Raw genomic sequence first — 48,302 nt, 5'->3', positions numbered from 1 at the left:
TGGTTTGTTCTCCCGGCGGTGGGGGGGGGGGGGGGGGTGGGGGGGGGGTGGGGGGCGGGGGGGGCGGGCCGGGGGGCGCGGGGCGGGGCGCACGGCTCCCGGCCCGGACGGCCCGGCCCGCGGTGGGGCTCAGGCCGACGTGATGACGAGCGCGGCGTTGTGGCCGCCGAACCCCAGCGACGTGCTGACGGCGACGTCCACCGGGGTGGTCCGGGGCTCACCGCTGACCACGTCCAACTCGATGGCGGGGTCCGGGTTCTTCAGGTTCGCCGTCGGCGGCACCGTGCCGTGCTGCACGGCCAGCACCGTGTACGCCGCCTCGATGGCCCCCGCGGCCGCCAGCGCGTGGCCGGTGACTCCCTTGGTCGACGTGACCAGGGGTGTGTCGCCCAGGACGCGGCGCAGCATCCGGCCCTCGACCAGGTCGTTCATCGCGGTGGCGGTGCCGTGCGCGTTGACGTGGCGGACGTCCGAGGGGTCCACACCGGCGTCCGCCAGGGCGGCGCGCAGGGCCCGCTCGATGCCCTCCCCGTCGGGGTGCGGGGCGGTGGCGTGGTGGGCGTCGGACGAGGACGCGTACCCACTGACGACGGCGCGGACCGACGCGCCCCGGGCACGGGCGTCAGCCTCCCGCTCCAGGACGAGCACGCCGGCCGCCTCCGCGGCCACGAAACCGTCCCGCTCCGCGTCGAACGGTTTACCGGCGTGCTCGGGCGCGTCCCCCGACTTGGACAGCGCGCCCATCTTGCACAGACCGGCCATCACCGTCGGAGTGAGCGCCGACTCGCTGGCGCCCGCCAGCACGATGTCGCAGGCCCCGGAACGCAGCAGGTCCCGGGCGGTGCCGATGGCGGTCGCGCCGGACGCGCACGCGGTGGCGGTGACCAGACTCGGCCCCCGGGCACCGCAGTCAATCGCCACATAGCCCGCGACCATGTTCGGCATGTACTTCGTCACCAGGAGCGGCGAGACCTTCTCGGCGCCACGAGCGCGCAGCGTGTCGTGCTGCTCGGCGAAGGTGGCGGCGCCGCCGAGCGAGTTGCCGAGCACCACCCCCACCCGGGCACCGTCCCACGACGTGGAGTCCCAGCCCGCGTCGGCGACGGCCATCCGCGAGGCCACGATGGCGAGTTGGACGAAGCGCTCCAGCTGCCAGCCGGCGAAGCCGCCCAGCAGTTCACCGGCGTCGAAACCCGGCACCCGGCAGGAGAAGTCGACCGACAGCGCGTCGAGTGCCGGGTCGCGGGTTGCGCAGGAACGCCCTGACAGCACCCGCTCCCAGTTCTCCGCCACACCGATCCCGGCCGGGGTCACCAGACCCAGACCGGTGACGGCTATGCCGTTCGTACGACCGTCCGCCATCAGACCGCCGCTCCCTTGGCCGACAGGAGCTGGACCAGGTCGTCCAGGGTGTGCTGCTCGGTGAGCTCACCGTCCTCGATCTCCACGCCGAACTCCTTGTCCAGAACGAGGCCGAGCTCGATCAGGACCAGGGAGTCGAAGGACAGTTTGCCGAGGGTCACCTCGGACACGATGATCTCCGGCTTGACCTTGAACTGGTCCGAGAGAAGGACCGAGACCCGCTCCGCGATTGCCTGCATGGTGTTTCTCCTTGTGACGCGATGAGTGATGAAGGTGAACTGATCTGTGCGGTGAGCGATGAGAGGCGAGGGTGGCCCTGCCGAGGTGGCGACCGGCGTCAGACCGCCGTGATGTCGGGCCATACGAGGGCCACCGACCCCCAGGTGAGACCCCCGCCGAACCCGCCGAGCACGACCCGCTGGCCGGGGAGCAGTTCGCCGTCGGCCGACGCGTCCGCCAGGACCAGCGGGATCGAGGCCGCGACGGTGTTGCCGACCCGCTCGATGTTGGCGGGGAACCGGTCGAGCGGTACGTCGAGACGCTCGGCGACCGCCGCCAGGATGCGCGCGTTGGCCTGGTGCAGGACGACCTTGTCGAGGTCCTCGACCGCCCAGCCCGCGGCGCCGGCCGTCGTCGTCACGGAGGCCGCCATGTGGCGCACGGCCTCCGCGAAGACCGGACGGCCCTCCATCGTGAAATACGTGGCCTCCGCGGCGGCCGGCAGACCGGTGGAACGCTGCCGTGAACCGCCGGCCGCCACCTGGATGAGGTCGCTCTGGCCGCCGTCGCTGCCGAGGTGCAGCCCCGTGAGGGCACCCGGCTCCGTCGCCTGCCCGGCCCGCAGGTACACCGCTCCGGCGCCGTCCCCGAAAATGGCCCTGGTCGTACGGTCGGCCGGGTTGAGGATGGTGGAGAACGTGTCCGCCCCGATGACCAGGACGGATTCGGCGAAGCCCGCCTGGATGAAACCGGCCGCCGCGCCCAGCGCGTAGACGAAGCCCGTGCACACGGCGGCGATGTCGAACGCGCCGACACCGTCGAGCCCCAGCCGGTCGGCGACTTCCGGCGCGGTGGCCGGGCAGGGGCGGTCCGGGGTGCTGGTGGCGACCACGACGATGTCGGCCCGCTCCTCGCCCGCGGACTTCAGGGCCCGGCGTCCGGCCTCCACGGCGAGGTCACCGGTCGATCCGCCCGGGTCGACGACGTGCCGCCGGCGGATCCCGGTCCGGCTGCTGATCCACTCGTCCGAGGTGTCCAGTTGCCGGGCGAGGTCGTCGTTGGTGACCACCGTGGACGGGACCCAGCTGCCCAGGCCGGCGACGACCGCCGCGCGGTCCGACCCGGTCATCCGGCGTCTCCGTCACCGTGGGACGTCTTCGAGGTGCGGCTGTCAGCCACAGCCGTTGTCGCTGTCGTAGCCGTCACTGCGTTGTTCCTCCTGGCTGCTGTCGTGGTGCGCCGACCACGCTGTGGCGCTCGTCGGAGTTCTCACTGTGGCAACGCGGGCTCCGCTTTCCCTCACCGACGGCCCACGCAGGGCACATGTGCCGCTCACGTCGGCCGTGAGCGGCACATGAGCAGTGCGTAAGTACGCGCCGCCAGCATGGAATCCGTCCGGAACAGCCCGTGCCGCCGCGCAGGCGCACCCGCACTCCGGACACGCCTTCACCCGACCCGGCCCACGACCGCGCACGAGGAGAACGTCAGTGCAGCAACGCAGGATAGGAACGAACGGTCCGGTGGTCTCCGCCATCGGCCTCGGCTGCATGGGGATGTCGGAGTTCTACGGTCCGACCGACGAGGCCGAGAGCCTGGCCACCCTTCAGGCGGCCCTGGACAGCGGTGTGACGCTGCTCGACACCGCCGACATGTACGGCAAGGGCCACAACGAGCGTCTGGTGGGCCGGGCCATCGCGGACCGCCGCGACCAGGTGGTCCTCGCGACCAAGTTCGGCATCCGGCGCGACGACAGCGACCCGCGGGAGGGCCGGAAGATCGACTCCAGCCCGGAGCACTGCCGGCGGGCCGTCGACGCCTCGCTGCAGCGCCTGGGCGTCGACCACATCGACCTCTACTACCTCCACCGCAAGAGCCCCGACATCCCCGTCGAGGAGACCGTCGGAGCCATGGCGGAGCTGGTGCGGGCCGGCAAGGTCGGCCACCTGGGGCTTTCCGAGGTGACCGCGGACACCCTGCGCAGGGCGCACGCCGTCCACCCCATCGCGGCGCTGCAGACCGAGTACTCGCTGTGGACCCGCGAGGTGGAGGAAGAGGTCCTGCCGGTGGCCCGGGAACTGGGCACCTCGCTCGTGGCGTACTCGCCGATCGGACGGGGTTTCCTGACCGGCGCGATCACCCGGCCCGAGGACCTCGACCCCACCGACTTCCGGCACTCCCACCCCCGCTTCCAGCAGGAGCACCTGGAGCGCAACGTCCGGATGGTCGAGCGGCTCCGTGAACTCGCCGACCTCTACGGCTGCAGCCCCGTACAGCTGGCCCTGGCCTGGCTGCTGGCCCAGGGCGACGACATCGTCCCCATCCCGGGCACCCGCCGGATCGGCTACCTGCGCGAGAACGTCGCCGCCGCCGACCTGCGGCTCACCGACGAGCAACTCGCCGAAGTGTCGGCCGCGGTGCCCAGCGACGTCGTCTCCGGCGACCGCTACGACCCGGCGGGCATGGCGACCGTCGGCGGCTGACGGGCCCCAGGCCCTCGCCCCCCATTTACCCCCGCACGTCCCGGTGCCGTCCCGCGGCCCGGCCCTACCTAACGAGGAATTCCATGGCAGAGAAGCTCAAGCAGCTCAAGCTGGCCGCCGTCAACATCGACGGCGTCCTGCTGAACGACACCTTCAGCCCCGTCATCCACAACTTCATCGTCAGCCGCGGCGGCGAGTACACCCCCGACGTCGAGCGCAGCATCTTCTCCCAGCCGCAGCTGGTGGGCGGCCAGGGCATGGCGAACGCGGCCCGCGTCCCGTGGACCGCCCAGGAGGCGATCGACGTCTACTTCAAGGAGCGCGAGGAGTACACCCGCGAGCACCCGGTCGAGCTGCTCGACGGCGCGATCGACCTGCTGCGCCGGCTGCGCGCGCTCGGCCTGAAGACGGTCAGCTACGGCGGCCTCGACAAGTCGCACTTCGACCACTTCCTGGGCGAGTACGCCGACCTCTTCGACGAGCCCGGCTACGTCTGCACCAACGACTTCCGCCCCGGCCTGCGCGAGATCACCACCGAGGTCTTCGGCCTGAAGTACGACGACGTGCTGTTCATCGACGACGTGGCCCGGGTGGCGGAGGTCGCCAAGGCCCTCGAGATCCCCTTCATCGGCCACCCCAGCTCCTTCGAGCACAGCTTCCAGCCCCAGCTGATGCGTGAGACCGGCGCCCGGCACATCGTCGACTCGCTGCACTCCATCGACGAGGACCTGCTGCGCACCCTCGACGCCGAGGCCGCCGAGCGGTCCGTCTGGCGCGTCTGAACCCACGCGCCGCACCACCCGCCGGACGGGCCGCCACCCGGCCCGTCCGGCACCCGTCGGCGCCCCTGCCTCCCCGCCCCCACGCGGTCTCGCCCCTCCCGGCCGCGTCCCCCTTCCCCACCCAGGAGTTACGCCTTGGACCGCGCCGCTTCCCCGCAGACCGTGCTGCTGGACTTCGACGGAGTGCTGAGCCTGAACGCGTCGAGCCTGCTTCTGCTCGCACTGCACGAGGGCATCAACCGCCACACCGAGTTGCCGATCGAGGCGACGGTCACGCAGTTCAAGGCCATCAGCACCTTTCCCCAGCGGGAGAGCCTGCGCGTGCTGTTCACCGGCCTCGGCATCGAACGGCACCTGAACGCCGAGATCGACGCGCTCAGGTCGCTGACCTCGGTCCGGGGCACGCCGCTGACCCTCGGCGAGGGCGTGGAGGTGTTCTGCGCGCAGCAGCGTGCGCGGGGCACGCGGCTGCGGGTGTTCTCCACCATGGACCGCACCACCGCGCGCCGCTCACTGCTCGACGGACTGTTCGGGCCCGAGGACTACGTGGCGCTCGACCACTCCTCCAAGGCCGACCCGGACACCTACGCGGCCCTGCTCGCGGCCGAGGGCGTGACGGACCCGGCGCAGTGGCTGCTGGTCGACGACTCCCCGCTCGCCCTGCGTGCGGCCAAGATCGCGGGACTGCGTACGGTGCTGATGCGCGGCGCCGTCTTCTCGGACGACGACGTCTCGGCGTTCGGGTCCTTCATCGACGCGCAGGTGACCTCGTTCGCGGAGCTCGGCGACGTCCTCACCGCAGAGGACGCCTCGCCGGCCGCGCCCCCGTCGGCGGACGAGGCCCCACGGCCGGCCTCCCGGCTCTGACCACGCCCCCGACCCGCCAGCCCGTACTTCCCCCCGGTTAGGTTTCGATGTCCCAGTCACCTGCTGATTCCGAACTCGCACCCCCCAGGACCGCCCCCACACAGACCACCTCTCGGGCGGACAGCGCCGCCCGCACCCCGGAAGGCCGGACCACACCCCCGGGCCGCGACGCCGTCGGCCCCACCCGGGTGCTGGTGGCCATCGCCCTGGCAGCCGTGATGCTGCCCATCTCCGTCACCGGGCCGGGCGTCGCCCTCGCCGACATGTCCGGCGCGCTGCACGCCTCCGCCGCCTCCACCCAGTGGGTGCTGAACGCCTACAACGTGGCGTTCACCGCCTTCATGCTCGCCGCCGGTTCCGCGGCCGACCTCTTCGGGCGCCGCCGCCTCTTCCTGAGCGGCACGGCCGTCTTCGCGCTGGCCTCGCTGGTCGCGGGCACCGCTCCCACCATCCTGCTCGTGGACCTGGCGCGTTTCGTTCAGGGCATGGGCGCGGCAGCGGTACTGACCAGCGGTTCCGCGCTGCTCGCCCACACCTTCAGCGGGGCCGCCCGAGCCAGGGCGTTCGGCATCTTCGGTGCCTCGATCGGGTTCGGCCTGGCGATGGGACCGTTCGTGTCCGGCCTGCTGGTGGGCGTGGCGTCCTGGCACGCCGTGTTCCTGGTCAACGTCCTGCTCGGCGCGGTCGTACTGGTCCTGGCCCGACCGCTGCCCGAGTCGAAGAACCCGGACGCGCGACGCGTCGACCTGCCCGGCGTACTGACCTTCACCCTGGCCCTGATGCTGCTCGCCCTCGGCTTCGTCGAGGGACCCTCACAGGGGTGGGGCGGAGCCGTCACGCTCGGCTCCTTCGCGGGCGCGGCGCTGTTCCTCGCCCTGTTCGTCGTGGTGGAACTGCGCGTCGCCGAGCCGATGTTCGACCTGAGCCTGCTGCGGCGCCCCACGTTCGTCGCGATCATCTGGCAGCCGGTGAGCATCGTCTTCGCGTTCGCTGCCCTCCTCGTCTACCTGCCGCCCTACTTCCAGGGCGCGGGCGGCGCGGGATCGACGATGTCCGGCGCGATGCTGCTGCCGCTGACGCTGCCGGTCTTCATCCTGCCGCTGTTCACCCCCACCCTGGTCCGGCTGCTGTCCGTACGGACGCTGCTCGCCGTCGGGCCGGCGGTGCTGGCCGTCGCCCTGCTGCTGATGACGTTCACCGACCCGGTGTCGTCCCGCACCGGGCTGTACGCGGCGCTGCTGCTGGCCGGTATCGGCATCGGTCTCGCCTTCGGCGTCATGGACAACGCGGCGGTCAGCGTCGTACCGGCCGAGCGCAGCGGTATGGCGTCGGGCATGTTCAACACCCTCCGGGTCGCCGGTGAGACGATCGGCGTCGCGTGTGTGGGCGGACTGCTGCTCACCTCGACCCGTCAGCAGTTGTCCGCGGGCGACAGCGGGACGGTCGGCGGAGGCCCGGACAGCGGCACGATGGCCGACGACGTGGTCCAGGGTCGGCTGGGTTCGGTGCGCGCGAGCGGCGGACAGGACCTGGTGGACCGGGCGGTACAGGGTCTCCAGCACGGTTGGAGCGTCGTCTACGTGGTGCTGGCTTGCGTGGCCCTCGCCGGTGCGGTCGCCATCTTCACCATGGTCCGCGACCGTGACCTGGACCAGTCCGCCGCCGGGCAGGACGCGTAGGCCCGCACGCGGAACACCAGACTGTCCGGGCCCCACCCCAGGGGCCCGGACAGTCTTTTCGCGGTTACCGTCCCGCGCCCTCACCCTCCAGCGTGAAGACGGCCCGGGCGACCCCGCGCCCGCCCTGCTCGAACGTCACGGGTACCGAGACGGCCCCGGCAACGCCGGCCGCCTGCTCCGAGCCGTCGGCGACCACCGTGAGGGGCTCGTCGAGTTCCGCGTAAGCCTCGAACGAGGCCTCAAGACCGGAGACCGACCACGACGCCGCAGGGGCTCCGAAGAGTTCCTCGGCGGTCAGCAGGGCGCTCTGCCGTCCCGCCTCCATCAGCACCATGCCGGGCACGTGGTCCTGGGCGTGGTCGAACAGGCTGGGGTGCCCGCCGGCCACCAGCAGCCGTGCCCGAACCTGCCGGCCGTCGGTGACCGGGTCGAGCAGCACCACGTTCTCCTGCCGCTCCCGGCCCACCCGCGCGGGCCTCACCAGGCCCTCCGTGACCGGGCGGCGGTACGACTCGGACGTCGGCGTGACACCGCCGTCCCGTCGACCGCGGAGCATCCCGTACACGCTGTCGGCGACGTACTTCACCCGCATCGTCACCTCACCCACCGGCCGCCCGGACACGGTGATCGCCATGCGGTACCGCAGACCCCGCAGCGACCCCCCGACCCACTGCGCATCGTGCGTCGTGGCCGCGATCGTCACCTCGGCCGGCCCGTGCGCACGCTCCAGCGCGGCCAGGCCCGGCAGCTCCATCGACCACTGCTGGAGCACGAACTTGGTGCCGTCCGGCGCCCCGAAGTGCGCGTGCACCGCGTGCGTCTCGGCCTGGCGGCAGCACTCCAGCAGGAACAGCGGATCGACCGCGGACCAGGTCGTGTGGTCGGTGTAGTAGGCGTGGAACGGCGGCAGCTGCGCTCCGGCCACGAAGTGACCGTCGTCGACCGCCGCGCTGTCGGTCAGGAACACCTCCGACAGCGCCCGTCGGTGTACGAGCCCTTTCGCCACGGTGCGCTCGAAGGTGAGCGCACCCAACGCGGCCCCCACGCTGTCCGTCTCGGCCATCACGGTCACTGGAATCCCCTTCGCCAGACTGTCCTTACGGACGGCCCACACTCCCAGCGACGGCTCACGCGCAACTCACGCGTTCGTCACGCACGCGGGTGACCCTCGCCCCCTTCTCACGCTCCTTGGCGCGCCTTTCGGGCCTGACGGAAGTCGAGGTACGACAGCCCCGTGACCAGCAGTGGAACCATGACGCACAGCAGCACGACGCGGAGCCGTCCCTCGGTCAGGGCGGCGACCAGGAACACCGCGACGGCGCTGCCGACGAAGCCGGAGAACTGGCGGTAGGAACGGAACCCGCCCGCCACCTCGGTGCCAGGCTCGTCCTCCTCGGCGATCGCGGCCCGCATGGGGTGGTCGTCGCCCTCGCGCCGGGCGTGCAGCCAGGCGAAGAACCAGCGGGCGACCACGTAGAGAACGAGGACGCCCATGAGGATCCACCACTCGGCGGGGTCATCGGGTAATGAGCGCGCAAGTGTCATGTGCATCTCGTCGTCCGGACGGGGCCATGGGTACACGCCATGGGTACACGCCCCGCCCGGCGTCCTCGTACAGGTCAGTCGGTGTAGACGTCAGCTCTTGCCGGTCCCGCCGGTGGTCCCGCCGGTCTCGTCGGTCTCCTCGGGGAGCTCGGTCTCGATCCGCTCCTTGCGGACCTCGCCACGGACGGTTTCTTCCTCGGTACGTTCCTCGGTGTCCAGCCGCACGCGTTCGACGGGAACGGTCTCCGTCTCCACGACGGGACGCTCCTCGTGGATGGTCACCTCGTGTTCGGCCTCGGTGATGTCGGTGCCGGACATGGCCGCGTCCCGGTTGGCGTCGGTGATCGGCTCGTGCTCCACGCGGACTTCCTCGTGGCGCACGGGGACCGTCTTCTGGACTTCCTCGGTGACGACGAACTTGCGCAGGCGTGCCCGACCGGTCGCGCGGCGCTCGACACCGACGTGCATCTCCTCCTCGGAGCGCGTCATCGCGTCATCACCGGCGGGTTCTCTCCCGGCGGTGGCCTGGGTCTGCGCGGCGGTGCCAGTGCCTGCCAAGCCGGCCTGGCCGCGCTGGTTGGCCTGCTGCCAGGCGGTGTCCCAGTCGATGCCGTAGTACTCGTACAGGCGGTGCTCTTCCTCTTCGGACAGATGTCCGCCGGCATCCACGTCGACGTTCGGTGCCTCCTTGACGGTGTCCTTGGCGAAGGGCACCTCCAGGTGGTCCTCCACCAGGGTCCCGTCGTGGATCGGCACGAACGACTCGCTGGTGCCGAAGAAACCGGTCTTCACGGTCACCCATTCGGGCTCACCGGTCACATCGTCGAAGAAGACGTGCTTGGCGTCACCGATCTTGTTGCCGGTCCCGTCATAAACGGGATGATCCAGAACAGTAGAGATCTGGTCGCGAGTGATCATTGGTGTTCTCCTTGCTCCTGTCGCTCTCCTACGCGTAACCACCCATTTCAGTGACAAAAGCGGACGAGACAGAAAAAGCGGAAAAATTCCTGGTGACGTGCGGCTGACCCGAACGGCAGGCCGTATCCGACGGGCCGGGGCATGCCGATTCCAGGTCGTTCCAGGTGTCAGTTCACGGTGAAGTAGTAGTCGTAGGGCGCCAGTTGGATGCCGAAGCGGGTCGCCGCGCAGACCGTGAGGTCGTACCGGCCGTCCGAGGCCGGGGCCCAGCCGATGCTCGCGGCGTGCTCGGCGTGCTCGGCGTGCTCGGCGCCCGCGGGGACCGTGACCTCCGGGTGGTGTCGTAGCGGACGCGCCACTGAGCGGCGTCGCTGACCCAGCCGTTCTCGCTGCCCGGCCTGGGTGGCCGCTACTGGCCGCGCACGGGCCCTCATCTTGGTCCAAAATGGTAGAAATATACGACAAAACCGCGGAGGCGTGGCGATGCGCGGCAACGCCGAGAACGACGAGGGCTCCGTCGAGGAGTACGAGGAGTACGACGACGAGCACGCCGACGAACTCGGCGCCGAGGACGGTGACGAGTACGCCGACCCCGAGGCCTACGACGAGGAGGACGCAGCCGGTGCGAGCCCTGACGTCTTCCTCGACGTTCCGATCCTGAAGGTCGACGAGATCGACCTGGACGTCGAGGACCTGCGGGCGCATGTCTCACTGCAGGCCGAGGTGCTGGACCTGCTCAAACTGAATGTCGGCGCCGACGTCACGCTCGGCCGCGTGCACCTGGGCATCTCGGGCGTCGAGGCCCAGGCCCAGCTCAAGGTGCGTCTCCACCACGTCGCAAAGATCATCGACCGCGTACTCACCACGCTGGACCGCAACCCGGAGATCCTGCACGAGCTGGCGCGAGGAGTCGGGTCCGCCGTACAGGACGTCGGCGGCGGAGCCGGTCAGGCCGTGGGGGAGGTGGGCGCGGGCGCCGGAAAGGCCGTCCAGGAGGTCGGCGAGGGTGCGGGGTCCGCGGTGCGGGATGTGGGCGAAGGTGCGGGGTCCGCGGTGCAGGACGTGGGGGAGGGTGCGGGGTCCGCGGTGCAGGACGTGGGGGAGGGCGCGGGGTCCGCGGTGCGGGATGTGGGGGAGGGCGCCGGGGGTGCTGTTCAGGAGGCGGGTCGGGGCGTCGGAGGTGCTGCCCAGGAGGCGGGCCGGGGCGTCGGCTCCGCAGCGCAGGATGTCGGGCAGGGGGCCGGGAAGGCCGCCCAGGACGTGGGCGGTGGCGCGGGGCGCGCGGCGGAGGATGCAGGCCGTGGCGCAGGGCGCGCGGCGGAGGATGCAGGCCCTGGCGTAGGCCGCGCGGCAGAGGATGCAGGCCGTGGCGCAGGCCGTGCGGCGGAGGACGCAGGCCGCCAGACGAGCCGAACCGTCGAAAGCGCCGGCGAAGCGGCGGGCGGCGCCGCCGGACGGGCGGCCGAACAGGCCGGGGGTGAGACGGAGACGGCAACCGACACGGCACGGGACGCCGGCGACACCGTTGCCGGCGCCACTGACGCGGCGAACGCCCCGAAGGAAGCGGCCGAGTCGGCCGAGTCACCCGAGCCGCGCGCCGCACGCAAGGGCGAGGAGGACGAGCAGGGGCGGTCCGACCGGAGCCATGATCGCCCCCGCAAGCGCCGGGTGCGCGGAGAGGACGGGAAACTGCCACGAAGGCCCGGTCGCCGTCACGCCGCCAGGGAGGCCGAGGAGCCGCCCTGAACGCGAGGCGCGCAACCCGGGATCCCGGGGGACACCTTGTTCCGGTCGACGGTCCACGCCGAACGGCTCCGCTTCACCCAGGCACCCCAGACAGCCGTCCACTTCCCCGGCACCGGCACGCGAGAGTCGACGAGCCACAGCCACCGCACCCACCTCCCGGACCCGGTCACCCCCGGCCAGGAATACCAGGACGTCACCGTCGCCTATTACCTGGCCACCCGACTCACCAGGGAGCCGGAGGCCTCCGACCCGGCTCCATGACCTGCGCCGCGACGCCCAGCCCCTGCGGTGTCGGTGCCGTCACCGCGCCCAGGACAGGACCACACCCCTCCCACGCATCGCGCAGCTCGCCGGATTCCTTGGACACGGCGTCAATAGCGCGTACATCCTGGGGACATGCAGCAACTAGAGGCACAGGAAGTTTCCCTGCACAAGGTCTTCAGCAGCGACTACGACTTCCGGATCCCGGACTATCAGCGGCCCTACGCCTGGGACGTCGAGCAGGCCGTTCAGTTGCTCACCGACTTGGAGGAGTCGCTGGACAGGGGAACGGACGAGCCGTACTTCCTCGGCTCCATCGTGCTCGTCAAGGCCAAGGGCGACGCGCCCGCCGAGGTCATCGACGGCCAGCAGCGCCTCACCACCCTCACCATCCTGCTCGCCCTCCTCCGCGACCTGACGGAGGACCCCGACCTGCGCGGCGATCTCGACAAACTGGTCACGGAGCCCGGCAACAAGGTCCGGCGGCTCGCTCCCAAGCCCCGGCTCACCCTGCGCAAGCGCGACGCGAGCTTCTTCCTCCGGTACGTCCAGACCAGGGGAGCCACCGAGGAACTGCGGGCCCTGAAGGAGGAGACGCTGCCGACGGACGCGCAAAAGGCCGTCCTGCGCAACGCGACGGAGCTGAACGCGAAACTCGCCGGCTGGTCGGAGGAGCGACGACTGGACCTCGTGCAGATGCTGGGCGAGCGCACTTTCCTGGTCGTCGTCAGCACCCCCGATCTGGACAGCGCCCACCGCATCTTCAGCGTCATGAACTCCCGGGGCATGGACCTTTCCCCCACCGACATCTTCAAGTCGCACATCATCGGCGCTCTGGACGAGAAGACCTCGGAGGAGTGCGCCCGCAAGTGGGAAGACGCGGAAGAGGCCCTGGGGCGGGACGACTTCGCCGACCTCTTCCTCCACCTGCGCATGGTGTTCGCCATGAAGCGGGCCGAGCGCGAACTGCTCAAGGAATTCCCCGAGCAGGTGCTCAGCCACTACCTGCCCGGCAAGGCCGAGTCGTTCGTCAACGACGTCGTCGTGCCGTACGCGGACGCCTACGTGCAGATCCGCGACGCCAGCTACTCCGCGTCCACCGGAGCGGAACAGGTCAACGCCTGGTTCAAACGCCTCCAGCAGGTCGACAACAACGACTGGCGGCCCGCGGCCCTGTGGGCGCTGCGTAACCACGGTGACGACCCTGCCTGGCTCGACGGCTTCTTCGGCGCACTGGAGCGGCTGACGGCAAGCATGTTCATCCGCCGCGTCTACACCACCCCCCGCGTCACGCGTTACGCGGACCTCCTGCGCGAACTCGACGCGGGCAGGGGCCTGGACGCGACGTCCTTCGCCCTGACGGACGCGGAAAAGGCCGACACACTCGCACGCCTGGACGGCGACATCTACCTCGTCACCAGGACCCGTAAGTACATCCTGCTGCGCCTGGACGAGATGCTGGCCGGAAAGCCCGGAGTCTCGTACGACCACGCCCTGATCACCGTCGAGCACGTGCTGCCCCAGAACCCGAAGCAGGGGTCGCAGTGGCTGCGGAACTTCACCGGCGAGCAGCGCGCCGAGTGGACACACCGACTGGGCAACCTCGTCCTGCTCAACCGGACGAAGAACGCCTACGCCCAGAACTACGACTTCACCGAGAAGAAGGCCAAGTACTTCACCGGCAGGCACGGAGTCTCCACGTTCGCCCTGACCAGCCAGGTGTTGCAACACCAGGAGTGGGCGCCGGCACTGCTGCAGAAGCGGCAGCGACGGCTTCTGGGGCTGCTGGCCGACGAGTGGGATCTGTGAGAGGGCGGTCCATGAGGTGATGTCCGTTTCCCAGTGATGCCTGGGGAAGGGGTGCGGGCTGCGGCGCCGACTCTTGATCGTGGCGACGTCTGTGCCCGCCGGGCTTCCGTACCCTTGCGGCATGCGCATGCGTCCCACCCTGAGCTGGACCCCTGCCGAGGACCTGCCGCCCAGCACCACGGATCTGGCGCCGGTCGTCGATCTTCTGCGCGCGGGCGGTGTGCTGGTGCTCAGCGGGGCCGGCATCTCCACGGAGTCGGGCATCCCCGACTACCGGGGCGAGGGCGGGAGCCTGGGTCGGCACACGCCGATGACCTATCAGGACTTCACCGCCAGTGCCCAGGCCCGTCGTCGATACTGGGCGCGCAGTCACCTCGGCTGGCGCACCTTCGGTCGTGCCCGCCCCAACGCCGGGCACCGGGCCGTGGCGGCGTTCGAGCGACACGGGCTGCTCTCGGGTGTGATCAGCCAGAACGTCGACGGCCTGCACCAGGCCGCGGGCAGCGAGGACGTCGTCGAGCTGCACGGCAGCCTGAGCCGGGTCGTCTGCCTGTCCTGCGGCGCTGTCAGCCCGCGCCGCGCACTCGCCCTGCGTCTCGAAGAGGCCAACACGGGCTTCGCACCGACAGTCGCCGGAATCAACCCCGACGGCGACGCCGACCTCACCGACGCACAGGTCGGCGACTTCCGCGTACTGCCCTGCCTGATCTGCGGCGGAGTCCTCAAGCCGGACGTGGTGTTCTTCGGTGAGACGGTTCCAGCTCCCCGGGTCGAGCAGTGCCGCCGACTGGTCCGGGAGGCGAGATCACTTCTGGTGCTGGGCTCCTCCCTGACCGTGATGTCAGGGCTACGGTTCGTCCGCCAGGCGGCCCAGGCCGCCAAACCCGTCGTCATCGTCAACCGGGACCCCACCCGCGGCGACCAGCACGCCCTCACCCGCGTCGCGCTCCCCCTGGGAGCCTCCTTGACCAGCGTGGCCGACCAGCTGCACCTCCGCATCGACGCGGAGCCGGCCGCGGAAGCCGCCGGAGAGACCTGAACACGACCCACCTGGTACCCCTGTTGCGCGAGTTCCGCGTTCCTCCCGGCGACGCCGACCGCAAAGCCACCCCGGTCCCGTACTCGGCGACATGCAGCCGGATGCCGCGCACCTCCACCCGGCGATGCTCCGCACGCGGTTCAGGGCCAGTTCGGCAGGCGGTCCGCAGGGAGCAGGGGGCGCAGGGCGCCGAGGACGGCGCCGACGCAGATGTCGCGGAGCTCGGTGCGGGAGCAGGTCTGCTCGGTGAGCCAGTCGACGACGAGGATCTGTACGAAGACCAACCAGCTCTTCAGCACGGCCGAGACGGTTCGGCGCGCGCTCTCGTCCGCGAGGGGCAGCACGGCGAGCAGGCGGGCGCGGAGCGCGTCCAGCTCGCCGGTCATGATCGTCTGGATGACCGGGTCGCCCGCGAGCACCCGGTTCGCGGCGAGGACGGCGTGGCGGTTGGCCACGAAGTAGTCGAGGTGGATGTCCATCCCCTGGACGAGTTGCCCGACGAGCGAGTCGGCGGGGTCGAGCTTCGTCTCGGCGAGCAGCCGGTCGGCGGCCTGCTGGTAGACCGCGGCGAAGAGCTCGCGCTTACTCGGGAAGTGACGGTAGAGCAGGGCACGCGAGACGCCGGCCTGCTGGGCGACGTCTTCCATCAGCACGTCCTCGTAGGGGCGGGCTGCGAACATCCGCGCACCGACGGCGAGGAGCTGGGCGCGGCGGTCGGCGGGGCTGAGGCGCCGGCGGGGAGGCACGGGCGAAAGCTTACTTGACACGCGCCTATTTATTCGCTCAGGCTGATGCCGAGCTTAGTAGACACACGTCAACTATGGCGTCGGACCAAGACGTCGGAAACCAAGACGTCAGACCCAGGCGTCGGACCAAGACAGGGTGATGGACCAATGGCCAGGGCTCTGCGCGTACTCGTACAGCTCATGGGGTGGTCGTGTGTGGCGATCGGGCTGTTCCATGTCGCCCTCGGCAACGCGGCCATCCCGGGCGCGGGCTCTGCCGGGGCGACCGTCGACAGCTGGGGGCGGTTCATGGGGGCGAGCTTCGCCGGCTACGGACTGGCCTGGCTCTGGGCCGCCCGGCAGCGGCCGATCCCCGCGACGGCAGTGCGCGCCCTCTCCGCCGCCTTCCTGCTCGGTGGGCTCGGCCGGCTGATCTCCCTGGCGGTCCACGGCCCGCCGCAGTGGTTCCAGATCGCGCTCGCGGTGATCGAGCTCGGTCTTCCGCCCGTCCTGTTCTGGCTCGCCCCGTCCGAGGAGCGCGCGGCGCCGCGGACGGCGGAACGTGGCGCAGGACCGTACCGCTCACCGGCCCGGGACCTGTGACACATCGTGGCCTCCGACGGGATGCCGCCGGGTGGCTCGATGGCGCTGGGAGCCCCACGCCGACAGGAGGGGCGGTGACACCAGTTCCGAGGGCGTCGACGGCCTGCGCACCCGCTGGCCCTGGCCGGCATCTCGACCTTGATACCGGGCAATCGAAGACTGCTCCCGCCCAAGGAGGTCCGATGCCCATGACAGCCCCCATCGCCTACAAGGGGCTCGAGTTGATGCCAACGTGGTTTGTCGTCCTGGGCGCGGTGCTGTCTGCGATCGGGATCGTGCTGGCCTGTCTACGGGGACGTTGAGGGCCAGTCCCGCACAGACGGGCCGCTGTTCACTTGAGATCATGCCTCCGCAGGCCCGACAGCAGTGCTCCCACTGAACGTTGTCAGGAAAGCGCTCCCGCCACGGCCGCCGCCACGAGCAACAAACCGCAGACGGACTGGATCACGAGACCCACGCGGGATCCGAAGGAGGCCAAGTAGTACGCGCTCTCGGCGGACGACGGGTTACGCGCATCGAACACGACGGGAACCTCCTCGCCTTCCCACGGCGGCGGCTTCGGGGCGGTGACGAGTACCCAGACCTCCTCGCCGTCGGCCGTCCGGAAGGAGCAGTTCAGCAGCTCCACAGCCGTACCACCGCGACGTATGCGCTCCTTGCAGACGGCCACGGTGTGCACCCCGTTCTTCCTCAGCCGACGGTTTCGCAGCTGCTGTGGGATGAACAGAAGCGACACGATGCCGAAGGGAACGGCGATGATCAGGAACGGGATGCCGTAATTCGTGGTGCTCGCGAGCGTGCTGTACAAAATGCCTTCTCCCCCTTCGATACGCGCGATTCCGCAGCGTACAAACAGTCACCGCGGCAGCGGTCGGTCCGGCCGTCAGTCACTCAGCACACCCTCCCGCACCCCCCAGGCGCCCGTCGCCACCCTCCCAGCTTCCGGACCGCGGTGAGTGGACCTGCCTGTCGTCCCATCAGTCGTGGCTCAACCGGATCGAGGCCCAGTTCACCACCCTGCGCTACTTCCCCCTCGACGGCACTGACTACGCCGCCAGCCACAAGGCCCAGGCAGCATGATCCGCCGCTACATGATCCGGCGGAACCAGCACGCCGTCGACGAACGCCTACGCGAAGTAGTCACCAGGGCAAACGTTGCCTGATGCGGCACCAGCTCCCAGATCGATCGGTGTACCTGGACAGATGCGAAGGACTGGTACACCCTTCCCTGCTATGACCGCCCCTCATCATGAACCTGCCATGCAATCGCGGCTGCCTGAAGCCATTTGTGTCGTAGCCGAGGAGATAGCCCGGTTACTCCGCTCGTGTACCGATGCCACGGTGCCCATTCCCGGGGCCGAATGGACGGTTGGAGAGTCCGCGGCGCATCTGCTCCTGGCCAACAAGCTGATGGCTGCTGTTGCCGAAGGGCATGAGCTGGTATACGGCGACGGCACACCAGGGGGACTTGCGGCGGCCAACGCCGCCTCGCTGGTTGCCTTCCCCGAACGCGATCCCTCCGTCCTGGCGGGCGGCATCGTCCAGCACGCACGGGCATTCACCGAGGCGGCGGACCTGCGGCCGGCGGACACGCCAACGGTGACACCTCTGGGACCCATGGACTTGGGAACGCTCAGCTCCTACCTGCTGGCCCACATGCTCGGACACGGCTATGACATCGCGGCGGCATTAGACCGACCACACATGATCGACCGTGACAGGGTCGATTTGGCGATGCCATTCCTGACCACCGCGATGCCCCGCGTCGTCGACGCACGAGCGGCTGCCGGTCAAAGTGCCTGCTACGAGCTGAGGTTGCGCGGCCTCTCCAGATTCACGGTGACCTTCACCAACGGCGAGGTGGCCGTGCATGCCGAGCCCCCGCGCCGTCCCGACTGCACGATCATGCTCGACCCGATCACGTTCTTCCTGATCGCCCTGGGCAGACGCAGCGCCACCGGCGCCATCGCCCGCGGCAAGGTCCTCGCCTGGGGACGCAAGCCCTGGCTCGCGCCGGGCTTCCCCGCACTGTTCACCGCACCCTGACGGACGGTGACCGAGCCGAAGCTCAATGTGTTCCCTGGGCTGGGACGGAGGCCGGGACACTTGGCCTTGGTGACAAGATCTGGGTGTGACGACGCTGTTCCTGACGGTTGGCCTGCCCGGAGCCGGAAAGACCACGACCGCACGACAGTTGGCCCAGGACCACAACGCGCTGCGGCTGACGCCGGATGATTGGATGCTCCCCCTGTTCGGCGATCCGCAGCCGGCCGGTAAGCGCGAGGTGCTGGAAGGACGGCTGCTCTGGCTGGCGCTGGAGGCGCTGAAGCTGGGAACGAACGTGGTCCTGGATTTCGGATGCTGGTCTCGTGACGAGAGGTCCGCCATCCGCTGGTTGGTGATGTCCGTGGGTGCGTCCTGTCACCTCGTGTACGTTCCGGTGGACCATGAGACCCAACGCGCTCGGATCGCCCATCGCCAGTCGACCACCCCTGATCAGACCTTCGCGATGAGCGAGACGGACCTCTCGCACTGGAGGACGCTGTTCGAGGAGCCAGACGCCACGGAACTCGACGGACAGGAGGTAGGAGGTCCGCCTCCTGGGTGGTCAGGATGGCTGGAGTGGGCCGCCGAGCGGTGGCCGTCGCTCACCTCACCATCCGGCAAACCTTGGTGCTAGGCAGGTCCGTTGCTCGACCGGACTCCATTGAGGGTCGGCAGCACAGGCCGACCTCTCGCCGCAGGCCGCGGACGTGCGGCGCGGACAGGGGGCCAGCCTTCACGGACCTCCGCGGTGAACTGGACCGCGAGGCACGGCGGCCCGGCATGTGAAGCTGAGCACACAGCGGGAACATCCCGCCCCCCCCCGCAGCCGCCGGGCCTGCCCGATCGACGCCCTGTTCAGGCGACGGCGTAATCGGCGAGGGCCGGTTCCAGCATGTCGAATGCGTCGGCCGCTTCCATGGTGATGGTTTCGGCGATCTCGTCGTTGGAGTGTTCGGCCAGGGTGAGGTCCTGGATGCGCTGGAACAGGATTCGGTGGACGGTGCCGAGCAGTCCGGCGGCCGTCTGGACGGTGATGTCGTTCGGCGGTGCGCCCACGGCTGCGGCGAGAGCGTGGGCCAGGGCACGTTCGCGCTGGTCATGCAGGCCACGAAGGCAGGCCGAGAGGGCGGGACTGTCGGCGATCATGCGGGCGAAGGCAGGACCTGAGAACCCGGAGACCGGATCCATGGCCGCGGCGGCGTCGGCGAAGGCGCGGCGCAGCGCCGCCAGGGCGGACTCGCCGGAGCGTCGAGCGGTCACCGTGTGTGCCAGGGATGCGATGAACGCGTCCTGGTGGTCCAGGGCCAGATCCTCCTTGCGTGGGAAGTAGTTGGTCACCGTCTTCTTGGCGACCCGTGCGGCGGCGGCGATCTCGGCGATGGTGGTCTGCTCGAAGCCCTGGGCGAGGAACAGGCGGGTGGCGTGGTCGGAGATGAGCTGCCGGGTCTCCTGCTTCTTGGTTTCGCGCAGGCCGGCTGGGAGCGCGGGCGATGTGATGTCGGTATCCATGAGGCAACCTTACCCTCGTGGCATTTTTATGTTGACACCCTTGCGGGTCTCGGGCTAACTTTACCTCCGTTGTAAGTTTGCGCCCGATGGATCGAAGAGGAGAGTCCATGCCCGAACCCACCTGCACGTCCCTCGCCCTCACCGCCGGTCTCGGAGAGCTCCTGGCCAGGCGTGCCGGCAGTGGCCCCGCGCCGGTCCCCGCGCAGATTTCCGCGCCGATCCCCGCGCCGCGTCGCCGTGACAGGCAGCAACTCGCCCGGACCGCCCCCGCCGGAGCCCGGCGTACCACCCCGCCCGTCCGCAACCTGCCCCGACGCGGCGGCTACTGAGGGTGCGGGCCCCCCACCGACGATCACGCCCGACCGTCTCGCCCACCAGCGGCGACAGGCTCCGCGAAGAATCCACGAGGAGAACCGTCTTGCAGATCACCGCATCCACCGTCTCGCTCACCGTCGACGACGTCGCCGCGTCCCAGCGGTTCTTCACCAGTCACCTCGGCTACGTCGAGCAGGCCGCCGCCGATGGGTTCGCCTCCCTGACGCGCGACGACGCCGCGGTGGACATCGTCCTGCTCGCACGCGGCAACGAAGTGCTGCCGGCCGACCAGCGCGACCAGCACGCCTCCGGCCTGATCCTCGCCTTCACCAGCACCGGTATCGAGGACGAGGAGAAGCGGCTGCGCACCGAGGGCGTCGAAATCACCATGCCGCTGCGTGAAGAGCCTTGGGGCGAGCGGCTGTTCCAGATCAAGGATCCGAACGGAGTCGTCATCCAGTTCGTCGAGTGGGCCACCCCTTCCGACCCTGCCTGACCGCTCCGCGTCGCGGCAGGCCGGTGGCGATCGCCGCAGGCCGCGACGTCGCGCTGTGGTTCGTCGAGATCGCCGCGCTGCCCGACCGCACCGAATGGGGAGGCAACCGCGGCGGCACGATCACCCGCCCCGTTGATGTCAGAAGCAGATGTAAAAGGCCCCGGACCATGATCGGTCCGGGCCATTCGACTGGCGCCCCGGCAGGATTCGTACCTGCCATACCCGTTTCAGGAGTGGGATCGACTCCTTGCCGGGTGTTACCTGGCGCTCCGCACGGTGCTGTTTCCCCTGGTCAGAACGGCACGGCGAGCCACTTGACCCGGCTCATGCCGCCCTGTGTCGGACCGTCCGCTCACGCATCGCTCACGCGCTGCCGACTGCTGACCAGCGCGTGGGTCAGACCTGGCCGAGGTCGATCTCCACCGGGAAGGGGGCCGCTACCTTGAGGATGCCGGTGAAGACGTCTCCGTCCCGGTAGGTCTTCGTCGCGGGGTCGAGAACGTAGGTGTATACGAGAGGAACACCTGTCGCGGCCTGCTCGATCCGCCAGTAGAAGCCGATGCCTGCCTTGGCGTACTGGTCGACCTTCACGATCCGGTCGGTGGTCTCCGAGCCTGGCGACACCACCTCCGCGACCAGCAGCACGTGCTCAGGGCGGGTGGGGGTGATGTCGATCGTGTCTGCGCGGTACACGACGACGTCCGGGCGGCGATTGGTGAGCGGGACGTTCTGAAGCCGGACGTCGAAGTACGTGTCGGCCTTCCACTCCGGGCCCGCAGCGGCATCCAGGGCGTTCGCCAGAATTCGAGCCAGCCGGTTGTGCCGCTTGGACGCACTCGGACTCACCATGACCATCGCGTCCACGATCTCGATCCCAGCGCACTGCTCCTCGGACCAGGACTCGTACTCCTCTGCCGTGATCTGCTCATGCATCCACGCCGGGGCCACCATCTCGGCCGTCATGAAGCACCTCCCGGACACTGTGCTGAGGGCCCGATCCCGCTGGGTTCAGCGTACTGTCTGCCATCCCTCTGGCAGGCTGATCTCACTCGCGCTCCCTTCCCGTCGGTCGGCATCCGACCAGCAAACACACGACAACTGAGGAACCGGCCCGGTGGACTCGGCACCAAGGGATCGGAACAGTCCAGCGGTACCGCGACACCGGTGAGTGGCCCGCCAGCCATGACCAGGGCCATGCTCGCCGGTCCTGCGGGTCCCCGCGCGACAGGTGCACGTCGAGATGTTCGGCCTGGCCTGAACCGGAAAGGGGTCCGACGTCCAGACCCGCGGCAGGCCGAGCAGTACCCGTCGCTCACGCAAACGGCCCCGGACGAGGAGTCCGAGGCCGATTAGGCACCCTCCCTGGGGGACAAGTACCAGGTCAGAGAGGTAATGCGTTGTGCCCCCGGCAGGATTCGAACCTGCGACACCCGCTTTAGGAGTTTTCCTTGGGCGGGGCTGTGACCTGCGGAAACATCGCCTATGTGGCGCCTGGCCTGGGAAAACACCCCTCTGTAGTTCTCACGTGTTCGCGGGGTTTCCCGGCCTCATGTGTGCTGAATCCGTACCGCAGGCCAGCCCATCTACGTTTACTGCTGTCACCGTCGCCACAGCACTTTGGCTCTGCGCTCACTTCCGTATCCCAGGCCGTGCCGGTAGATCTCAGCCACCCAGTAGCGACCGTCGTTGCCTCGAGCGAAAACCCCAGAGTCCACGAGGAAGTCCGCCTCCTGCACTGAGATTCCGACCTCCTCCAGATCGAAAGGCACCGTCACTGGCTGACGTACCTGCTGTAGTCGGCTCAACAAATTGCCGACTTCCTGGTTCTCTTGCTGAATGGAGTCGATCTTGTTCGTACTGCATGCGAGTAGTGCCTTGCGCATAGCTCCAGGCACCAATACGCGGTCCTCCCACGCCGTCTGAGGAATCGACAACTGCGCCGCCTCGGACAGAAACACGACGACGTCCCTGGCCTGCACCTGGTCATTGAAGTCTCCGAGAGCTGCAGGCACCCAGAGGTGTGAACGTGCTTCCTTGGACTTTTCCGTCCCCATCTTCCAGCCCCAGACTGGAATGAGGGTCTCCACCAGCTCGTCGTAGGACAGTTCGGTGATCTGGGATTCGGCCAAGGGCGTAGGCAGCGCGCCGGCGTGAGCGGTGACCCACAGCGCGAGCCGCAGTGCCTCTTCCTTGTCCCAGCGCAGTGCATAGGGCTCGTACCGGGCCAGCAGCTGCCCGCTGTTTTGGCGCACTGCCCGTGTCACTAGATCCTGACGGACGAAGACCACCAGCCCAAGAGGGCGCCCCCGCAGCGAGCGCAGCCAGGCGAGCACGTCGATCAGCAGCACGCGCAGTGCCGTTCGCTTGGACTCGTTGTCGAGCGACTGCAGCAGGTCCTCGAGCCCGTCGATGACGAACACCGCCCGCGCTCGCTTGCCGAGCTCGGTCAGAGCTGCTTCCGCGCCGCTACTGTCCGGCGGCCGTACACCTGCCGCAATAGCCAGGCACTCAAGCCACAAATGTCGCCATTGGAGTTCGTCCTGCGCATCGAGCGTCGTGAGTCCACTTTTCAGCCGGTCCTTGATTTCCTGAGAGGTGGCAGCCTGGCCCGACTCCCCGCCGTGCCCCGTCACGAACGCGTCCCGCAAGTCCTGAGTCGTGAGGTCGTCATACTCCAGGTTGTCCGACTCGAGCACCGGAACCACGGGCACGCCCAGTTGAACGTCGTTGATGCCGGACTGCTCGGCAAACTTGTCCCAAGACTGGGCTGCACATGCCTTCGCGTACATGAAGGTTTTGCCGGCGCCCTTGGCACCCACCACGAGCGCCTGGGGCGGCTCTGTACGGTGGTCTCCCAGCAGCCTGCGTAGCGGATCGGTCACCAGGAAGCCACTGGCCGACGACATGCCTTCTCGCTCGGCGTAGACGTACCGCTGAGCCGTTTCCGCTAGTCGGCTGCGCAGCGTGGTGAGGTCGACGGCGTCCAACAGCTCCTTTGAACCGGACGCAGTCGGAGAATCCAGAGTGGGCATGATCGGCTCTAGAACTTCGGCAACTTTGCAGCTCTCTAGCACTCGCATCACGGCGTCCCAGGAGGAGGGGAGAGCGAGCAGCTCTTCGCGAAACGGGCTGAGCAGAGGCTGAGAAAGGAGGTCAGTGTCTACTTCGCCGGTGTCGTGAGCATCTGCATCCGGCTCATCGTCGGGCCGCCTGAGTGACGCGAACAGCGCACTGCCCAGTTCACTACGTGCACGTTCCGCCTGGTCCTCGTGTACGTCCTGCCGATACTGAGTGATGATCACAGAGCTCGCCGGGTCGACACCCTGCACCGTCGGCGCCCGGTGTCCCAGCTGCCGCAGCAGTCTTTCGGTTCCAGCGAGTGACTGATGGCTCAAGGTGGTGACGAAAACACGCTGGACACGGGGGTCGAGCAGCACAGGAGCGGACAACTCGGTTGCTCCTGCGCGCAGGTCCACGATGACGGTGTCTGCACCGACGCGGGCGGCGAGTGCCACGAGTGCTTCAGTCAGGAAGTATGGGGAGCGGCCCGGCGTCAGCAGATCTGCTGGGTCGATCCGGGGTGGGCCAAGCAGTGGCCGGCGACTGGCGGGGATCACGGTCACGCGCCCCCCGCTGGTGTACCGTCCGACCTGCTGATTTGGCAGATACGCGGCGGCGATGTCTACGGCCGTCGACCAGCTGCCGTCCTCGCCTCCTTGCAACAGGGCGAGCAGGTCCTCGTAACAGAAGTCGAGTTGCCCCCCTTGGGCTCGGTGCATCCATGTGATTCCGGGAGCCTCAAGATCGGCGTCGATCAGCAGAACGCTGCCGCCGCGCTGGGCCACGGCGTCAGCCATGGCGACCGCGTGAACCGTACGCCCCACTCCGCCCTTGAAAGAATGGAACGCCACCAGTTGTACGTCGTCGGCAAAGGACGCGGTGACGGGCCGTTCCAGTGGGTCCGCCAGCTGCGGAGTGATGTGTTTCTCGCGTAGCAGCGGGACACGGCGCGGCTGGATCACGTTCTCCGGTTCGGGACTGAGGGTGACGGGCAGGCCCGCAAACTCAGTCGACCGCGGATCGTCGAGCCCCAGCACGAGCGTGCCGTCGAGCCACTCGGCCGAACCCGCTCCGAAAGCCGCGTCCAACCATTGCTTCACTTCTTCGGCATCCGTACCGGAGACAACGGTGAACTCGAGGCCGTCCCACCAGCCATCCGCCGCTCGCAGCCAACTGGGCCACCGGCCCGCTGCCGCTAGGAGAGCCAGGTGGTCTTCCACGTCCACCCATGTGAACAGATGCTCGGGGGGAGCCAGCCCCTCCAGATCAGTTAGTTCGGCCACGGCCTTGTACTCCTACCCCTAGTCCTGCTCGCACCAGCTGATCAGAGCGCGAAACGCTTCCTGGGCTTCCTTCTCGTCCGCTGAGTCAAGCTTTGCACCATAGCGCCATGCCTGATGTAGATCGGCCAGAGCGACGGAGCCACGCGTGGGCGGGTGCATTCTGCAACTCTGAAGCCGGTCGAGGCGCGCGCCCATGGCCCGAGGCAAACGCAGCTCCTTGGCGAGTTTGCGAAGGTCGTGGGTGGGCTCCAAGGCCGTAGAGTCGCGGTGCCCGTGCCGCACGAGCAGCCGCTCCTTGAGCCCGCACTCAGCGGCGTAAAACAGGAGGAGACAGACCGTGGCCACGTCTCCGAGCGCGCTGTTCGAGTCAACTGACTCCGCTGAGTCGCGCAGCTGATCTCGTCTCCTCTGGAGCGCTTTGACCCCCACCTGAAGCACCATGGCGCCATCCTTTCACCACAGCGCGTAGGTTCCCCCGGATAGAGGAAAGGCGGCAGCCGAGTGCTCGGTGAACGTGCTGCTGGATGCCCGTGCTTGGATCACGAAGAGTTAGCGGTCTGACCATGGAGTCCGAGTCTCGGGCTGGTGGTCGCGTTACAGTGCGGCGCGGCTCTTCGGTTAGATGCCAGCCCTGCGGGGTGGTGCCAAGGCGTGAGCCCCGTGTCGGTGCTCGTGAGCCTGTTCCGCAGACCGGGTCAGACCCACGAGCTGCGCCCGTGGAAGGGCCGAGTAACGCTTGCGCGCAACTTGGACTAATCGCGCAGTAGGCGCATGCCCAGTACAGAACCGTCCGGATGTATGGAGACGGGACCGTTCCAGCGTGGGGCCCAGGCGTCGCGTGGCCAAGCGGACCGGCGTGCGTATATTTCCCGGCGGTACTGTTCCACCCGTCCTTCCTCAAGGTGGCGGAAGAGATCCTCCGCGACGCCGGAGAATGCCTCGACTCGCTTCCGGTTAAGCCGGAAGACGTGGTCGGTGCCGACGAAGTCGATGCCGAAGAACCGGTGCCGTGCGTCCTGGACGCTGTCCGTGGCCGCGTGCGTAAAGCCTGCGAAGTGTCGTTGCCCTTGTCGTTTCGTCAGGTACGGGATAGTCGCATTTGTGTCTCCGGCGAAGGCGGTAAGGCCGGCTGCAGCTGTGCGGGCAAGCACGTGTTTGAACCACCCGTACAGTTCGGGACTCACGTGATAGCCGGGTTCGGGTTCCGCAGGCTTGTCGCTTTGCCCGGGTGGCTGGATGCCGGGATACACGTTCTCGTCCTCCAACGCGTGATCAAGAACGCGCTCGGGGGCGTCCAGCCAACCTCCTTCTCCGCCGGCCTCCAGGGTGTGGACCGTCAGCGGGCCGTCGAGTGGGAGTTCTGTGCTGAACACCAGACACGGTGTCTCGTCCCAGGCTCCGATGTGCACAGCCTCGGCGTGGGCGGAAGCCGAGGCGAGCTGAGTATGAGAGGCGGAGAGCCCGCTGTGGTTGCCTTTGCACGCGATCGGGAAGACGCGAGAGGGCTCGCCGGGTTTCCATACCTCGGCGAAGAACTGCGGTCGGTATCGGTAGCCCGACTTCGGACCTGTGTCTCTGCTGGTCAGGGCCCACCCTGCGCGCAGAGCTGTGTCAGCTGGCACGATCGAGACGAAGTGGTTCGGGTACCGCCTGCTCAGAAGCCGCGTAGCGAGCGCCAGCGCGAAACCGGTGCCGACTTCTCCCGACTGAAGTGCCTTGTAGTACTCCGCGGTCTCCTTGCCCTCGGTGGAGAGCGCCATGAAGGAGTCTGAGTTCCCGGTGAGAGCCTGGTTGTACTTCAGGCAGCCCCAGTGTTCGGCGAGGCCGCGTCCCGCTCCGCGTCGTGCCAGGGTGATTCCCCGTCCAAAGGAGTGCAGGACACCCCAGGGTGTGAGTTGCGCGAGTCGGCCAAGATCCTTTGCAGGTATGGGCTTCAACCCGGGCTTCCGGCGAAGCCGATCGAGATCCTTCTCCTCTCTCTGCTTGTCGTCGTCCGCCGCCGCGATGCTCACGTCTCCGGCCAGTTCCGTGTTCGAGTGGATCGCGACGTTGGATGGCTCCGCAAGGTCCCTCAACACTTCTGCCGTGAACTTCATTCTGCTCCCCCTCGAGATCCGATGTGCCTGCATTGAGCACTTGTGGCCGGCAGCCACGCCGCAGATTTCCTGCGTGGCGGCCTACGTGTCCGCTCCGAGATGGCTGGCCGCGAGGTCGTTGAGGGTGCCGTTCACGACGTACCAGGACACGGTGAGCGTGTCGCGGTCGGGAGAGTGTGCCTCGCGGAACTCACGCCGCGGGTGGACGAAATTGCGGTACTCGCGAAGTGTCTGGCTGTATCTCTCCATGTCGATGTCGATCCAGCCCGCCTGGTGGCAGATGTCGATGAGGGCCTTTAGGCCGATGAAATTCGGGTCCTTGTTGCTCAGCAGGGAGGCGTCGCGCTCCTCAATCACCGTAAGCAGGACGCCTTCGAGGAGGCTCCCCAGCATGATGATGGCCGCGATGTGAGCGCCATTGGCGAAACAGGTGCGGGCTTCGTCAAGTCGGCGCTGGAGCAGTGCGGCCATCCGTGGTTCACGGATGATCTCTGCCATGGTGGCCTTGAGCTCGACCGGTGCCTGCTGGCCCGGGTGTGCCAGAGCCGGGTCACAGACAACGATCCGGGGTCGGCCGCCCGGATTCTCCAGACGGAAGCCCTCGTGGACGAGGAAGGTGTTGACCGCGTTGACGACCGTCGCGAGGACACCGGGTTCATCGAGGTACTCGCGTGCGTCTGCGAGTCTGACCAGTACTTTCTCCAGCTCGGTCGGGCTGTCACGACGAGCAGTGAGGAGCTGGAGAGTCCACTCGCCCCGGTACTCGCCGTCGTACTCGGGAACATTGAGCCACCCGGCGTTCTCCAGGAACTGGGCGATCTCGAAGCCTCTGCGGTAATAGAGGTGGTCGTCACCGCAGATGACGCGGGCCAGCTCCTTCAAGGTGTTGCCGTCGAGCGGGCCCAGAACGGCTTCTTGCGTCATGCTGCGTCGTCCTCTGCAGTGTCGTCGTCGATTCGGTCGTCGGTCTGTTCATCCCCGGTGTCCTCGTCGTCGGTGAGCCCGTCGTCCGAGGAGAGGTCGAGCGGCTTCCACTCGGCTTGGGAGCCGGCTACCTGGGCAGGTGGAGTGGAGCGCGCATAGCTGGCGGGGCGGATCTCCTGGCGGTCGAGTTCTTCCCACAGGCCGTCGAGCGCCGCTTCGGGATCGAAGCGGAATTCGCTCTCCCGTACCCGCCAGAACTCCCAGCCCACGCGCTTCAGTTCGCGGTCCCGCCGCTGGTCGTTCTCGATCTGTTCTCGCGTCGCGTGGTGGAAGGCGTCGCCATCGCACTCCACGGCGAGGCGGCCGCGTGCCCCCACGACCACCAAGTCAATGCGCTTGCTGCCGGCCGGGAACTGCGGGATCACGTGGTAGCCCCGCTTCTTGATCTCCAGATACACCTGCTGTTCGAAGAGCGAGTCGAAGGGAGCCCTGCGGACGTCCGGCAGCACCGGTCCGATGTCGTCGGCGGCTTCCATCGCGGCGGGCGGGTTCTCCATGTATGTCAGGAGGTTGAGCCGTAGGTCGTGCGGCTTGAGACGGTCCGGCGGGACCGAGTAGAAGAGCCACATCTGATCCTGAGCCCTGCTGGCGGCGACGTTGTATGCCTGCTGCTCGCTCTTGTTCCCGCCCGCTGCGCGCGGCGGGTTCGTCACGACCATGGACAGCAGGATCACGTGACGCTCGTCGCCCTGGAACGAGGCCGCGTTGCCGACGCGAATCTGGTGCTGCTCGCGCACGGTGGCCGGCAGCCGCTGCTCGATGAGGGTCTCCAGGAGCTTGATCTGTCCGAAGCCCTGGAGCACGATCACGCCCATGGTCTTTTCCTGGTAGGCCGGGTCCTCGGCAAGACGGGCCAGACAGTCGACGATCGCCTCGGCCTCCTTGGGGTTGTGGACACGGCTTTCGCGGCCCGCGACCACGGCGCCCTCGACGAAGTGGGTACGCAGCGGGTCCAGCCGTTCGGCTCCGTACTGCCGCAGGGGCAGGAGCTTGTTGTTGTAGAACGTGTTGGAGGACCAGTTGATGATCTCCGGCACACAGCGGAAGTGCTCTTCGAGGCGGATCACCTTTGGGAAGAAGGTGGACAGCAACTGGTACAGGTTTGTGTGCGGCGTGTAGAGCTCGCGCAGCCGGCTGGGCATGTCCGGCAGATGGGCGGCCAGCTTGTCCCGGATAGCTTGGTGACGGCCGTTGCGTGTGAGGGCGGGCGCACACTGTTTGTCGTCACCGACGACGATCACACGGGGAGCCAGCCACAGGAGGAAGAGCGCGTCCATGCCCGCCTGACTGGCCTCGTCCACGATGACGACGTCGAAGGCATCCCGCCTCGCCTGCACCATCTCGGCGACCTGGGGGATGGGCATGACCCACGCGGGCACTGCGTCCTGGGCCACGGACATCGAATCGCGTGCCGCGGCCCTGAAGAAGCCGGTGTTCTTCCCCTTGCCCTTGCCGAGGGACGCCATGTGGGTCCGGTACGCCTGGAGCGCCGAGCGCTGTTCCTGCGTCATCCGCTCCAAGCAGTGCAACCGACCCCAGGCCGCGGCGAGTTCGCCGGTCACCTGCTCCAACCGGTCTTCGTGCTCGCTCAGGTCGCCTTCAAGCTTGCGCTCCAGACCGGGTGTGCGCTGCCTGTCCAGGAACTGTGAAGCCTTCGCCCACGCCCACGCCCGCTCCAGGGAGCCCAGCCGTTCCTCCCAGTCGGGATCGTCGGCGTTGTCGAGGAGGCGGCCCGCGAGCAGGGAGTGGCCGGCGCGCAGGGCGCCCAGCAGTTCGTCGCACCGTCGCGTACGGTGCTCCCGCCGGTGCGCGGACGCCAGTGCCTCCAGGGCCTCGGCATAAGCCTCCACGTTCTGGTTGCGGAGAGCCTGGACCAGGGCCATGGACTCTGTGGCCAGCTGTGTGCCGCTGACGGGGGCACGAAGGAGTTCGTCCCACGCGGCCAATTGCGCAACGGCCTCGTCGGCGGCCCGTCGGCCATGGAGCGCGGCGACACCGGCGTTGAAGTCCTGCCACGCCTGGCAGGAGGCGGTCGTCAGCCGTACCCCGTGACGCACGAGAAGCGCGTCGACGCAGTCCCGGGCCGAGCCGAATGCCTGTATGTGCTCAAGGCGCTCGGCGCGCGAGGTCAGTTCGGCCAGCCGCACCTCCACGTCCCCCGGCGGGACGGCGGCGTTCACCTGCTGCCAGCGCGTGGCCGCGCCGGCGATCGCGGAGTGCGCCCGGAGGTGGGCCAGCACGGCGTCCAAGTCCTCAGTCGTTTGGGGTGTACGGCCGTCGACTGTGCAGCAGTCCAGCAACTCCTGTGCGTTCTTCTGCACTTTGCCCGGGAACCGGGACCGCAGGGTCTTGCCTGTAGCCAGGTGATCCCGGAGAGCGACACCGGCGGTTGTCAGCTGGCCTGCCTTCTGGGCGGTCAGGTCCTCGGGCATGGTCACCAGGCGCAGACCCAGCGCATCCACGTCCCCTGCGACCTCGCGGATGTCGCCGGTGACGGCTGCCACCCGCTGCCACAGTCCGAGGTCGGATCGGCAGAGCCGGTCCGTCAACGCCCTGGTGATCCAGGAACCGGGATCCCAGCGTGTGGCGTCGGCAGGCATTCCGAGGTGATGAAGGGCCGTCTCGCATGCATCGAGCAGCGAAGCCAGCTCGGAGGTCACAGACACGTCGAGATGGGCGAGTACGTTCCGGATCTCGACGGCCTCTGCGGACAGACCTTCATCACTGAGGCGGCTGGCCGCGAATACGTCCGCGGCTTGCCGGGGCGAAGGAAGATCGCCAGGCACGGGAAGCGCGCCGCCGGCCCGCGGTTCACCCGCGCCGTCACGCAGCAGGACGAGCAGTTCGTGGGCCTGCTCGGAGGCCAGCGGCGGGACGTCCTCGGCGGTGTCGGGCAGACGGCCAATCCATCCGAACTCTTCGGTACCGGCTTGGACCCGCTCCACGATCTCGGCGAGCGTTCCTGCGTATCCCGGTGCCACGCTCCGATGCCGGTACTCGGCCTCCCGGAGCGAGATCACCTGCTCCGTGAGCGTCTCGATCCGTCCCCTTGCCTCGTCCCGCTCCCCGGTGAGGCGGCGGATCTCAGCACGTAGTTCGGCGGGGTCACTGGCTGCCACCTGGTCGGTGAGCGCGTTGATGGTGCGCTCCAGTTCGCCCTCGCTTTCGCCGTTGTGGCGAGTGGAGCTGAGGAGCAGAACGCACAAGTCCCTTACGGGTTGCGGAAGCTTGTCCCGCAACACGGTGAGCGGCTGGTCGCGAGCGCTGGTGACGAGTACCCGCTGGCCCTGTGCGAGCAGTGCCGAGACAAGGTTGGCGATGGTGTGGGTCTTGCCCGTCCCCGGCGGCCCCTGGACCACCACACCGGTGTCGTGCTCCAGGCGCCCCAGCACGCTGCGCTGTTGAGCGTTCGTCTTGCCCGGGAACAGGGGATCGTCACCGAAGAGCGGCGCCCTCTGGATCCCGTCCCAGGTGGAACGATCGGCGGTCTCGATGTTCATGGCCATCTGGGCCAGGCCGAGCGGTGCCTGGCCCTCCGAGGCCACCGTCTCGGCGATCTGGTCGTAGAACCGCAGCAGCGAGTTGAGGTTGCGTGGGCGCATGACCAGGGCTGGCGCGTAGGTGAGACGCGCCCCCAGTTCAGGTGCGCGGGGTGGCTCCCACGCTGCGCTGAAGCCCATGGGCCGAGTGGTCGCCCGCTCCTGCCACTGCGCGAGCTGCTCCAGCGCCTCGGGCCCCAGCGGGTCCATCCCGCGAGCCGTGATCTCCTCCGAGAGAGCGGCCCCGCGCTCGCGTACCCAACCATCATCACTGTCCAGGAAATCCTGGTCTTCGAGACGCAGGGCGCTCTCCGGCGACAGTTGCACCGTAAGCCGCGCCGTGCGGCGATCCACCGATGTCTCTACCCGATGGGTGAACAAATGGCGGTGCACTACGTCACCGTCCGGGGTGACCCAGGTCAAAAGCCCTATGCCCAGGACGAGTTCCGTCTGGTCGTCCTCCCGGGCTAGCTTCTGGTGCCACGCATACAACCGGTCGTAGAGCTCGCGGAGCGGTCGTTCCGCGCGCTCCCGCGCCGCCCACCGGCGCCAGCGATCCAGCCATATTCCGTAGGCTCGCAGCACGTCACCGGCCTCTTCCCGGCGGAGGACGCCCTCGTCCGCCGGCTGCTCCCTCTCGTCCGCGACGCGTACAAGCTCGCTGCCCGGCCCCTCTTCCGCAAGAGGCGGATCCCCTGCGTCGGGGTCGAGGCAGCGCGTCGGCTCGATCCAGCCGTCGAGAGAGTCGGGCAGGTCGGGTGGCGCACTCTGCGGCACGTGGTCGAGCGTCAGCAGCACGCCGTCAGGGCGCGGGGCCGGCCTGCGGACGGGATCCGGCAGCCTGGCCAGCCACAGACGTTCACGGCTGCGGTCGTCACGCTGTCGCTGGTGGCTGCTGTGGACCATGTCGCGTAGGAAGTTGACCAGCCCTGCTGTTTGCCCGATGACATCGGGGTCACTCGCCTGGCGTCGCGGATCGTTCACCGTTCTCCTCTCGGCTGCTGACGAACGTTTCAGGATGAGGGTCGGTTGAGAGCACAACAACGGGGCCCGGGCAGGATGACCGGATCCGTTTCACGGATTCGGCAGCGCGCACGTCGCTGAATGGGCTCTTCGCGGACATGCCGAAGCGTCTGACTGGGCGCACTCCGTAGTGCTTCCGTCAGGGCCTCTACGCAGGTGGGAGGCACTGCGGAGAGGCTGGCGGGAGATGCAGGCACCCACTTGCATCCGAGGTGCTGCGGGCATGCGAACGGAGGGTTGAGTCCACGGCGAATGATGACCGGTTACGGTGCAAACCGGACGCCCGGCTTGATAGTCGAAGCGCGGAGTGCCCACGTCGTGAGAGACGCACATCGCAACAAGGGCGGCCAGGGGTGTCCGTCGGCTGCATGCGGTGCAGACCACCGCGAACGGGGGAATGTCCCGTTGTCAGTGGTGCCGTTTATCGTGTTGCCCAGGTGAAGTAACGGTGCAGGCCGTGAACTTCAGGGGGACGTGCACGCAGGGGTCGAAAGCGGGGCAGCAGTGACACACGGGGACAGCAGTCGTATGGCGCCGGACGACCTCATCCAGGACCGCGAGGTCGACAGCGCCCAGAGCGACCGGTTGGCACACAGTCACATTGCCGATCAGCTCCACGACGTAGTGCTGTCAGTGCCCACACCGACCAACATCGCAATGTGGGGACCTTGGGGCTCTGGCAAGTCGGGCGTGGCCAATCTCCTGAGAGGGTTGCTCGACGAGGGGGACGGCGTACGGTTCGTGCGGTTCGACGCATTCAAGTATGCGGAGAACCCACTCCGCAGGAACTTCATCATCGCGGCCGCCACAGCCTTGGGCATCAAGGACACGAAGTTCCACGAGGAGCTGTACGGCGGACGGGTCGCAGTGAAGCTTCAGTTCGGGCGGAACGAGATAGGACGTCTCCTGAAGATGTTCGGCCTGACCTTCGGAGCTGTTGTCGCCTTCTTCGGCGCTGCCATGGCTCTCTTCGCCTGGCTGCACGGCGGGGCGTTCCGACCCACCTTCGCCAACATGGCGGCCGGAGCCCTGAAGGCGGGCATCGCACCGGCGGCCCTGTTGACCTCGCTGATGGTGCTGGTCTCGCGCACCCTCACCCGCGAGCACAAGACGGAAGCAGCCGACAGCGACGAGCAGTTCGAAGAGATCTTCGCCGACCTCGTCGCACGTGCTGGCGTAGAGCGGCTCGTCGTGTTCGTGGACGAGCTGGACAGGTGTAAACCTTCCGACGTCGTGGCCACGCTGGACGCCCTGCGGACGTTTCTGGGGGTCGACGGCTGCGTCTTCGTCGTCGCCGCCGACCAGCAGGTCCTGGAGGAGGCACTCACACGCGCCTTGGAGCAGGCCACGCCTGCCGACACCGTGAACCCGTATTACAGCAGCGGAAGCGGCTATCTCGACAAGGTGTTCCAGTATCAGCTCAGTCTTCCGCCGCTGCTGGTGCCAAAGGTGACCAATTTCGCCGCCGATCTGGTCCGCTGGCGGGGTGGCCTGTGGGCCACCATGGACATCAACCTGGTGGTCAGTGTCCTCGTGCCCTCGCATGTGCGCAGTCCACGCCGGGTGAAGGCGTTGCTGAACACGTTCGCTCTGACCTACCGGCTGGCTCAGCGGCGGGCGGCGGACCGGCTGTTGGAGACCGACCCGGCCACACGGGTTGCGGAGATTGCCAAACTGGTCTGTCTCCGGGTGGAGTTCCCCCTCTTCGCCAGAGACCTGCTGCTCGACCACCGCCTGTGCGAGCACGTACTGACCCTGGACGCCAATCCTCAGGCCGATCTGGGCCCCCACGTGGGAGAACAGGTCAAGCAGGCCGCGCGCAGGTACGCGAATCTCGATGCCGACGTCGACCAGCGTCTCAGTGACCCTGAAGACCCCGACGAAGATGAGGACGGGGAGAAGAAGGCAGCCGACGTCCGAAAGCACCACGTTCAGCAGCTCGTGGCCTATCTCAAGCGGACACGGAAGGTGCCGGGCCCGGGCAGCGATCTCATTTTCCTGGAGACCAGTGGCAGCGTGTTCGGGCTTCCCGCTGCCGTGGCCGAGGCGCTGGAGCAGCAAGCCCAGAACGCCGAGCTGGACGAGGTACTGACGTCCGTCAGCGGCCTCTCCGCGGAAGAGCGCTCTGCCGCTCTGGCCATGCTGACGCAACAGGCCCGGGACGCGATCGGCCTGGAGGAGGAGAACGTCGCCTATGCCGTCCTGGCGGTCTGTGGTGATACATCCATCTCGCTGAACGGCACGGCGGACACCGCGGTCGAGACGCTCACGCCGATCCTGACCAACTCCCCGCACGCCCTGCCCGACGAGGTACTGGCCGGTTGCTGGCGGCTGGCTCTGGCAAGTGACCGCCTGGCAGCTGTCGAGATGCGGACGATCGTCCTACGACACTCCTCGGTTAGAGAGAGTGCTTCGGTAGCCGCGATGGTGATGCGCCATAGTGAGCCTGCCCTGGCAGCAGACTTCCTCCTCGCCCAGCAGTTGGTGTCCCGCCATCTTTTGGGCGAGGAGGAGGACATGACGGATATGCTCGCCGAGCTCCCCGCCTCGGAAGCCGCGACTCTCATGACGCAGGTCAGTCCCGTTGCCGCGAAGGAACTGCGGGCGCTGATCGAGCAGCACGAAACGTGGAAGAAGGCCAAAGCTCAGCCGGGCGCCGTTGCGCCGGACGCCTCAACGGAGCCGAGATCTCCCGACGAGGCACTACAGAGACTGGAATGGCTTCTCGAGCACTGGTTCGAAAAGAGCCCCGAAGCGGCACACGCTGTTGTGGAACTGCTGCTGGCGGCCGACAACCAGCTCTGCCGGACCGTCGTGGAACGGAAAACGGACACGATCCCCACGATCAGGGAGACGGCACTGGCTCGGGCGGTGCTGTCGAGCGCCCGCCGGCGTCTGACCGATCGGTGGCCAGACTGGCTGGGGATGCTGGACACGGGGTCGTCCATCGACGACTTGACCGAGGAGTTCGACAAGCTGTTGAGCGAGCTGTGGGTGAGGGCCAGCAAACTTGACGATCCTCTGGAGCCCGAAGCGGTCACGCGCGCCGCGGACAGCTTGATGCGGCTGTTCGACAACCAGCCCCCGGACCGCTGTCCGCACATCACACCTTTCGTTCTGCCTTCGTTGTCTCGACCCTCGACCGAAGAGGAAGCCGCCGAGCAGCTGCGGCTGCTCGGCGCGCTTCAGCCGCTGGAGAGCGGCGGCCTGCTTAAGCGCACAGACTTCGTCCCCCACCAAGCCGAGGTTCTCACCGAGCTGTTCGCCGACGGAGACGATCTCGTCGTTTCGCAGGACGACACGATCCTGACCTACGTTGAGTTGCTCCTGAACGACTGCCTGCGTGACCTGGACTCTCCCGCACCAGCACCGCTGAGTCCGGAGAAGGCCCGTGCTCTGGTGGAGGCCCTCGACGACAGTGGCTGGCTCCCGGAGCTTGAGTACACCCGACTACGGGTCCACGCGCGCCATCTGCTCCTCACCGGCGGCGTTGGACGAGACGGTCTTCAGACGTCGCTGTCGGCTACGGACATGGCTGCCCACGCCCGTAGCCGCCCCAACCGTGTCGGCGAGACGCTGGCTGCTTGGATCGCTTTGGAAGAGCCCGCGGCATCGGACCTGCTCACGGCCGTCTCGGCAGGTCTGAAGCAGCAGTCGCCGTTGCAGACCGACGCGATGCTGCTTCAGGCGGTGGCCTCACGGCTGGCTAGTTTGCCCGGGCAGGACCAGGCCGGCTTCTGGAAGGATCTGCTGGGAGGTCCGGGCACTCGTCTGCCGGATCAGACGCTGACTGTAGCCGGATGGCCGTCGCTCCCCGATGCCTTCACGGCTGAGCTTTTGATCGACAGGTATACCCGTGCATCCAAGAATCCCGACCGGCGAGCCGTTCTCGACCTGTGGAAGGCCGCAGACGTCACATTGCTGGCTGCTCGCCGTGACCTGATTCAGCACGTCCTCCTCCCCATGCTTGAGGTGAACCAGGGAGCCGCCGAGTTCGCGATCATCTACCTGCCGCAGCTGATGCAGTCCGTCCCCAAGGGGATGGGGAGGACCGTACGTGAGGCCGTCGAAGCAAGTGGCACGAAGTGGAGCAACCTTGCGCAACGTGGTACCAAGGCTCTGAAGGACGTGGGCTACTCCACCGAACGCACGGGCCTGCTGAAATTGCGCGAACGTATCAGCCGCGGCAACGACGACTGAGAGGCCAAGGGCGCAGCTGAATCTGGATCAGGACGAAGCCAGACGTGGCCGAGAACGCGCACTTTGCCCTCTGCTCATGGCGAGTCACCGCAGGACATCGATGATCTTTGCTAGCTGGTAAACAGACTCACCGCTGTGTCCCTTGGCCGCCATGTAACCCAGGATGGTGTCCCGGTCCAGACGTCCTTGACTCTGTAGGTCACGCAGGGCGTCACGTGCTCGGTCCTGCCCGAAGCCTTTCGCCCACCCGTTGTTGCCATTTGCGTGGATGAATTCGAGACCGGCGTGCACCGATTCGGTTCGGGTGTCAGGAGTGGTCTCGCCGGTCAGGAGATTTCGGGCGCCGACCTCCATCGCCCACCCGTTCAGGGGATCCATTCTGTGTTCGACTGCTACGAGAGATGACCCCTGAGCGCAGTTTGCGGCCATGTACATGAGCTTGTAGTTCGGGAGGTACGCCAGCACGGGGCCTCTACCGCCCCTTGGGTTTCGGGCGCGCGGCGTGGTCGCCGGATAATTGCTGGCAAACCAAGTGATTGGTGCCAGCCCCAAGGTCCAGACGTCCTTGCTCGCGGTAATGAGCAGTGGTTCGGTTTGGAGGCGTTGCGCTTCCTTCAGAACCCAATCGACCGCCAGTTGGGCGGCTTGGTCCGGGTCGGCTGCCTCGGAGGCTTGGTCAGGCACCCAGGCAGCGGGATAGGTCGCATCGGTCATGTAGCGAAGGTATCCGGACGTACTGACAATGCTCCGCCTACGTGTGTGGGGCGTTCCAACCCCATGGAGGCCAACAGCGGGCGGCGGAGGACGCCGGGCACCGGCCTTGTGCATGGAGTCCGGGGTGTGCGCGAACTGCTTCCCTGTTCGATGGCCCGGGTGGGGGATGTTGCCGCTCAGCGGACGGCACAAACCATCACGGTGAGGACCGGTGAGGCTGGTGATGGCTGGCTCTGTCCGATGTCCTCGTACCCCCATGACTTGTAGAGCGCGTGGACCTTTCCGTCGCCGGCGGCCGAGTTGACCATGAGCGTCACGTACGGTTCGTCGCGTGTGGTGAGGAGGGCGTCGTGGATGCGGCGGGCGGTGCCGGTCTTCCGCCAGGTCGGTCGGACGCCGATCTCCTTCAGGGCGACGGCTGGGCGCTTGGTGTACTTCTCCGCCGGCGTCGGGCTGGTGCGCTGCCAGTACCGGTCGCCGTGCTCGATGGTGTTGCCGTAGGCGTAGCCGACCGGATGCCCGTCCGCGTACGCAAGGACGGCTGTGAACCCCGGCTCGGTGCCGTGCCGGTCCAGGCGCTCGCCGAAAGCGGTGACCGCGTAGTTCGGCAAGTGAAGGAGTGGGGCGCGCACGTCGGCGTACACATCGAGGAGGTCGCCGCGGGCGGTGTCGAGGGTCGTGAAGGTGCGCAGTTCGATGGCGGGCGCCGTGGTCATGCGGCCATCCTCCAGGTGGCGGCGTGTTCGGTCCAGGTCTGCGCGCTGGAGCTGCCCGGCGCGGTTGCTCGCAGTGCGGCCCCGAACTCCTGCAGCATGCGCGTGACCCGGGCGTGCTGGGTGGCGGCTTCGGCGGGGACCTTCATGGCGGTGGCCGTGGCGGCGTCTGGGGCGCCCTGGGCGAGCTGGGCGTGGGCGAGCCGGGTGGTGGTGATGGCGCGGGAGCGGATCATGTGGGGTCGGAGGGCGGACAGGCAGCGGTGGGCGTGGTACTCGGCGGTCGAGTAGTCGCCGAGCGCCAAGTGTGCGGAGAGGGCCAGGGAGTCCAGTTCGGCCTGGTCGTAGAAGGCGAGCATCCAGACCGGCCGGTAGCCGGCGGGGTCGGCGCGCAGCATGGCGTCCTGTGCCTGCTCGAACGCGCGGCGGGTGCCGGTGCGGTCCTGGGCCGCGCCGTGGATGGCGCCCTGGCGGGCCAGGCCGAGGGAGGCGAACAGGGGGTCTCGGCGGGTGAGGTGCAGGTTGCGGGCGACGTCGTTGGCGGCAAACGCGTCGGCAGGACGGCCCATGTGCCGGTACATGGTGCCCGCGTGGCTCCAGATGCGGAACTTGATCGCCTGGTCGCCGGACATCTCGGCGAGGGCCTGGGCCTCGCGCATGTGCGCCTTGGCGATGTCGTAGCGGCGGCCGTCGATGGCGGCCCACATCGCCGAGGATCGGAACGCGGCTGCGGAAGCGTAGAGGTTGCTGCGTACCCGTTGGCTGGCGCTGCCCGCGTTCTGGAGATTGAGCGCCTCGTCGGCGAGCGCGGCGGCCCGCTGCTCGATGCCGAGTTGGCCGCCGTGGCGGTGGTCGCTGGCGATGATCTCGGCGAAGCGCTTCTGTAGACGGTCGACGTCGCTCATGCCGATACGGCGCGGAGATGCGGCACCGGGAGCGGCTGCTGCCGCAGCTGCTGCCGCGGCGATCCCGCCGACGAGGGTACGGCGCTTCATGTCGGGGTCCTCCTGCTGCGGTGGGGCTGGGGTGGACGAAGGCCGGCCCCGTGGCACGAACCCTAAAGCGATCGCGGGCAGGCCGCTGACGTCCTCAAGTGCCCTGCGGGTAGCCGATTTGGGCCACGTGACCCGGCCTGCTTTCCAGTCCCGGACCGATGAGCCGTCGAGGCCGCCGTGTCTCCCGGTCAGCTGCTCTAAGGCCCTGTTCACAGCGTCAGCGAGGCTGTTGGAGCTGTAGCCGTGTTCGGCCATCCACGCCTCAAGAACGGTGTTGCGCGTGGTGTCCATGTCCGCACGGTAGCTCTCACGCCCCCTTGCCCACCAGGTAAAGGGGAGGTCAAATCGCCCTAGGTCCTTCCATCGCAACGAGGGTTGATCGCCCTAATCACCGTGCTCAGAAAGGGAGTTGTCTTGATGTCGGTCGCCCGCCACACCCCACCGTGTGGGCGGCTGTTGACGGCCCGGCCTGCCCCTGGGGCTCCCCGCGGGGGTGGGCCGGGCACCGAGACAACCCGAAGGCTCCCCCCAATGACGAGGCTCACTGCGCAAGTTCACGTCGCCACAGTCGGACACCCCACCTACAGCCAGACCTTCCCCTGCGAGCCGTCCACGGCCGAGATCGGCCGCCGACTCCTCCGGGACGTCCTCGGCATATGGCACCTCGACGACCTCGCCGACCACGCCACGCTGATCGTCACGGAGTTGATCGCCAACGCCGCCAGGCACACCCCGTGCAACGAGATCCGCCTGTTGGTCGAGCGGCCGAGCGCGACACGGCTCCGGGTCGGGGTACTGGACCGGGCGCCAGCGTGCCTGCCGACTCTCGGCGAGGCCGATATCGACGACGAGTCGGGCCGTGGGCTGCTGCTCATCGACGCAGTCGCCGACCGCTGGGGATACGACCTGCACGGTTCGGGCAGGCGCCCATGGGCCAAGGAAGTCTGGGCCGAACTCCGCATCAAGGGCTGCGCGTGAAGACCTTGGTCACGGCGAGCCCGCCGCTCCCGCACGTCGGCCACCTCAGCCCTCGCCAGCAGATGGCCATGGACTGCGCCCTCTGCGCCCGCCGACTGGGAGCGAGAGGCCGGGTGCTGGGCGACGTACGCCACCGAGGTCTGCCGTTCCAACTCTGGGTCTGCATACCCGACTGCCGGGTGGCCAGACCGACCGTCCCGTCCGGCTGAGAAAGGGGACGTTCTCCCATGGACTGGCCGTGGATGACCGGCGACTGCTGGCTCGGCTGTGAGCGCACCGGCGTCCTGGTGATCTGGCTCGGCCCGGTGCAGTGGGACGGGCAGCACGCCCCCTTCTACGCCTGTGAGCCATGCCTCGACCGCCTCAAGGCCCAGGCACTCGCCTACTTCATGAAGCGGCGACCAGCGTCCGCTTGATCACTCTCGGCACATGACTTCCCGGTGTGAGGCCGACAGCCCGCGAGGACTCCCTCCGCGGAGCACGTCTCCTCGTGCCGGGTGGCCAGGAACCGTCCGGGGAGCCAGCCGTCCGGTATCGCTCCCCGCCATGGGGCCTGGTGGGCACCACAGTCCAGCAACACACCAATGATCACAAGGAGTTGAAGCATGACGCGCAGCACCGTAGTTCCCAGCCGTACCGAAGTACGCCCGCAGATCCCAGGGGCATCGGACGGCTTCGACCTGGACGTCTCGCTCGTCGAGATCGCCGACCCGGCCGGCCTGGTCAACCTGACCGACGACAACTGCGGGTCCACCTGCGGCGCCTGCACCACCAGCGTCGCCTGACCCCGCCCCCAGTTCGCTCCGGTCTGGTGCCGCCGCGTTTCGACGCGGCGGCACCAGTAGACCGTCCCCTCGCCTACGGAGGTAGTTGGTGGTTGCTCCGCCCGCAGCATTCCGCACCGGATCTACTGCTCTCGTGCGCGCCGTGGCCCGGCCGTCGCTGCCGGTCCCTCCGTGCCCTGCCCTTGATGACGACTCGCCCGGTGGTTCGTCTGCCTGTATGGCGTGGCTGCGAGCCGTCTGGGCAAACCAGGACGTCGCCGAGGCGCTCCAGTACTCCAGCCCGGTCCTGGCCGCGCAGGTAGAGGCCCTGTCCACGGCCGAGCATCCCCTCCACCGAGAGGTGCGGCGCGCGGCGCAGTCCGTAGCCCGCTATCTGCTGCGCGCCCAGCACCGAGCGACGCCCTTCGGCCTGTTTGCCGGTGTGGCCACGGCGGGGTTCGGCTCGCAGGCGCGTGCAGATTGGGGCGAGGAGCACGTGGCCGCCGGCCGCGCGGGGGCAGAGTGGCTGACCGCCGTGGTCGAACGGCTGGAGTCGTGCCCGGACCTCCTCCAACGGCTGCCCGTCGTCGTCAACAACACCGTGACCAGCCGGGGAGACCGGCTCATCGTGCCCTTCCAATCGGACGTCCAGCACACGCGGGCGCGTGCAGTCGAGGCGTCCCTAGCCCTGACCGAACCGGTGCGGGCGGTCCTCGCCACGGCCCGGGCGCCGATCCGGTTCGGCACCCTCGTGGACAAGCTCCAGGCGGAGTTCCCCGAGGCCGGACGAGAGAAGGCGCATCGTCTGCTGTCGGAACTGATCCGCCGACGGGTGCTGATCACGAGCCTGCACGCACCGAGCACCGAGACCGACGCCCTCAGGTATCTGCTGAGCCAACTCGACGCGATCGACGCCGGAAACCTCGCCTCGGCTACTGAGACGGTACGTGAGCTGCACGCGGTCCGGGCGGGCGTGGAGGAGTGCGTCACGCACGGCGGCCGGGACAGCATCGCGGCGCGGATGCGGGCTCTCGTCCCCGGCCTGCGTCGCCATCCCGTCGCGCTTGACCTCCGTCTGGACGCGCAGATCGTTCTGCCGGACGAAGTCGCCCGAGAGATCGAGCGTGCCGCCCTCACCCTGACCCGGCTGAGCAGCCGCCCTTACGGAACCGCCCAGTGGAACGACTACCACCAGCGGTTCTACGAGCGATACGGCATCGGCACGATGGTGCCGCTCCAGGATGTCGTGGCGGACAGCGGCACCGGCTATCCCGACGGCTACCCGGGCGCTCCGGTCGACGCGCGCCGGCCCCGTATCTCCGCTCGGGATGACGTTCTCGTACGGCTCGCACAGGCCGCCGTACTCTACGGACGCGACGAGGTGGTCCTCACGGACGGGCTGATCGCGGCCCTGGACGCAGGCCCCGACGAGCCCCGGCTGCCACCGCACCTGGAGGTCGGGGTGCGCGTGCACGCGTCCAGTCTGGAGGAGTTGCAGCGCGGGAGGTTCCGGCTTGAGGTCATGAGCGTCTCCCGTGGCGCCGGCGTCTCCACCGGCCGGTTCCTCAGCGTGCTGGCCCCAGCTGACCGGCAGGTCCTGGCCGCGGAGCTCGCCGACCTTCCGACCGCAGACGGCAACACCGTTCCCGCGCAGCTGTCTTTCCCGCCCCTGCTCTCCGGCAGCGCCCACGTCACCCGCGCCCAATAGGTCCTCCCTATCGTGATCAGCCTCCAGGAGCATCGCGCCCCCCAGGACGCTGTCCTCACGCCGGGGGACCTGGCCGTGGGATGCGACGGCCGCCGCATGTACCTGGCCGCCCCGGAGCGAGGCCACCGTGTCGAGGCCGTCGGGATGCACGCACTGAATCTGCACGCGCACACCCCGCCGGTGGTGCGGTTTCTCACCGAGCTGTCCCGCGCGCAATGCGCCCAGGTCACCGTGTTCGACTGGGGTGCCGCCACGGCGATGCCGTTCCTGCCACGTCTGCGGTGCGGGCGCACGGTCCTGGCCCCGGCCCGCTGGCGGCTTGAGGCGCCCGAACTGCCCGGCCGCGCCCGGCCTCGGGCGGAGTGGGACGCCGAGCTCGCCGACTGGCGGGCCCGGCGACGGCTACCGCAGCGCGTCCACCTTGTTGAGGACGACCGGCACCTCTTCCTCGACCTCGACTACGCCGGTCACCGCGCGCTCCTGCGCCAACACCTCGACCGCGGGCGCCTGGCCGTACTGGTCGAGGCTCCGGGACCACGGGCGTACGGCTGGTGCGGTGGGCGAGCCCACGAGGTCGTGGTGCCGCTCAAGGCGACCCGACCTCCGAAGTGGCCGCCGCTGCCCGCACCCAGCCGGGCGCGTGCTCTCTCTGCGGCCCAGATGCAAATGCCCGCCGCTTCCTCGGTTCTTCTGGCCGCTCTATACAGCGATCCTCGTCGCCAAGATGTGCTGCTCTCAAGGCACTTGCCTGTCCTCCTCGAACAACTCGCCAACCCTCCCTGGTGGTTCATCCGCTTCCGTGACCCGGACCAACACCTTCGCCTTCGCATCGCCCTACCCGATCCGGACGCCTTCGCCGAAACAGCCCGAACGGTGAGCGCCTGGGCCGACGAGCTGCGCGGCGTCGGCCTGCTGGCCGATCTGCGCTACCCCACCTCCTACCGGGAGATGGGTCGTTGGGGTTCCGGTGCAGCGTGGGAGGCGGCCGAGGAGGTGTTCCGGGCGGACTCGCGCGCCGTCCTGGCCCAGCTTGCGCAGCCGCGGCGCCCAGGCCAGCGCACGCTGGTGGCGGCCCAGACGGTCGCCATCACCTCCGCCTTCCTGGGCACCACCGAGGTGGGTATGCAATGGCTGATCGACCACGTCCCGCCGACCGCACCTGCGCCCGTTCCACGCCCGCAGTTCACCGAGGCCGTACGGCTCGCCGACCCGAGCGACGACTGGGCGGCCCTTCGCAGTGTCCCGGGCGGAGACGCCATCGTGTCCGGATGGGCCGACCGGGAGGCAGCACTCGCCGTATACCGGCCACACCTGCCCGGCCCGGACACCCAGGGCATCGCCGTTGACGACGTCCTGACCTCCCTGCTGCACGTCCACTTCGTGCGCCACGTCGCCGTGAACTTCCCGGAGGAAGAGGTGTGCCTGCATCTGGCGCGCGCCACTGCTCTGGCCTGGACCGCCCGCGCCAAGGGGAGGAACTCGTGACCACCCACGCTGCGCTCGGCCTGGTCAATGCCATCGCCATCCAGCTCGCCGACCCTGACACGGCGCTCCTCAGTCCGAGAATGATGTCCTCGGACCGGCAACACCTCGCTTACGGCCCTCCCGGAATCGCGCTTCTGCATATCGAGCTGGCCGCGAACGGCCTCGGACCGGGGCAGCGCGCTCACGACTGGCTCGCCGCTGCCTCCCGGCAGCCGTTGACCAGGGGCTCGGACAGTCACCCCTTCTATGGGGCGCTAGCTTTCGCCTACGCCATGGCCTGCGCCGCCGATCAACTTCCTGGCTCCTACCAGCGGGCCCTCACCGCGCTGGACCGACAGGTCGTGGTCGATGTCGGGCGCCGTCGCGACGCCGCACACCGCCGCATCGATGCCGGACGCCTGCCGCAGCTCGCCGAGTTCGACACCATCCGGGGCCTTGCCGGTTACGGCGCCTACCTCCTGCGCCGAGACCCCGACAGCCGCGCAACGCGTGCCGTCCTCAACTACTGCGTACGCCTCACCGAACCGATCACCCACCGTGGAGAGCCCCTGCCGGGCTGGTGGGCGCAGACGGGCCCCTCGGGGAACTCGGACGACCGATTCCCCGGCGGGCACGCCAACAACGGCATGGCACACGGCATCGGCGGCGTGCTCGCACTCCTCGCCCTCGCCGCCCGCAAGGGCACCCTCGTCGAGGGACACCACGCAGCACTGCGCACCATCCTGGCCTGGCTGGACCGATGGCAGGAGAAGACCGGTCATGGACCGGTCTGGCCGTACTGGATCACCCTGACCGAACTGCGTACCGGTTGCCTCGTCCCGTCAGCGCCCCGGCGGCCCTCCTGGTGCTACGGCACCGCCGGCCTCGCCCGCGCCCAGCAACTCGCCGTGCTCGCCCTCGGCGACACCCGCCGCCAGATCGACGCGGAGAACGCCCTCGTGGCCGCGCTCACCGACCTCGACCAGCTCAAGGCCACCACGGACAACGGCCTGTGCCACGGCTTCGCCGGCCTCGCCCACGTCGCCGCCCGCACGGCCGACGACGCCCATCCCTCGTCCGCGGGCCAACTCCGCGCCGCGATCCCGGCGCTCCTTACCGCGGTCCATCCGGCGGAAAACGACCCCGAACTCGCCGCCAGCGGTCTCATCCAGGACCAGGAATCTGGCCCCGGTCTACTCGACGGCGCCGCCGGCATAGCCCTGGCGCTCCTCGCGCCCAGTACCGCCGTACCGCCCCAGACCGCCTGGGACACCTGTTTCCTCATCGCCTGATCCGCTGACCGAAGGACCTCCATGTCCCCCGACCGCTGGCAGCAACACAACATCACCTTCATCGACCGTGAGAGCGCTTGGTGCGCCACCGCGGAACGCATCGGCCCGGCGCTGCTCGCAGCCGAGAGAGAAGGGCAGCTCACCGGCTGGTGGTTCATGAACAAGCATCCATGGCCGCTGCGGTACCTCGCCGACGAACCCTCGCCAGTCATCGAGTCACTGCTGCGCGAACTCGTCGGCGAGGGCGTGGCCACGTCGTACCTGCCGCATATCTACGAGCCCGAGGTGGACGCCTTCGGCGGACCAGAGGCCATGGACGTCGCCCACGGGCTGTTCCACAGCGACTCCCGCCACCTCCTTGCCTACCGGCCGAGCCGGGAGCATCTGGGACGCAAGGAGACCGCCGTCCTGCTGGCGAGCGCCATGATGCGCGGTGCCGGACTCGACTGGTTCGAACAGGGGGACGTATGGGCGAAGGTCGCCGCCCTCCGGCCAGCCACCATCCCTCTGCCTCCCGAACGAGCCGCCGAACTGGTTCCGTCCATACAGAAGTTGATGACCTCGGATGCCCACAGTCTCTGCCGCCCGGACGGCCCGCTGCAGAGGCACGACGAGTGGGTGACCGCCTTCGAACAGGCCGGGACCACGCTCGCCGACCTCGCAAGCCGCGGCGCCCTCACCCGCGGCCTACGCGCAGTCATCGCCCACCACGTGATCTTCCACGCCAACCGCGCCGGCCTCCTCCGGGACGACCAGAGCGCCCTGTCCCACATCGCACGAGAGGTAGTCATGGGAACGAGTGACCACACCGCGTCGCCCGACGAGGCAACCACCAGCGTCGATAGCGTCTGCGTGGTGACCACCGACACGATCGCCACGGCGGACGCCGAGCGCCTCCGCAACGCCCTGGTCGACCAGCTCCGCGCGGACGGACACGCCCGCACACCCGCCGTCGAGGCGGCCTTGCGAACCGTGCCACGCCACGTGTTCGTGCCCGACGCATCGCTCGAAGACGCCTACGCCAACGCACCCGTACACATCAAGTACGACACCGACGGCACCTCCATCTCCTGCGCCTCCCAGCCGGGTGTCGTCGCCCTCATGCTGGACCAGCTCGAAGCCCAGCCCGGCGAGCGCATCCTCGAACTCGGCGCCGGCACCGGCTACAACGCCGGTCTGCTCGCCCGCCTGGTCGGCGAGAGCGGACACGTGACCACCCTCGACGTGGACGAGGACCTCGTGGAGGGCGCCCGCACGCACCTTGCCGCAGCCGGGATCATCAACGTCCAGGCTGTGACCCGTGACGGAGCCCTCGGCTACGCCGAAGGAGCACCGTACGACCGGATCATCGCCACGGTCGGAGCGCACGGCGTACCGCACGCCTGGTTGCAGCAGCTCGCCCCCAGCGGTCGGCTTCTCGTCCCCCAGCGCCTCAAGGGCACGGTGTCCCGATCCATCGCCTACGAGCAGCGTGACGGCCGTTGGGTCTCCCTCGGCAGCAAGATGAACACCTTCATGCCGCTCCGACGGGGCATCGCCGACGACGACCGCCGAGCCATCCCGCTCAGCACGGACGGCACCGTCCGGCTACAGGCCCCCGTCGGCCAGCACATCGACGCCGAAGCCCTCACCGCCGTCCTGGACCAGCCGCGCACCGAGGAGTGGACCAGCATGACGGTCCGCGCCATGGAGTCGCCGGAGTGGATGGAACTGTTCCTCACCTGCACCCTCCCCTCCGGCCTGATCCGGATGCTGTTCCCCCAGAGCGCCAAGGGCACTCTGCTCACCGAGGACCCCTACCCCTCATCGACCGCGGCTGTCGACAAGGGTGCCGTCACCTACCTCGCCCGGCGCCTGTCGAAGAAGAAGACCCCCGAGGGCGGCAAGCTCTGGGAGTTCGGCGTCATCGGCCACGGCCCCGGCAGCGACGAGCTGGCCGCGACGGTCGCTGACGCCATCCGCGCCTGGGACCGCAACTACCGCGACCGCGAGGCCACGTTCGAGATCCAGCCCCTCGACACCCCCGCCATCGAGCAGCGCCCGGGCCTCTTCGCCCTCGGCACCCCGCTGAACCGCATCGTCGTCGACTGGCACTGACGCCGGACATGGAGCGGACGGTGCCCGCCGACCCACGGCCGGCGGCCACCGTCGCCTCAACAGTCCTCACTCTCGACCCGGGGGATCCATGGACCCGCACGGCCCCGTAGCCCAGCGCTTCCCTCTCGTCGCGCGATTCCGACCCGCCTGCCTACCCCTGCCTCAACGCGTACGCGCACTCGTCGACTTGGCCGACACCGCGGTGAAAGCGACCGACCAGGGGCTCGCATCGGCCGTCTACAACCAGGCCGCGCTCATCGCCTCCGACCTCGACCTCCCCGACCTCGCACGCGCGATGTGCCACCAGCACGCCGCCGCCTACCTCCATGCCTGTCCCCTGCCCAGCATGAGCGCGATCCGCGGACTGGAACCAGTCGTCAACCTGGCCCGCCTCCAGATCCGCTCCGGCCACGCCGATGAGGGCCGTCAGCGACTCCTCGACCTGTACAAAGCCGTCGAGTCGGGCACGGCCGCCCACTTCGAGGGCGTCAACGTACCCGCGGACCTCACTGCGACCGACGAAGACCGCCAGGAGGTTCGCGCGTGGCTGTGGCGCGTCCTCCTCGCCGACGGCACGCGCACCCTCACCACCGAGGGGCGATGGGCCGAGGCCCTGGCACACATCGAAGCCCACCATGGCGCCGGAAAGCGGATGCTCGACGGGCGGCAGGTCGCCGTAGTCGCCGCCCTCGTTGCGAACGACACGGCTGCGGTTGCTGATCTCCTCGCCGACACGATGCCCGGCGATCCATGGGAGCAAGCTGTCACTGACTGTCTGACCGCCCTCTCCCGGCTCAACCGCCAGACAGCCCGTCGACAGACACCTGAAGGACATGACAGCCGCCTATCTCGAGCGGCAGGCCGAACCCGGGATGACCGTCTTCGACATCCGACTTGGCCTTAGAAGCCGTATCTCAACCGATCTTGGAGCGTGTGGATCGAACAGAGTTCCTGGTCGGGTGATCTTTCGGCGGTACGCGCATGAAGGCAG

At 68.5% G+C, this 48,302-nt stretch carries 39 protein-coding genes and 3 pseudogenes; 23 read left to right on the top strand and 19 right to left on the bottom strand.

Translation table 11 applies throughout. From position 1 onward, the window contains the following. Positions 1-129: 129 nt before the first annotated feature. From ABZ027_RS37045 to ABZ027_RS37035, 3 genes are all read right to left on the bottom strand, one after another. Positions 130-1,362, bottom strand: a complete 1,233-nt coding sequence (locus ABZ027_RS37045) for a beta-ketoacyl-[acyl-carrier-protein] synthase family protein (protein ID WP_356776319.1) — start codon at positions 1,360-1,362, stop codon at positions 130-132. Further along, positions 1,362-1,601: a phosphopantetheine-binding protein gene (locus tag ABZ027_RS37040; RefSeq protein ID WP_356776317.1), complete on the bottom strand. Its 240-nt coding sequence runs from the start codon at positions 1,599-1,601 to the stop codon at positions 1,362-1,364. The genes ABZ027_RS37045 and ABZ027_RS37040 overlap by 1 nt, the downstream gene beginning before the upstream one ends. A 98-nt stretch (positions 1,602-1,699) precedes the next feature. Further along, on the bottom strand, positions 1,700-2,710 hold the full coding sequence (locus tag ABZ027_RS37035) for a beta-ketoacyl-ACP synthase III (protein ID WP_356776315.1): 1,011 nt from the start codon (positions 2,708-2,710) through the stop codon (positions 1,700-1,702). 358 nt (positions 2,711-3,068) lie between these two features. Between ABZ027_RS37035 and ABZ027_RS37030 the strand changes: the two genes are divergently transcribed. The 4 genes from ABZ027_RS37030 (at position 3,069) to ABZ027_RS37015 (ending at position 7,389) form a co-directional block, all read left to right on the top strand. Beyond that, on the top strand, positions 3,069-4,061 hold the full coding sequence (locus tag ABZ027_RS37030; protein ID WP_356776313.1) for an aldo/keto reductase: 993 nt from the start codon (positions 3,069-3,071) through the stop codon (positions 4,059-4,061). A gap of 83 nt (positions 4,062-4,144) precedes the next feature. Further along, positions 4,145-4,843 carry an HAD family phosphatase gene (locus tag ABZ027_RS37025; protein WP_356776311.1) on the top strand — a complete coding sequence of 233 codons (699 nt, stop codon included), beginning with the start codon at positions 4,145-4,147 and terminating at the stop codon, positions 4,841-4,843. A gap of 135 nt (positions 4,844-4,978) precedes the next feature. After that, complete coding sequence (locus ABZ027_RS37020) at positions 4,979-5,710, top strand: HAD-IA family hydrolase (protein ID WP_356776309.1); 732 nt, start codon at positions 4,979-4,981, stop codon at positions 5,708-5,710. Between the two features lie 47 nt (positions 5,711-5,757). Next, positions 5,758-7,389, top strand: coding sequence for an MFS transporter (locus tag ABZ027_RS37015; protein WP_356776307.1), 1,632 nt, complete (start codon positions 5,758-5,760; stop codon positions 7,387-7,389). 64 nt (positions 7,390-7,453) lie between these two features. Here ABZ027_RS37015 and ABZ027_RS37010 read toward each other — a convergent pair whose 3' ends face one another. The 4 genes from ABZ027_RS37010 to ABZ027_RS36995 form a co-directional block, all read right to left on the bottom strand. After that, positions 7,454-8,452, bottom strand: a complete 999-nt coding sequence (locus tag ABZ027_RS37010; protein WP_356776321.1) for a ScbA/BarX family gamma-butyrolactone biosynthesis protein — start codon at positions 8,450-8,452, stop codon at positions 7,454-7,456. 116 nt (positions 8,453-8,568) lie between these two features. Next, the gene (locus tag ABZ027_RS37005) at positions 8,569-8,934 is read right to left on the bottom strand and encodes a hypothetical protein (RefSeq protein ID WP_356776305.1); all 366 of its coding nucleotides are present in this window, start codon (positions 8,932-8,934) and stop codon (positions 8,569-8,571) included. Between the two features lie 90 nt (positions 8,935-9,024). Continuing rightward, on the bottom strand, positions 9,025-9,852 hold the full coding sequence (locus ABZ027_RS37000) for a PRC and DUF2382 domain-containing protein (protein ID WP_356776303.1): 828 nt from the start codon (positions 9,850-9,852) through the stop codon (positions 9,025-9,027). 167 nt (positions 9,853-10,019) lie between these two features. After that, positions 10,020-10,286, bottom strand: a complete 267-nt coding sequence (locus ABZ027_RS36995) for a hypothetical protein (RefSeq protein WP_356776301.1) — start codon at positions 10,284-10,286, stop codon at positions 10,020-10,022. A 49-nt stretch (positions 10,287-10,335) separates the two neighbouring features. Between ABZ027_RS36995 and ABZ027_RS36990 the strand changes: the two genes are divergently transcribed. The 4 genes from ABZ027_RS36990 to ABZ027_RS36975 all read left to right on the top strand — a co-directional run bounded on the left by ABZ027_RS36990 (position 10,336) and on the right by ABZ027_RS36975 (position 14,707). Further along, complete coding sequence (locus ABZ027_RS36990; protein ID WP_356776299.1) at positions 10,336-11,598, top strand: hypothetical protein; 1,263 nt, start codon at positions 10,336-10,338, stop codon at positions 11,596-11,598. Positions 11,599-11,634: 36 nt separating this feature from the next. Then, the gene (locus ABZ027_RS36985) at positions 11,635-11,859 is read left to right on the top strand and encodes a hypothetical protein (RefSeq protein WP_356776297.1); all 225 of its coding nucleotides are present in this window, start codon (positions 11,635-11,637) and stop codon (positions 11,857-11,859) included. 135 nt (positions 11,860-11,994) lie between these two features. Beyond that, on the top strand, positions 11,995-13,668 hold the full coding sequence (locus ABZ027_RS36980; RefSeq protein ID WP_356776295.1) for a DUF262 domain-containing protein: 1,674 nt from the start codon (positions 11,995-11,997) through the stop codon (positions 13,666-13,668). 121 nt (positions 13,669-13,789) lie between these two features. Continuing rightward, positions 13,790-14,707 (top strand): NAD-dependent protein deacetylase, encoded by a 918-nt coding sequence (locus ABZ027_RS36975; protein WP_356776293.1) that lies wholly within the window; start codon positions 13,790-13,792, stop codon positions 14,705-14,707. A 140-nt stretch (positions 14,708-14,847) separates the two neighbouring features. On the opposite strand, the gene ABZ027_RS36970 is transcribed toward ABZ027_RS36975, so the two are convergent. After that, the gene (locus ABZ027_RS36970) at positions 14,848-15,453 is read right to left on the bottom strand and encodes a helix-turn-helix domain-containing protein (protein WP_356776291.1); all 606 of its coding nucleotides are present in this window, start codon (positions 15,451-15,453) and stop codon (positions 14,848-14,850) included. Between the two features lie 147 nt (positions 15,454-15,600). Between ABZ027_RS36970 and ABZ027_RS36965 the strand changes: the two genes are divergently transcribed. Continuing rightward, positions 15,601-16,035: a DUF4345 domain-containing protein gene (locus ABZ027_RS36965; RefSeq protein ID WP_356776289.1), complete on the top strand. Its 435-nt coding sequence runs from the start codon at positions 15,601-15,603 to the stop codon at positions 16,033-16,035. 385 nt (positions 16,036-16,420) lie between these two features. Here ABZ027_RS36965 and ABZ027_RS36960 read toward each other — a convergent pair whose 3' ends face one another. Next, a complete protein-coding gene (locus ABZ027_RS36960) occupies positions 16,421-16,843 on the bottom strand; it encodes a hypothetical protein (RefSeq protein ID WP_356776287.1) in 423 nt (140 codons plus the stop codon). A 164-nt stretch (positions 16,844-17,007) separates the two neighbouring features. Between ABZ027_RS36960 and ABZ027_RS36955 the strand changes: the two are divergent. The 3 genes and pseudogenes from ABZ027_RS36955 to ABZ027_RS36945 all read left to right on the top strand — a co-directional run. After that, positions 17,008-17,198, top strand: a pseudogene (locus tag ABZ027_RS36955) (transposase); the annotation flags it as partial. 70 nt (positions 17,199-17,268) lie between these two features. Further along, positions 17,269-18,081 (top strand): maleylpyruvate isomerase family mycothiol-dependent enzyme, encoded by an 813-nt coding sequence (locus ABZ027_RS36950; protein WP_356776285.1) that lies wholly within the window; start codon positions 17,269-17,271, stop codon positions 18,079-18,081. A gap of 85 nt (positions 18,082-18,166) precedes the next feature. Further along, positions 18,167-18,715, top strand: a complete 549-nt coding sequence (locus tag ABZ027_RS36945; protein WP_356776283.1) for an ATP-binding protein — start codon at positions 18,167-18,169, stop codon at positions 18,713-18,715. Positions 18,716-18,936: 221 nt separating this feature from the next. On the opposite strand, the gene ABZ027_RS36940 is transcribed toward ABZ027_RS36945, so the two are convergent. After that, positions 18,937-19,590 (bottom strand): TetR/AcrR family transcriptional regulator, encoded by a 654-nt coding sequence (locus ABZ027_RS36940; protein WP_356776281.1) that lies wholly within the window; start codon positions 19,588-19,590, stop codon positions 18,937-18,939. Between the two features lie 107 nt (positions 19,591-19,697). On the opposite strand from ABZ027_RS36940, the gene ABZ027_RS36935 reads away from it, so the two are divergent. After that, on the top strand, positions 19,698-19,919 hold the full coding sequence (locus ABZ027_RS36935) for a hypothetical protein (protein WP_356776279.1): 222 nt from the start codon (positions 19,698-19,700) through the stop codon (positions 19,917-19,919). 89 nt (positions 19,920-20,008) lie between these two features. Beyond that, complete coding sequence (locus ABZ027_RS36930; RefSeq protein ID WP_356776277.1) at positions 20,009-20,401, top strand: VOC family protein; 393 nt, start codon at positions 20,009-20,011, stop codon at positions 20,399-20,401. Between the two features lie 396 nt (positions 20,402-20,797). Here ABZ027_RS36930 and ABZ027_RS36925 read toward each other — a convergent pair whose 3' ends face one another. The 6 genes from ABZ027_RS36925 to ABZ027_RS36900 all read right to left on the bottom strand — a co-directional run bounded on the left by ABZ027_RS36925 (position 20,798) and on the right by ABZ027_RS36900 (position 32,347). After that, the gene (locus tag ABZ027_RS36925; protein WP_356776275.1) at positions 20,798-21,364 is read right to left on the bottom strand and encodes a Uma2 family endonuclease; all 567 of its coding nucleotides are present in this window, start codon (positions 21,362-21,364) and stop codon (positions 20,798-20,800) included. 635 nt (positions 21,365-21,999) lie between these two features. Then, a complete protein-coding gene (locus tag ABZ027_RS36920) occupies positions 22,000-24,744 on the bottom strand; it encodes an AAA family ATPase (protein ID WP_356776273.1) in 2,745 nt (914 codons plus the stop codon). 18 nt (positions 24,745-24,762) lie between these two features. Beyond that, complete coding sequence (locus ABZ027_RS36915; protein WP_356776271.1) at positions 24,763-25,185, bottom strand: hypothetical protein; 423 nt, start codon at positions 25,183-25,185, stop codon at positions 24,763-24,765. A 311-nt stretch (positions 25,186-25,496) separates the two neighbouring features. After that, positions 25,497-26,840: a hypothetical protein gene (locus ABZ027_RS36910; protein WP_356776269.1), complete on the bottom strand. Its 1,344-nt coding sequence runs from the start codon at positions 26,838-26,840 to the stop codon at positions 25,497-25,499. Positions 26,841-26,921: 81 nt separating this feature from the next. Next, complete coding sequence (locus ABZ027_RS36905) at positions 26,922-27,764, bottom strand: hypothetical protein (protein ID WP_356776267.1); 843 nt, start codon at positions 27,762-27,764, stop codon at positions 26,922-26,924. Beyond that, complete coding sequence (locus ABZ027_RS36900; RefSeq protein WP_356776265.1) at positions 27,761-32,347, bottom strand: AAA domain-containing protein; 4,587 nt, start codon at positions 32,345-32,347, stop codon at positions 27,761-27,763. Before ABZ027_RS36900 ends, ABZ027_RS36905 begins: the two co-directional genes overlap by 4 nt. 567 nt (positions 32,348-32,914) lie before the next feature. On the opposite strand from ABZ027_RS36900, the gene ABZ027_RS36895 reads away from it, so the two are divergent. Further along, positions 32,915-36,586, top strand: coding sequence for a P-loop NTPase fold protein (locus tag ABZ027_RS36895; RefSeq protein ID WP_356776263.1), 3,672 nt, complete (start codon positions 32,915-32,917; stop codon positions 36,584-36,586). Between the two features lie 84 nt (positions 36,587-36,670). Here the strand turns inward: ABZ027_RS36895 and ABZ027_RS36890 are convergent, their stop codons facing one another. The 3 genes from ABZ027_RS36890 to ABZ027_RS36880 all read right to left on the bottom strand — a co-directional run bounded on the left by ABZ027_RS36890 (position 36,671) and on the right by ABZ027_RS36880 (position 39,299). Beyond that, the gene (locus ABZ027_RS36890) at positions 36,671-37,300 is read right to left on the bottom strand and encodes a hypothetical protein (protein ID WP_356776261.1); all 630 of its coding nucleotides are present in this window, start codon (positions 37,298-37,300) and stop codon (positions 36,671-36,673) included. Between the two features lie 176 nt (positions 37,301-37,476). Next, on the bottom strand, positions 37,477-38,016 hold the full coding sequence (locus ABZ027_RS36885) for a GNAT family N-acetyltransferase (protein WP_356776259.1): 540 nt from the start codon (positions 38,014-38,016) through the stop codon (positions 37,477-37,479). Continuing rightward, positions 38,013-39,299 carry an XRE family transcriptional regulator gene (locus ABZ027_RS36880; RefSeq protein ID WP_356776257.1) on the bottom strand — a complete coding sequence of 429 codons (1,287 nt, stop codon included), beginning with the start codon at positions 39,297-39,299 and terminating at the stop codon, positions 38,013-38,015. The genes ABZ027_RS36885 and ABZ027_RS36880 overlap by 4 nt, the downstream gene beginning before the upstream one ends. A gap of 240 nt (positions 39,300-39,539) precedes the next feature. Here ABZ027_RS36880 and ABZ027_RS36875 point away from each other — a divergent pair, with 240 nt between their 5' ends. From ABZ027_RS36875 to ABZ027_RS36840, 8 genes and pseudogenes are all read left to right on the top strand, one after another. Further along, positions 39,540-39,986, top strand: a complete 447-nt coding sequence (locus ABZ027_RS36875; RefSeq protein ID WP_356776255.1) for an ATP-binding protein — start codon at positions 39,540-39,542, stop codon at positions 39,984-39,986. After that, entirely contained in the window at positions 39,983-40,195 is a 213-nt protein-coding gene (locus tag ABZ027_RS36870; protein WP_356776253.1) for a hypothetical protein, read from the top strand. The genes ABZ027_RS36875 and ABZ027_RS36870 overlap by 4 nt, the downstream gene beginning before the upstream one ends. 18 nt (positions 40,196-40,213) lie before the next feature. Continuing rightward, entirely contained in the window at positions 40,214-40,402 is a 189-nt protein-coding gene (locus ABZ027_RS36865) for a hypothetical protein (RefSeq protein WP_356776251.1), read from the top strand. A gap of 189 nt (positions 40,403-40,591) precedes the next feature. Then, positions 40,592-40,771 carry an FxLD family lanthipeptide gene (locus ABZ027_RS36860; RefSeq protein WP_356776249.1) on the top strand — a complete coding sequence of 60 codons (180 nt, stop codon included), beginning with the start codon at positions 40,592-40,594 and terminating at the stop codon, positions 40,769-40,771. A 217-nt stretch (positions 40,772-40,988) separates the two neighbouring features. After that, positions 40,989-43,943, top strand: a pseudogene (locus ABZ027_RS36855) (lantibiotic dehydratase). Next, positions 43,940-45,214 carry a lanthionine synthetase C family protein gene (locus ABZ027_RS36850; protein ID WP_356776247.1) on the top strand — a complete coding sequence of 425 codons (1,275 nt, stop codon included), beginning with the start codon at positions 43,940-43,942 and terminating at the stop codon, positions 45,212-45,214. Before ABZ027_RS36855 ends, ABZ027_RS36850 begins: the two are co-directional and overlap by 4 nt. 21 nt (positions 45,215-45,235) lie before the next feature. Further along, positions 45,236-47,311: a methyltransferase, FxLD system gene (gene fxlM, locus ABZ027_RS36845; protein WP_356776245.1), complete on the top strand. Its 2,076-nt coding sequence runs from the start codon at positions 45,236-45,238 to the stop codon at positions 47,309-47,311. Between the two features lie 88 nt (positions 47,312-47,399). Continuing rightward, positions 47,400-48,213 (top strand): annotated as a pseudogene (locus ABZ027_RS36840) (hypothetical protein); the annotation flags it as partial. Positions 48,214-48,302 lie beyond the last annotated feature (89 nt).

Origin of the sequence: Streptomyces sp. NPDC006332 (genome assembly GCF_040612855.1) — a bacterium.
In the GTDB taxonomy this organism is placed as follows: domain Bacteria; phylum Actinomycetota; class Actinomycetes; order Streptomycetales; family Streptomycetaceae; genus Streptomyces.
The sequence above is the reverse complement of the archived record's forward strand: the minus strand, read 5'-3'. Positions and strand labels throughout refer to the sequence as shown.

Excerpts from the sequence above, each read along its gene's own strand:
- ABZ027_RS36890 (WP_356776261.1), bottom strand. The coding sequence starts at position 37,300 with ATGACCGATGCGACCTATCCCGCTGCCTGGGTGCCTGACCAAGCCTCC.
- ABZ027_RS36950 (WP_356776285.1), top strand. The coding sequence starts at position 17,269 with ATGACCGCCCCTCATCATGAACCTGCCATGCAATCGCGGCTGCCTGAA.
- ABZ027_RS37000 (WP_356776303.1), bottom strand. The coding sequence starts at position 9,852 with ATGATCACTCGCGACCAGATCTCTACTGTTCTGGATCATCCCGTTTAT.
- ABZ027_RS36935 (WP_356776279.1), top strand. The coding sequence starts at position 19,698 with ATGCCCGAACCCACCTGCACGTCCCTCGCCCTCACCGCCGGTCTCGGA.
- ABZ027_RS36910 (WP_356776269.1), bottom strand. The coding sequence starts at position 26,840 with ATGAAGTTCACGGCAGAAGTGTTGAGGGACCTTGCGGAGCCATCCAAC.
- ABZ027_RS36965 (WP_356776289.1), top strand. The coding sequence starts at position 15,601 with ATGGCCAGGGCTCTGCGCGTACTCGTACAGCTCATGGGGTGGTCGTGT.
- ABZ027_RS37005 (WP_356776305.1), bottom strand. The coding sequence starts at position 8,934 with ATGACACTTGCGCGCTCATTACCCGATGACCCCGCCGAGTGGTGGATC.
- ABZ027_RS36875 (WP_356776255.1), top strand. The coding sequence starts at position 39,540 with ATGACGAGGCTCACTGCGCAAGTTCACGTCGCCACAGTCGGACACCCC.
- fxlM (WP_356776245.1), top strand. The coding sequence starts at position 45,236 with ATGTCCCCCGACCGCTGGCAGCAACACAACATCACCTTCATCGACCGT.
- ABZ027_RS37045 (WP_356776319.1), bottom strand. The coding sequence starts at position 1,362 with ATGGCGGACGGTCGTACGAACGGCATAGCCGTCACCGGTCTGGGTCTG.
- ABZ027_RS36990 (WP_356776299.1), top strand. The coding sequence starts at position 10,336 with ATGCGCGGCAACGCCGAGAACGACGAGGGCTCCGTCGAGGAGTACGAG.
- ABZ027_RS36975 (WP_356776293.1), top strand. The coding sequence starts at position 13,790 with ATGCGCATGCGTCCCACCCTGAGCTGGACCCCTGCCGAGGACCTGCCG.
- ABZ027_RS37040 (WP_356776317.1), bottom strand. The coding sequence starts at position 1,601 with ATGCAGGCAATCGCGGAGCGGGTCTCGGTCCTTCTCTCGGACCAGTTC.
- ABZ027_RS36885 (WP_356776259.1), bottom strand. The coding sequence starts at position 38,016 with ATGACCACGGCGCCCGCCATCGAACTGCGCACCTTCACGACCCTCGAC.
- ABZ027_RS37010 (WP_356776321.1), bottom strand. The coding sequence starts at position 8,452 with ATGGCCGAGACGGACAGCGTGGGGGCCGCGTTGGGTGCGCTCACCTTC.
- ABZ027_RS36860 (WP_356776249.1), top strand. The coding sequence starts at position 40,592 with ATGACGCGCAGCACCGTAGTTCCCAGCCGTACCGAAGTACGCCCGCAG.
- ABZ027_RS37035 (WP_356776315.1), bottom strand. The coding sequence starts at position 2,710 with ATGACCGGGTCGGACCGCGCGGCGGTCGTCGCCGGCCTGGGCAGCTGG.
- ABZ027_RS36940 (WP_356776281.1), bottom strand. The coding sequence starts at position 19,590 with ATGGATACCGACATCACATCGCCCGCGCTCCCAGCCGGCCTGCGCGAA.
- ABZ027_RS37025 (WP_356776311.1), top strand. The coding sequence starts at position 4,145 with ATGGCAGAGAAGCTCAAGCAGCTCAAGCTGGCCGCCGTCAACATCGAC.
- ABZ027_RS36980 (WP_356776295.1), top strand. The coding sequence starts at position 11,995 with ATGCAGCAACTAGAGGCACAGGAAGTTTCCCTGCACAAGGTCTTCAGC.
- ABZ027_RS36925 (WP_356776275.1), bottom strand. The coding sequence starts at position 21,364 with ATGACGGCCGAGATGGTGGCCCCGGCGTGGATGCATGAGCAGATCACG.
- ABZ027_RS36915 (WP_356776271.1), bottom strand. The coding sequence starts at position 25,185 with ATGGTGCTTCAGGTGGGGGTCAAAGCGCTCCAGAGGAGACGAGATCAG.
- ABZ027_RS36905 (WP_356776267.1), bottom strand. The coding sequence starts at position 27,764 with ATGACGCAAGAAGCCGTTCTGGGCCCGCTCGACGGCAACACCTTGAAG.
- ABZ027_RS36880 (WP_356776257.1), bottom strand. The coding sequence starts at position 39,299 with ATGGACACCACGCGCAACACCGTTCTTGAGGCGTGGATGGCCGAACAC.
- ABZ027_RS36895 (WP_356776263.1), top strand. The coding sequence starts at position 32,915 with ATGGCGCCGGACGACCTCATCCAGGACCGCGAGGTCGACAGCGCCCAG.
- ABZ027_RS37015 (WP_356776307.1), top strand. The coding sequence starts at position 5,758 with ATGTCCCAGTCACCTGCTGATTCCGAACTCGCACCCCCCAGGACCGCC.
- ABZ027_RS36995 (WP_356776301.1), bottom strand. The coding sequence starts at position 10,286 with ATGAGGGCCCGTGCGCGGCCAGTAGCGGCCACCCAGGCCGGGCAGCGA.
- ABZ027_RS36865 (WP_356776251.1), top strand. The coding sequence starts at position 40,214 with ATGGACTGGCCGTGGATGACCGGCGACTGCTGGCTCGGCTGTGAGCGC.